The sequence below is a fragment of the Nocardioides sp. LHG3406-4 genome (assembly GCF_049897745.1).
GTDB lineage: Bacteria > Actinomycetota > Actinomycetes > Propionibacteriales > Nocardioidaceae > Nocardioides.
In genome coordinates this window covers 1-56,991 of the sequence record NZ_JAFCWV010000002.1, presented here as the reverse complement: position 1 = coordinate 56,991, position 56,991 = coordinate 1, and the positions used below count along the sequence as shown (strand labels likewise).

The window sequence follows — 56,991 nt, the reverse complement described above, 5'->3', positions numbered from 1 at the left end:
CGCGTCGCCGTACGACGAGCTGGTGTCGGCGCCGCTGTGCGCCGACACGATGACGACGTCGCAGCCGCGCCGCTTCATCTCCGGGACGTACTTCGCGGCCTGCTCGACCAGCCCGGGGAACTCCATGCGCCCCTCGACGTTGGCCTTGTCCCAGATGGCGATGCCGGGGTTGGTGAGGCCGAGGATGCCGACCGTGATGCGCGGGCCGTGCCGCGGCTTGAAGGTCCGCACGACGTACGGCGGGAAGACCGGCCGCTTGGTCACGGCGTCGACGGCGTTGGCGCCGAGCAGCGGGAAGTTGAGCTGCTCCTCGTAGGCCCGCAGGGTGTCGATGCCGTAGTTGAACTCGTGGTTGCCCAGCGCCGCGGCGTCGTAGTCCATCAGGTTCATGGCCAGCGCCATCGGGTGCTTCGAGCCCTCGGTGATCGGATCGACCCGGGCGTAGTAGTAGGCCAGCGGGGTGCCTTGGATCGTGTCGCCGGCGTCGAGAAGCAGGGTCGGCTCGCCGCGGCGCTCCTGACGCATCGCCGCGACGAGGGTGGCGACCTTGGCGACGCCGATGTCGTCGTGCGTCGAGTTGTCGAACTCGGCGTTCTTGAAGTAGTCCCAGTTGAAGACGTTGCCGTGTAGGTCGGTCGTGCCGAGCACCGTCAGTCGAGTACGTCGGTCGTGTCCGTGCGCTCCGCCCCGGTGCGCCTCGGCGGGCGCGGCGTAGCCGGCAGCAGCCAGGGCGGCCGCCCCTGCGAGGAGGGTGCGGCGGCTGGAGGGCGGCAGGGACACGGGCAGGGGCAGGGCGGGGCGCTGGGGCATGGGTTGTCTCCCGAGAGTGGACAGCGAGTGGACCGCGGTCGATCACACTCCCCGGACGGTCGGGAGTCAAGACCCCTCGGGCAGACTGTCGGCCGTGCCAGCGCCCTCAACCGTCCAGATCGAGCCACGGTCCCCCGCTGACCTGCCGGCACTCGTGGAGGCGCTCGCGGCTCAGCAGCCGTCTTCGCGCTACCCGTTCCAGTGGCCGCTGCCCTTCCCCGTGGAGGAGTTCCTGGTGCGCTCCCACGAGGAGGCCGCCTGGGTGGCCCGGGTCGACGGCCGCGCAGTCGGCCACGTGAGCGTCGGCCGGGTGGAAGGCGATGTGGCCGAGCCGTTCGCGTTGGCGACCGGGCGTCCCGCCGGGGAGCTGGCGATCGTCCGTGTGCTGTTCGTGGCCCTTGACCTGTTGGGGTCGGGCATCGGCGGACGGCTGCTCGACACGGCCGTCGACTGGGCACGGGAGCGTGGCCGCCTGCCCGTGCTCGACGTGGTACCCGGCCACGGTCCCGCGCTCGCGGTCTATCGGCACCGCGGTTGGGACGTGGTCGGTCGGCTGCACCCCACCTGGCTGCCGGCCGACGAGGAGGCCATGGTCCTGATGATGCTCACCGCCGAAGCGGAGCCCATGGGCCTGCGAACGTAGGCTCTCGGGGTGACATCTCCGACCGACGCCCGCCCACGGCGTACCTTCGCGGTGATCAGCCACCCCGACGCCGGCAAGTCGACGCTGACCGAGGCCCTGGCCCTGCACGCCCGGACGATCTCCGAGGCCGGCGCCGTGCACGGCAAGGCCGGACGTCGTGGCACCGTCTCCGACTGGATGGAGATGGAGCGCGCCCGCGGCATCTCGATCACGTCGGCCGCCCTGCAGTTCGAGTACGACGGACACGTGGTCAACCTGGTCGACACCCCGGGTCACGCGGACTTCTCGGAGGACACCTACCGGGTGCTGTCCGCCGTCGACTCCGCGGTGATGCTCGTCGACGCCGCCAAGGGGCTGGAGCCGCAGACTCTCAAGCTCTTCCGCGTGTGCGCCCAGCGGGGCATCCCGGTGATCACCGTGATCAACAAGTGGGACCGGCCCGGCCTCGACCCGCTCCAGCTCATGGACGAGATCCAGAAGGAGATCGGGCTCCGGCCCACCCCGCTGACCTGGCCAGTGGGGTCGGCCGGCGAGTTCCGCGGCGTGCTGGACCGCCGGACGGGCGACCTCATCCAGTACACCCGCACGGCGGGCGGGGCCACGCGCGCCCCCGAGCAGCGCGTCGCCTCCTCTCGGGCGCCGGAGCTCGGCGGCGAGGCCTGGGCCACCGCGGTCGAGGAGCACGAGCTGCTCTCGATGGACGGCGCGGACCACGACCAGGGCACGTTCCTGGCCGGCTCGACCACGCCGGTGCTCTTCGCCTCCGCCCTGCTCAACTTCGGGGTCGCCCAGCTGCTCCACGTGCTGGTCGAGCTCGCGCCCTCGCCCGGCCCGACGCCCACGGTCGACGGTGGGTTGCGGGCGGTCGCCGACGACTTCAGTGCCTTCGTGTTCAAGGTCCAGTCCGGCATGGACGCAGCCCATCGCGACCGCCTGGCCTACGCCCGGGTCTGCTCCGGCGTCTTCGAGCGAGGGATGGTGGTCCAGCACGGCGAGACGGGGAAGCCGTTCGCCACGAAGTACGCCCAGGCCGTCTTCGGTCGCGACCGTTCCTCGGTCGAGCAGGCCTTCCCCGGCGACATCGTCGGCCTCGTCAACGCCAACGCCCTGCGCGTCGGCGACACCATCTACGCCGGCGCCGCCGTGCGCTTCCCGCCGATCGCCAGCTTCGCGCCCGAGCACTTCGTCTCGGCGCGGGCCGCCGACACCGGCCGCTACAAGCAGTTCCGCCGCGGCATCGAGCAGATGGACCAGGAGGGCGTCGTCCAGGTGCTGCGCTCGGACCTGCGCGGCGACCAGAGCCCGGTGCTCGCCGCCGTCGGGCCGATGCAGTTCGAGGTGGTCACCGCCCGGATGGAGAGCGAGTTCGGGGCAGCGATCCGGCTCGAGCACCTGGACTACTCGGTGGCCCGCCGCACCGACGAGGCGGGCGTCGAGGCGCTCAAGGGCGTGCGGGGGGTCGAGGTGCTCAGCCGGGCCGACGGCACCCACCTGGCGCTGTTCCCCGACACGTGGCGCGCTCACACGGTCACGCGTGACCATCCGACGGTGCTGCTCGAGCCGCTGCCCGCCAGTGGCGGCTGAGGTCAGGCTGCTCCCCACTTGGCGGCGAGCGCGCGGATCACGGTCACGTTGCGGGCCGTGCCCTCGCCCAGCGCCTTGAACTCCCGCGTGTTGAGCGAGCGCGCCTCGTGGAAGCTGCGATGCAGGACGACATGGGCCGCGCGGCCGATGACCCGCACCTCCTCCTTCTCGATCTCCAGCGCATGCGCAGCCTCGGTGGCATCGGCAGGTGGAGGCTTCTTGTAGAGCGTGATGTAGTGCGCCTCCGGCTCGCCCAGTTCGCTCCACAGCTCGTCGGCCTCCGCGGCGATGGCGACGACCTCGGCCGGCGTGAACACGATCGTCGGCACCGCGAAGCCCCGGTCGGCCGCGAAGGCCTTCTCCAACGCCGCCTCGATCCTCCCCTGGGAGCGCATGGACGTGGTCAGCAGCACGTTGCCGGTGTTGATGTGCGTGGCGACCTCGGTGGCGCCGATCGACTCGACGCACCGCTTGATGTCGCCCTTGGGGAACTTGCGGGTGGCGCCCAGGTTGATGGCTCGCAGGAAGGCGACGTAGGTCGGCATGCCCCGCATTGTGTCGCACCTCTCCGTCAGCCTCGTAGATTTACATAGGCTTCCTATGTAACGTCGCAGCCGTGAGCGACGACCTGCAGGATCTCAGCAGCGAGCTCGTGGTCCTCTCCGCCCGCCTGGTGCGCGCCGTACGCCGTGCCGTCGAGCAGCCGGCCGGCTTCCGGGTGCTCTCGCTGCTCGACGAGCTCGGCCCCAGCGGTGTGTCGTCCCTCGCCGTCGCCGACCGGTGCTCCCAGCCGACGATGTCGGGCACCGTCGCCGGCCTCGTCGAGCGCGGCTGGGTGACCCGGACCCCGCATCCGAGCGACGCCCGCAGCAGCCTGATCGACCTCACCGTCGCCGGGCGTCACGAGCTCGCCCGCGTACGCCGGATCTACGGCGCCGCCGTCGCCGAGCGGCTGCGCGACCAGACGACCCACACCCGCGAGGACGTGGAGACGGCCGTGGCCGTGCTCCGCGACGTCCTGGCGAGCCAACCCACGAAGGGACAACTGTGAGCACCACGCCCACCTCTGACACCTCACCCTCCATGCTGCGGCAGCCACGCGCCGTGTGGGCGGTGGCCTTCGCGTGCGTCATCGCGTTCATGGGCATCGGGCTCGTCGACCCGATCTTGAAGAACATCGCCACCCAGCTCGACGCGACGCCGAGCCAGGTCTCGCTGATGTTCACCAGCTACATGGCGATCATGGGTGTCGCGATGCTCGTCACCGGTGTCGTCTCGAGCCGGATCGGCCCCAAGCGCACGCTTCTCGCGGGCCTGGCGCTCATCATCGTCTTCGCCGCGCTGGCCGGCTCGTCCGACACCGTCAGCCAGATCGTGGGTTTCCGAGCCGGCTGGGGCCTGGGCAACGCGCTGTTCGTGGCGACCGCCCTGGCCACCATCGTCTCCGCGTCGGCCGGCTCGACCGCCCAGGCCATCATCCTGTTCGAGGCGGCGCTCGGCATCGGCATCGCCACCGGCCCGCTCGTCGGCGGTCTGCTCGGCGAGCAGTCCTGGCGCGCGCCGTTCTTCGGGGTGTCGGTGCTCATGCTCATCGCGCTCGTCGCCACCGCGGTCTTCCTGCCGGCCACCCCACCGGCCGGACGCCGCACCTCGCTGGCCGACCCGTTCCGCGCGCTGCGCCACCCGGCGCTGCTGCTCATCGGCATCACCGCGATCTTCTACAACATCGGCTTCTTCACGATCCTCGCCGCCGGGCCGTTCGCCCTCCCGGACGCGGGCATCCTGCAGATCGGCTGGATCTTCTTCGGGTGGGGGCTGCTGCTGGCCTTCACCTCGGTCGTCGTCGCCCCCCTGGTGCAGCGTGCGATCGGCACCGTGCCGGCCGTGATCGCGATGCTCGCCCTCTTCGCGCTCGACCAGGTGATGATGGCCGTCTTCACCGACCACGCCACCGTCGTGATCGTCGGCATCGTGCTGTCCGGCGCCTTCATCGGCATCAACAACACCCTGGTCACCGAGGCCGTGATGGGCGCGGCTCCCGTCGAGCGGCCGGTCGCGTCCGCGGCGTACTCCTTCCTCCGCTTCTGCGGCGGAGCCGTCGGACCGTTCGTCGCCCTCAAGCTCGGCGAGCACGTCAGCAGCCACGCGCCGTTCTGGTTCGGCGCGGCCGCGCTCACCGTGGGGGTCCTGGTCCTCACCGCCCGCCGTCGCCTCGTCGAGGGACGTACGACGCACCCGGCGGCGGGCACGCGGGCCGCGGCCGAGGCAGTCCTGGTCGGCGACCTGGACTGACCGGCCACACGGCCGGGTGCCCCGCGACTACAGGTTGCCGCGAACGTCCTGCTCGCGCTCGATCGCCTCGAAGAGCGCCTTGAAGTTGCCCTTGCCGAAGCCGAGCGAGCCGTGCCGCTCGATGAGCTCGAAGAAGACGGTGGGCCGATCGCCCAGCGGCTTGGTGAAGATCTGCAGCAGGTAGCCGTCCTCGTCGCGGTCGACCAGGATCTTGCGCCTCTGCAGCTCCTCGATCGGCACCCTGACCTCGCCGATGCGCTCACGCAGGGCGGGGTCCTCGTAGTAGGAGTCGGGGGTGTCGAGGAACTCGACGCCGTTGGCGCGCAGCGCGTCCACGGTGGCCAGGATGTCGCCGGTGGCCAGGGCGAGGTGCTGGGCGCCGGGGCCGTCGTAGAACTCGAGATACTCGTCGATCTGCGACTTCCTCTTGGCGATAGCCGGCTCGTTGAGGGGGAACTTCACCCGGTGGTTGCCGTTGGCGACCACCTTGCTCATCAATGCGGAGTAGTCGGTGGCGATGTCGTCGCCGATGAACTCCGCCATGTTCACGAAGCCCATCACCTTGTTGTAGAAGGTCACCCACTCCTCCATCTTGCCCAGCTCGACGTTGCCGACGATGTGGTCGAGGGCCTGGAAGAGGCGCTTGGGCTCGCCCTCGCGCTTGGTCCAGCGCGGGGCCGTGGCGACGTACCCGGGGAGGTACGGGCCGGCATACGTCGCGCCGTCGCCGGCGGCGTTGTGGCGCTGCACCAGCGTGTGCCGGGTCTCGCCGTACGTCGCGATGGCGGCGATGCGCACCGAGCCGTGCGCGTCGGAGATCGTCTCCGGCTCGCGCACGACGGTGGCGCCGGCCGAGCGGGCCTGGGCGATGCACTGGTCGACGTCGGGCACCTCGAGGGCGATGTCGACGACGCCGTCGCCGTGGCGGGCGTGGTGGGCGACGAGCGGGCTGTCGGGGCTGACCGCGCCGTTGAGCACGAACTTGATCGAGCCCGACTTCATCACGAAGGACTTGTGGTCGCGGTTGCCGTTCTCGGGGCCGGAGTAGGCGACCAGCTCCATCCCCCAGGCGCTGGCGTAGTAGTGGGCCGCCTGGGTGGCGTTGCCGACCACGAAGCAGATGGCGTCCCACCCGGTGACGGGGAAGGCGTCCTGCTGGGCGTCGTAGTCCACGAGGCCGACGAGCTGGCGGAGCTGCTCCAGCGTCAGGTCGGCCTTCATCTCGTCCATGGTCAGGGCTCCGCCGGTCGAGGCGATCTCGGTGGTCATGACTCGAACGATGACCCTGGAGCGCACAATGTGCAACAGTGCGTCGAAACACTGCGCACTTTGCCTACTACCGGAGGCCTCCGTGGACGATCTCGATGCCAGGTTGATCGATCTCTTCGCCGTCGAGCCGCGGATCGGCGTCCTCGAGGCCTCCCGCCGGCTCGGCGTGGCGCGCGGCACGGTACAGGCCCGCCTCGACAAGCTCGAGTCCACGGGCGTCATCACCGGGTGGGGTCCCGACCTCTCGCCGGACGCGCTGGGCTTCCCCGTGATGGCGTTCCTGACCCTGCAGATCCGGCAGGCGGTCGCCGATCCGGGCGCCTGGCGCGGGGGGCATCACGCGGTGGCGGCCCACCTCGCCGAGATCCCCGAGGTCCTGGAGGCCTTCACGATCACCGGCGACGGCGACATGTGGGTGCGCGTGGTCGCCCGCTCGAACGCCGATCTCCAGCGGGTGATCGACCTGGTGCTGACCGACCCCGCGATCGACCGGTCCACGACCGTCATCGCGCTGGCGAGCCAGATCCCGCACCGCGTGCTGCCGCTGGCCCGGTCGGCGAGCGGCTGAGGCGTCTCAGCGCAGCCGCTCGGCGATCTCGTGGGCGGCGCTGAGCACCCTAGGCGCCACGACGGTGTCGTCGATGGCGCCGCCGAGCGTCACGATCCCCACCGAGGCCTCGAGCCCCTCGACCCCGCGCACCGGCGCGGCCAGGCCGTGCGCTCCCGACTGCAGCTCGCCGGTGGTCACGACGTACGCCGCACCGTTCCCCTCACGACCCAGCAGGATCGCCTTCCCGGCCGCGCCCTGGGTGATCGAGTGCCGGGCGCCGACCCGGTAGGAGACGTGGAAGTCGGTCCACGACGGCTCGACGACGGCCAGCGCCAGCGCCTCGTCGCCGTCGGCGACCGTCAGGTGCGCGGTGCAGCCGAGCGTCTCGGCCAGCTGTCGCAGCACCGGGGCCGCCTGGTCGCGCAGCACCGGCTGCACCGCCGAGGCCAGGTGAAGGACGCCGAGGCCGACGTGGAGCCGGGCTCGCGAGTCGCGGCGTACGAGACCGTGCTGCTCCAAGGTCGCGACGAGCCGGTAGACCACCGTGCGGTTGACGGCCAGCGCGGCGGCGAGCTCGGTGACGGTCAGCCCATCGTGCGCCTCCGCCAGCACCTTGAGCACCCTCAGCCCCCGATGCAGCGTCTGGGAGGTCTCGGCAGCCATAGAGAAGGGTAGCCCCGGCACGGGCTCCGTGACCCCGCGGCGAGGCAAGCCCGTGGGGCCGGCCCCGTCAGGAGGTCTTGCGGATCGCCCAGTCACGCAGTGCTCCGATGCGCGCGTGCAGCTGGTCTGCCGTCGCCACCGCGGCGGCCGGGCCGCCGCACTGCTTGCGCAGGGCGGCGTGCGTGACCCCGTGCGGCTGCCCGGTGCGATGGAACCACGCGGCGACCAGCCCGTTCAGCTCCCGCCGGAGCACGGCGAGCTGCTCGTAGGTCGACACCTCCGCGACCGTGTCCGGCTGCGGGGCGGCCCGCTGTCGCGCGGCGCGCTCGCTCTGCCGGGAGTGCAGCAGCTCGCGCACCTGGTCGGGCTCGAGGAGGCCGGGGATGCCGAGGAAGTCCATCTCCTCCTCCGACCCGACGTGCACCTCGCCGGCGTGGCCGAACTCGCCGCCGTCGTAGAGCACCCGGTCGAACGACGCGGTCGAGCCCAGCGCCTCGAAGGGGAGGCCGTCGAGCTCGTCGGAGGCGCCCTCCCCCGCCTCGGCCTGCGCCAGCAGGTCACGCTCGGCGGCGAAGATGTCGTCCTCGTCGGTGATCCGGCGGCCCAGCACGTGGTCGCGCTCGACCTCCATCTCCGAGGCGTAGGCGAGCAGGTGGGGCACCGACGGCAGGAAGACCGACGCGGTCTCGCCCCGACCCCGGGCGCGCACGAAGCGGCCCACGGCCTGGGCGAAGAAGAGCGGGGTGCCGGTGGTCGTGGCCCAGACCCCGACCGCCAGCCGTGGGACGTCGACGCCCTCGGAGACCATGCGTACGGCGACCATCCAGCGCGCCGTCGACTCGGTGAACGCGCCGATCTTCTTCGACGCCGCCTTCTCGTCGGAGAGCACGACCGTCGGCGCCTCGCCCGCGATCTTCTTCAGCAGCGCGGCATACGCGCGGGCCGAGTCCTGGTCGGTGGCGATGACGAGGCCACCGGCATCGGGCACGTGCCGGCGCACCTCCGACAGCCTGCGGTCGGCGGCGGCGAGCACCGCCGGCATCCACGAGCCGCCCGGGTCGAGGGCGGTGCGCAGCGCGTGCGCCGTCATGTCCTTGGTGAGGGGCTCCCCCAGCCTGGCCGCGACCTCGTCGCCCGCGCGGGTGCGCCAGCTCATCTCCCCGGAGTAGGCCATGAAGAGCACCGGTCGCACCACCTTGTCGGCCAGCGCGTGCGCGTAGCCGTAGGTGAAGTCGGCGGCCGAGCGCGGGATCCCGTCGGGTCCGGGCGCGTAGGTGACGAAGGGGATGGGGTTCACGTCGGAGCGGAACGGGGTGCCGGTCAGCGCGAGGCGACGGGTGGCCGGCTGGAAGGCCTCGCGCACGCCCTCACCCCACGAGAGCGCGTCGCCGGCGTGGTGCACCTCGTCGAGGATCACCAAGGTCTTGAAGTTCTCGGTGCGGATGCGCATCGCGAGCGGGTTGACGGCGACGCCGGCGTAGGTCACCGCGATGCCGACGTAGTCGCCCGACGTCTTGCCCTTGCCCGCGGCGTACGTCGGGTCGATCGGGATGCCGGCACGAGCACCCGCCTCCGCCCACTGCACCTTGAGGTGCTCGGTCGGGGCGACGACCGTGATCCGGTCGACGATGCGCCGGCCGAGGAGCTCGGCCGCGACGGTGAGCGCGAAGGTCGTCTTCCCGGCGCCCGGCGTCGCGACGGCCAGGAAGTCGCGCGAGGACTGCTCGACGTACTGCGTCATCGCGGCGTTCTGCCACGCCCGGAGCGAAGGGGCCGTCCCCCAGGCAGCCCGATCCGGCCAGGCCGGGGACAGCGGTAGGACAGAAGGCTGGGCCGCTGGACCTTCGGGCGGGACGGCGTCGTGCCGTCCCGTCACGCGTCGGAGCCCTTGTCTCCCTTGCCGCCCTTGCCGCCGGGCTTCATCGACTCCCAGATCTCCTTGCACTCCGGGCACACGGGGAACTTCTCCGGAGCCCGGCTCGGCACCCACACCTTGCCGCACAGCGCGATCACCGGCGTGCCCATCACCATCGCCTCGGTGAGCTTGTCCTTGGGCACGTAGTGGGAGAACCGCTCGTGGTCGCCGTCGTCGGTGGGGACGGTCCGCGTGTCCTCGATCGTCTCGGTGCCGGGAGAGAAGCCAGTGGTCGTCATGATGGACGCAAGTCTAGGTCAGTTGAGCTCAGGATCGAGAGGGCGCGTCGAGTGCCACGCGAGCTCACCCGGCTGTCGGCGCAGCACATCGCGCCACAGGTCCGTCGAGTCCAGGCGGAAGATGTCGGCGACCTCGGCGGGCACGACGTACCAGTCCCCCTGGTCGACCTCGCGCTGCACCTGGCCGGTGCCCCACCCGGCGTACCCCGCGAAGATCCGCAGGCCCGCCAGCGATCCTTCGAGCAGCTCGAGCGGGGTGTCCAGGTCCACCACGCCCATATCGGCGAAGACCCTGCGGAATCCCACCGGGACGTCGGTCACGTCGGCGAGCCGGCCCACCGCCAGCGCGCCGTCGGGGTTGACCGGCCCGCCGCGGAAGAGCACCTCGGGCTCGGCGACGGCGTCGCGCCACTCGGCCAGGACCTCGGCCACCAGCACCGGGGACGGGCGGTTGAGCACGACGCCCAGTGCGCCGTCCGCGCCGACGTCGAGCAGCAGCACGACGGTGTCGACGAAGTTCGGGTCGACGAGCGCAGGGGTGGCCACCAGCAGGGAGCCGGCCGCGACGTCGGTCATGTCGCCATCATGCCCGAGGACGAGCACCAGGCGCAGTGGGGCCGCCGAGACGGGGGATCGACGGGCAGGCGCCCCCGAGCCGCCGAGGGCTACTTGCCGTACGTGACCCGGCCGCCGTCGGCGGGCACCAGCTCGAGCCAGGTGCGTCCGGCCGGCACGGCGAGGTCGCCGCCCTTCTTCGTGTCCAGGCGCAGCGAGCCGCGGACCCCGTCCTTCTTCCACGTGCCCTTGACGACGCGGCCGCCGTGGAAGAGCAGCGCGTCGCCGGAGCCCTCGAACTTCGTCTCCGGCACGAAGTTGCCCGCCGGGTCGCGGTATCCGGCGTCGCCCACCTGCACGCGCAGCACGAGGACGGTGTCGGCGGGGAACTCGTCCCCCTGGGCGGCGTAGGAGTTCTGGTTGACGTAGCCACCGTTGGCGTAGGCCCAGTTGGTGGTGTGCATGCCGCCGAAGAACGCCGAGAGCCGGCTCGCCTTCTGACCCTTGGGCAGGTCCGCGGCGTCGCCGAACCTCAGGTAGTCGTCGGGGCGGGCGGGCTTCTGCTTGATCACCGAGACGACCTCCCGGGGCCGCGCCATCAGGTTGTACGGCGCGTAGCGGCTGCCCTCGCGGAAGAATCCCTTGGCGCCCTCCTGGAAGAACCGGATGCCCGCCTGCTGGATGCGACCGATCGTGACCCCGGCCGCGCCGGAGGTGATGATGTCGGCGTCCACCGGCGAGACGATGCCGATGTCACTGGCCCGCATTGAGCGCACGGGACCGACGACCTCGGGCAGCTGGGAGTAGTAGAACGCCGCGAGCCGGGTGGCTCCCCCCTCGACGAGCTCCTCGACCACGAGGTCGGCCTTGCTCAACCCGAGCTGGGGGGCGCTGCCGGCGGTGTTGTCCATCTTCGTGACCATGACCGGGTGCTTGAGGTCGGCGGTGCCGTCCCCGGCGACCGGGGTGCCGGTGAGCGGCCAGGTCTCCGGCGGGGGCGGCTCCTCGGCGTTGCTGCCGGCGGGTGCGCCCGAGCTGCTCGTGTCCCCCGGGTCGGCGGTGCCCCCCTTGTCGCCACACCCGGCGAGGAGCATGGACATGGCGAAGAGCGTGGCGACCACGACGCCGAGGCGGGACGCGGTCTTGGTGCGCAGGGGGCGATGCACGGGGACTCCTAGCTGTGGTGCCGACTACCGACAAGTGTGCGGGCGCGCCCGCCCTGTGTGCGGGAAGGCGCGCCCGGTGTCAGGGCGTCAACCCGCTCAGGCGCGCCGCATCGTGCCTGCGAACCAGCTGCTCGTCCACGGTACGTCGATCTGCACCGGGCGGCCCGGCGTCGAGGAGTGCAGCATCTGCACGGCGCCGCTCTTGAGGCGGCCCACGAAGATGCCCACGTGGTAGACGCCGCCACCGCCGGTGAAGAACATCAGGTCGCCGCGGTGGAGCTGCGACTTGGGGATGCGACGGACGTGACCGGCCTGCGCCGACGACGTACGCGGCATCGCGGAGAAGCCGGCCTTACGGAAGGAGTAGTAGATCAGGCCGGAGCAGTCGAAAGCCCCCGGGCCGGCCGAGCCGTAGCTGTACGCGTCGCCGCGCTGGGCGAGCGCGATGTGCTCAGCGCGGTGGACCCGCACCTTCGTGGCCCGCTTGAGCTTGACCTTCTGGGAGAGCTTCTCCGTGGACCCGCCATGTCCGGACTGGGCACTGACAGCGGTCGGGGTACCGAGCACGAGGCCCAGGCACAGCATCATGAGCGCGCCGAAGCGCAGCATGCGAGAGGTCGCAGGCATGGTTGTTTCCTTTCCCACGCCTGTGAGGTGAGCTGTCGGGTTGGAGCTGGAAAGTGCTCCGTCACGCTGCGTGCCGCCTGGTGACTTCACCCCGAGCCGTCCGCGATCGCGCTGCGAACCGGCGTGGAACCTGTGGGTCCCCCACTCCTGCCCCGTCATGGTCTCGGGGGTCGTCGCGCGGAGGGGCAGGACTCGGCGTTCCCGCGGACGATGGTGCAGCCGTGCACGCTAGGCACGTCGAAGGGTCAAAGTCCAAGCGAGGAGCGCGTTTCGGGCGTGATCGTGACGAGGATCTCGTCGGGGGCGCGAGGCCCGAGAGTGGTCGGCCAGCCCTCGATCAGTCTTCGATCAACGCAGGGCCAGGCAGCCGGAGGTTGCCGCGGCGAACGGCAGCTCGGCGTCCTCGGCGATCCGCTTGTCGAGGTTGGCAGCCACGTCTTCGGGCCACGGCGCGGTGCGCCGGGTGCTCATGTCGATGTGCAGGAAGATCTCCTCCATCACGTAGCTGAGCCGGTGGTGGGTCTCGTCGAGGAGGTAGACCAACGCGTGGGCGGCACGCTCGGAACGCCCGAGCAGCCGGACCCGGGCCGACATCAAGTCGCCCGTGCGCAGCTCGGTCAGGTAGGTGCAGTGGTGCTCCGCCGAGAAGCACGCGTGCCCTGCGCTGATCGGCCAGTTCTGCGGGATGCCGAGCGGGACCAGCGACTCGTCGAGACCCTCGCTCGCGATGCCGATGTAGTGCCGGACGTTCAGGTGGCCGTTCATGTCCTCGAACGGCATCGGCACGGGCTGCTCGACGTAGGCAGGCAGGTCGAAGAGCTGGTCATAGGTGGGATAGGTCGTCACGGGCACGACCCTACGAGTCGCTCGACGACCCGACCGCATCGGACCGCGCCGTCGTCAGCTGACGAGCTTGGCCCCGCCGTCGACGTACAGCGTCTGACCGGTGATGTACGACGCCTCGTCGCTGCACAGGAACGCAGCCGTGGCCGCGATGTCCTCGGGGAAGCCCACCCGGCGGACCGGGTTGCGCTCGGCGTTCCGGGCGCGGAACTCGTCGACCGGGACACCCAGCCGGGCGGCCGTCGCGTCGGTCATCTCGGTGGCGATGAAGCCGGGGGCGATCGCGTTGGCGTTGATGCCGTAGGGGCCGAGCTCGATGCCGAGGGTGCGGGTGAAGCCCTGCACGCCCATCTTGGCGGCGGCGTAGTTGGCCTGGCCGCGGTTGCCCAGCGCGGAGACGCTGGAGAGGTTGACGATCTTGCCGTACTTCTGGGCGACGAAGTGCTTCTGGGCCGCCTTGGTCATGAGGAAGGCGCCCTTGAGGTGCACGCCCATGACCAGGTCCCAGTCCTCCTCGGTCATCTTGAAGAGGAGGTTGTCGCGGGTGATGCCGGCGTTGTTGACGAGGATGTGGATGCCGCCGAGGTCGCCGAGGACCCGCTCGATCGCGGCGTCGACGCTCACGGCGACACTGACGTCGCAGCCGATGCCGAGATGTCCCTCCCCCAGCCGCGCTGCCGCGGCGGCCGCTGCGGACTCGTCGAGGTCGATGACCGCGACCTTGGCGCCCTCGTCGGCGAACCGCTGCGCACAGCCGAACCCGATGCCTCGTGCGCCCCCGGTGACGACTGCGACGCGCCCGTCGAAGCGACCCATGCTGACTCCTTCGCGATCGTGCGACAGCGGCGCAACGACGCGCCAGTAGAACCGTGTCTCACCCTAGACGGGTGACCCCGTAGGGTGTTCCGGTGGGTCGTCCGGATTTTCGCCTTGCAGGGGTGCTGGCTGCAGCCATGGTGCTGGCCATGGTGTTCGTCTCGCGTGTGTGGGACCTCCCCATCCGCGACCCCGACGGCGTGGTGGTGCCGACGTACGTCCGGCTGCCGTTGATCGTGCTCGCGGCGCTCGCACTCGACGTCGTGCCGCGCGCTCTGGCGCGCCGTCGGCCGATCATGGAGGTGGCGCGCGAGCGGTGGAGCCGTGACCAGCTGGTGTTCGCCCTGGCTGGGGTGATCACGTGGTACGCCTGCTACGCCGCCTTCCGCAATCTCAAGAGCTACGTGCCGTTCGTCAACGACCGGCTGTGGGACAACGAGCTCGCGTCGCTCGACCGCACGCTCTGGCTGGGGCACGACCCGGCCGACGTGCTGCACGACGTGCTCGGCACCGGCTGGGCCGCGCACGCTCTGTCCTTCGTGTACGTCGCGTGGATCCCGCTGGTGCCGGTGACGCTGGCCGTGGCACTCCTCTGGACCCGTCACCGGGCGGCCGGCTCGTGGTTCGTCACGGCGGTAGCGGTCGACTGGGCGCTCGGCGTGGCGACGTACTTCGCGATGCCGACCCTCGGCCCCATCTACTCCGCACCTGGGGACTTCACGGACCTCCCGCACACCCACGTCACGGCGCTGCAGGAGTGGATGGGGTCAGACCGCGCCGACGTGCTCGCCGACCCGTTCTCGACCGACGCCGTACAGACCATCGCCGCCTTCGCCTCGCTGCACGTCGCCATCATGGTCACGATGTGCCTGATGGCGCACCTGATCGGGCTGCCGCGCTGGGTCCGCGTCTCGAGCTACGTCTACTTGGCCCTGACGGTGGTGTCCACCGTCTACCTCGGCTGGCACTTCTTCGTCGACGCGATCGCCGGGGCCGCACTGGGCGCGGCCGCGGTGTGGATCGCGGCTCTCGGCACCGGCAACGCCTCGGGCGGGCGCCCTCGCCTGCGTCCGGAGGCCGAGGATCAGAGCACCGACCGCAGCCTCTCGGCGTAGGTCGCGGCCTCCCCCTCGGCGTACTTCGTGCGCGGCCAGAAGAAGCCCCGCAGGCCGTCGCCCTTGGTGCGCGGAACGACGTGCAGGTGCAGGTGCGGCACCGACTGGGAGACGGTGTTGTTGATCGCCACGAACGAGCCCTGTGCCCCGAGCCCGTCCACCATCGCGGTGCACAGCCGCTGCCCCCACGCCAGGAACGGATCACGCAGCTTCGCCGGCAGGTCGGGCAGGGTCACGACGTGCTCGCGCGGCACCAGCAGCACGTGGCCGCGGAAGACCGGGCGCGCGTCGAGGAACGCCACGAAGTCGTCGTCCTCGACGACCCGCTCGGCCTGCGTCTCGCCGGCCACGATGGCGCAGAAGACGCAGTCCATCAGCGGATCCCGTGGCCGATGACTCCGCTGGGTGCGTCGAGGAGGGCGCTCATCAAGGGCAGGATCACAGCGCGAGCGTACGACGCCCGGCTGCCGCTAGCGTGCGGGACATGACCGGTGCCAGCGCCCACCGCCCGATGAGGTTCGTCCTCGACGTCACCGTCGACGCCGCCGACCCGGAGGCGGCCGCGGCCGAGCTCGGCCGGGTGCTGCGCTACTGGGGCGGCGCGATGAGGCAGATCGACGTGACGGCGCCCGCAGAGCAGGAGGTGTACGACAGCGGCTACACCCCGATCGGCTCCTGGCGACTGAGCGCTGTGTCATCGTGAGGCCATGATCGACCTGACCCCGACGACCGACCGCACCCGCGCCGTCGCAGCCGCCGTCACCGACCAGCAGCTCGAAGCCGTCACCCCCACGGGCAGCACGGTGGCTCAGCTGCTGCACCACGTGCTGGGCCTCTCCGTCGCCTTCCGTGACGCAGCCGCGAAGCTGGACGGACCGACCACGTCGACCCCGCCCGGCCCGGTGTCCGAGCCTCTCCCCGACGACTGGCGCGACCGGGCCGACCGGTTGCTCGCGGAGCTCGCCGCCGCGTGGCGCGACGCCGGGGCGTGGGAGGGGATGACGAGGGCGGGCGGCGTCGAGCTGCCTGGCGAGATCGGCGGGCTCGTCGCCCTCGACGAGGTGCTCCTGCACGGGTGGGACCTGGCCCGGGCTACCGGGCAGCCCTACGAGCCCTCCGACGCGGAGTGTGAGGCGGTGCTCCCGATCGTCGAGCCCGAGGCGGACGACCCCGACGGCTCCGGTCGTGAAGGGATGTTCGGACGCGTGGTCGAGGTGCCCGAGGATGCGCCGCTGTGGCACCGCGTGCTCGGCCTGTCGGGCCGCGACCCGGGCTGGACCGCCTGACTAGTGACAGACACCGACGCACCGCTGGTCGTGCACGATGCGCCCGCTCGGCCCGCGGGCGTCGAAGTGCTGTGAGTCTCCGGTGCCGTAGGTCCAACTGAAGCCGTGGCGGCGCATCAGCCGCACCATCGGGTGGCTGCCCGAGCGCCAGGCCACCCGAGGGTCGCTGCGCGACTGCCACCAGTCGTTCGGCACCAGGCCGGTGGCCGATCGGAAGGGGTTCTCCCAGGTGTTGATGTCGAAGGACCGTCCGTAGGAGTGCGGCGAGCGCACGCCCGGCCGGTTCACGACGTAGCGGCAGTTGAAGGCCGAGCTGTTCCCGGCAGCCATCGAGGCATAGTCGTCGCCGCCACGAAGGCGCGGCGACCACCCGAACCGGTCGACGCGGTACATCGAGCGGATCGGGAGCCGCCGGTCGTAGATCTCCGTGAGCGCGCCGACGAACTGCTCACTCGCCGCGGCATGGATGACCAGCTCGCCGCGGTGCCGGTAGCCGTCGTACCCCCAGTAGTTGACACGGATCAGCCGCAGCCTGGCGCGGCCGACGGGGCACCCAGCGTGCCACGTCACACCGCTCATCTCTCTCCAGATGTTGTTGGGGATCCGCGTGACCACGGCGTCGGCACCGGAGCCCACGGCACGCGGCTGCGGCGGCAGGACGATCCGTGGGTGAGGGGCCTTCCGCGGCAGCGAGACGGGCTGGGCCGGCGGCCGGTTGTCGATCCGTCGCGAGCTCGAGATCGAGGCCACGACCCAGTCCAGGGTCGGTGCGACTGCACGAAGGGTGACGTCGTCGCGGGGGGCGTAGGTCACCGTCGCCTGGCCGGCCGCATCCGTCGTCGGGGTCGCGACGTCCAGCCACCTGCCCCCCTGCAGCAGCTGGACCTGCACCGGCCCGGCGACACCCTCGCCCGAGTCCGTCCGCCACCCGACGACCAGCTGGACGCTCTGCTCGTCCACCACCACGGGCGGTGCGGTGAGGGTGAGGATGCTGGCCCGCCGCACGAGTGCGATCGGCACGGCGCCCGAGCTCGACGGCGTGTACGTCGCGTCCCCGGCGTACGCCGCCCGGAAGACGTTGTCGCCGGCCGAGCGTGCCAGCGCGGCATCGATGGCGGCGTGCCCCTGCGCGTCGGTGACCACCTCACCGACCGGTGCCCAGGCACCGCCGGCCAGACGTTCCACCGTGACGAGGACGCCTGGCAGCGGTGTCCCCGCCGCGTCCGTGACAGCGATGCCGAGTGAGGTCGTCTCGCCCGCGCGGGCCGAGGTGCCCGTCATGGAGGTGACCGTGCCGGTCGCGGCCTGGGTCGGCGCGGCGACCTGGAGCAGCACTGCACACATCGCGACGACCAGCAGCCCACGCAGCATGGGCGTCATGCTCACACACCGGTGGCGGGCACCGGTGTAGAAACGGACCGTGCCCGACATCCGCCGTACGCTCGAGACGCTCCGCGAGGAGACCCGGCATCGACTGGCCGCCCTCACCGCGCAGTTCGACGAGGTGGTCGCGGCCTCGAGAGACACCAACGCCGACGACGAGCACGACCCCGAGGGAGCCACGATCGCGTTCGAGCGGTCACAGGTCGGCGCGCTGGCGCGGCAGACCCGGGACCGCCTGGCCGAGATCGAGGCCGCCCTGGAGCGCCTCGACTCCGGCACCTACGGGGACTGCGAGGTGTGCGGACTGCCCATCGAGGCGGAGCGGCTCGAAGCCCGCCCCACGGCGCGCACCCACGTGTCGCACTCCGGGCACTGAGAAGCACTGCCTAGACCGGCGGCCGTCACTCGAAGCCCTACAGGTCGAGCACCAGACGATCTGTCAGCGACCGCGAGCAGCAGATCATCATGACCTCCCCCCGCTCCCGCTCGAGGTCGTTCAGGACCGAGTCTCGGTGATCGGGAGTGCCCGAGACGACCCGCGTCTCGCAGGTGCCGCAGATGCCTTCCTCACACGATGAGTGGACCAGCACACCGGCCTCGTCGAGGACGTGCAGGATGCTCTGCCCCGGCTCGACGATGACGGTGACGTTGGACTCGTCGGCGACCACCTCGAACGCCACGTCACTCGCCGCGTCGAAGCTCGAGGCGCGTGAGGCGAACCGCTCCATGCGCAGGCTTCCGACGGGCCATTGCCGTCCGGCCTCCTCGATCGCCTGGAGAAGCCCCTCCGGGCCGCAGGCGTAGACGAGCGCCCCCGGGCGGGGGCTCTGGAGGATCGCCCCGAGGTCGAGGCGACCCTGCTCGTCCTCCGGCACGAGGGTCACCTGTTCGGGATACCGGCTTGCCAGCGACGAGGCGAAAGCCATGGAGCTGAGCGATCGGCCACCGTAGTAGAGGTGCCACGGGACGCCGTTCTCGGCAGCCTCGGCCAGCATCGGGGTGATCGGAGTGATCCCGATCCCCCCGGCGATGAAGATGTACTCCTCCGCCGGCTCCAGGATGAAGTGGTTGCGCGGGCCACGGATCTCGACCATCGATCCGACCTGGAGGTTCTCGTGGATGGCGGCCGAGCCTCCTCGTCCGTGCTGCTCACGCAGCACCGCGATGCGCCAGGACTCCCGGTCCGCGACCTCCCCGCACAGGGAGTACTGGCGTACGACGTCATCGAGGACGACCTCGATGTGCGCACCAGGGGTCCAGCGCGGAACCTTGTTGCCCTCGGGGTCGGCGAGGACGAGGCTGACCACGTCCGTGGCGACGTCGGTCCGCTCGACCACTGTCATCTTCGCGACTCGATCGGAGAAGGTCGTGCCCAGGACCTTGGCTGACAGTTTCAACGGCTCAGTCATCGGACGCACTACTTCCAGACCGCGAACGCCGTGCCGATTCCGGTTCCCGCCTCCGAACGATAGGCGGGGATGTAGTCGATCTCTTCCATGTCGAGGTGCTCGAGCGCGCCGCCTGCCGTGATCCACAGGAGACTCTCCGACGTCCCTGAGCGCATGTGCCGGCGCGGAATCGTCGTGAGGGACTCAGCGTCCTTGTTCTTGAGGCCATCGAGGATCCGGCGATCGAGCGACTCGTCCACGACGAAGTGGCTCAGGCCGCCGGAGGCGACGACCGCGACGCGAAGGTCCTCGGGGTAGGACTCGATGGCGCGTCTCAGCGCCCTGCCGAAGTAGTAGCAGCGCCGTGGCGACGGGACGTTCGGCGGGATGTAGGAGTTGATGGCCACCGGGAGCAGCGGGATCATCTCCTCCCCCATGAGCCGCCGCCGTACGAACGTGAAGGCATGGCCGATGCTTCGATCCTGGGGCTGACGCGAGTACGAGACGACGTCGAACTCATCCTGCACGAGCTCGGTGATGAGGTGCCTGCCGACGTCGCCCGGAGTCACGTACTTGTCCGGGGTCTCGGAATGGCGTGCCCACATGGCAGCCTGCACGCCCTTCGCCAGCGCGGCCAGCTTGTCCGGCTCAGGTGGCAGGTCGTAGATCGCCTCGCCATGGAAGATCGCGAAGGTGGGGAGACCGTCGTCCTTGAACAGCTCGTCCTGGTCGTCGCCGATCACCACCACGACGTCAGGGGCGACGTCCGTGAGAGTCTGCTTGAGCTGCGCGAGGGCGCGCTGGCCCCGCTCGTGATGGGACTGCCAGACAGCCGGTGTCAGCCTCTCCCGAGGGACGTTCCACTCCGGCACGGCGGCGAGCTCGTCGTAGTCGTGGATCTCGCCGTCCCGACCGAGCAGGAAGGGGTTGCGCCGATCACGGTTCGCGTGATCCTCCCACCACTCGGTCTCGGTGCTCAGCTGCGGCGTGTGGGACGTCGCCATTCCGAGAACTATCTCAGCCATCTAAGAAGCCTTTCGTTCGATCGGTGCTCGGCCGGACGTCATCACGAGCGCCTCGTCTGCAAGTCGTGATACCCGAGCTGCACGCGCGCCTGGTCCAGACGCATCCCACCGGCCACCTGCTCGCGGATCCGCTCCTCGGTGCTCTCGATCGACTTCACGACCTCGAGCACCTCCAGCTCACGCTCCCGAGGGACGACGACGACACCATCGCCGTCGCCGATCACGATGTCACCAGGTCGCACCCGGACCTGGCCGACGGTCACGGGGACCTCGATGCCCACCATCTGCACGCGATCCTTGCCGGTGCGCATGTACCGCCCGCGGGAGAAGACCGGGTAGTTCAGCTCCCTCGATCGTCGGCTGTCACGACAGACGCCGTCGATCACGGTGCCCGCGATGGCGTTCTGCGAGGCCATCAGCGTGAGGAGGTCTCCCCACACGGTCACATCCGTGCGGCCGGCGTTGTCCAGCACGACCACAGACCCCGGCGGGACGTCGTCGATGTAGTCCCCCACCGTGCCGCCGGCGACGTCGACGGGCTGGTAGAGCCCGGTGAACGCCCGGCCGGCCAGGGCGAAGGACGACTCGAGTGGCTGGATCCCGTGTGCCTGGCCGGCGATGCCCAGGCGGTCCAGCGCATCCGAGATGCCCGACGTGGCGGCCTCTGCCAACTGCTTGACGACCTCGTCCATCACTTCTTCTCCTCAACGTAGGCCTCGACGCGAAGCTGGATCTTCAGGCCGCCGGGAAGCTCACGGACCGTGGTGTGGCGAGCCGGCCGGTCGTGCTCGTCGGGGTACCACTCCAGCCAGTGCCGGTTGACCTCGTCCCGGAGCGACCCGTCGGCCAGCAGCACCTCCAAGAAGACCACTTGGTCGAGGCTCACGCGCGCGACCTCGAAGAGCGCCCGGGTGTTCGCGAAGACAAGGTCCACCTGCGCCACTCCGTCAGCCGGAAGCGAGTTGTCCTTCGGATCACGCCCGGAGATGCCACTCGACTTGAACAGCGGGCCGACACTCGCCGCCATGGGGATCGGCGCTCCGTGACTCAATCCTGGAAGCGCGTAGGTCTGTCGACGTGTCACTGAAAGTCCTTCCCGCGATCTAGAGATCGCGTGTGCTTGGTGCGAAGAGGGTGATGGGGTCGACGAGCTGACTCGTCAAGCCCTGTTCGAAGAGTGCTCGAGCGAGCCGCTCCAGTACGTGCTGCTGCGAGGTGAGGCCATAGGGGATCGGATCGACGGTCGTCACTGCCGACGCGGCGGCGTCGTCCACAGCGCCGATCCGGCGCCACGTCTCCAAGAGCTCAGCGGCCCCGCCCAGTGCTCGGCGCTTGGCCTCGGTGAACGCTGAGAAGAGATTCAGCGCAAGCCAAGGATGTTGGTCGACCAGGCTCGTTCGGAGCACCAGGACATGGTTGATGGGCAGAACTTCCGTCACCCGGAAGTACCGGATCCCCTCGGCGACGCGGTCGGAGAACAACGGTCTGAGGTTCGGGATGCTGTCAGCGGTGCGGCCACTCCGGTCGACCAGGTTCGTCGTGCCGAGGTAGCGAATGGCGGCATCGAGCTCACCGCTGGCGAGCATGGAGCCCATCGTCTTGTCCTGTGGGATGAAGCTCAGATCGACTCCCGGAGGCGGGGCGAAGGACGTGGCACCGCCATGGCTCTTCTCGAGAGGGCGCTCCATGAACCACTTCATGTCGCTGGCCCGGACGCCGTACTCGTCGGCCAGGGCGACGCGGGCCCAGACCGCAGCCGTCTGCTGGTACTCCGGCACCCCGACGCGCTTGCCGACCAGATCCTGTGGCACGTCGATGCCCGCGTCGTCGCGCACCAGGATGTCGGTGTGGAAGAAGCGACGCGTCGTGAAGACCGGGATCGCGACCCAGTCGCGGACGCCCTTGTCCAGACTGATCATCAGCGACGACAGCGACATCTCGGAGATGTCGAACTCCTTGAACTTCAGCTGACGCCAGAAGATCTCGGAGGGATGCAGACCCGTCGAAGCGAGGCTGACGCCCGCGACCGGCACCGTGTTGTCGAGGAGTGGACGCGTCATCGGATTCTCGGTGAGGGCCATGCTCAGCTGGAGGTCAGCCACGCCGACGTCCTCCGTGCGACCGCGTCACGGAGCGACCTGCGCCTTGAGCATGTCCTGGTACTGAGGGCCCATCACCTCGGAGGGCGACAGACCTCCGCGGAGGCCGGCCTGCATGCCTTCCTCGCGCTTGGCCAGGCCCTCGGCGATGTCGAGCACCCGGGCAGCCAGCTCGACGGGGATCACCACCACGCCGCTGCCGTCGGCGATCACGAGGTCGCCGTTGCGAACGGGGACACCGTCGATGGTGATGTCCACCCCCTGCGCGACCTCGGTGGCCCGACTGCGTGCGGTCCGGGTGATCGGCGCTCGTGCGAACACCGGGAACCGGTGGCCACGCGCCTCATCCACGTCGCGCAGCGCGCCGTCGGACACCACGCCCGCAACGCCGCGCTCCATGGCGGCGACGGTGAGCAGGCCACCCCAGCTGCCCATCCCGACGCGTCCCGCGTTGTCGATGACGATGACGTCGCCCGGTTCACTGGCCTCGATCGCAGCGACCCCCAGGTGCACGGGCTTCTCCGAGGCACCCGCCTCAGCGAGGCCCAGCTTCATGGTCACAGCACGGCCGGCGACCTTCGCGCCCTCCCACATCGCGTGGATCCCGAGCGGGCTCGTCACGAACCCGAGGGAGTCGAGAGCGTCAGACACCACACAGCTGTCGAGCTGGCGTAGTCGCTGGACCAGCGCACCCACCTCCTGCTCCGCAGGCGCACTCACGGCGTCTCCCGTTCGAAGAAGAGGAGCAGATACCCCGTGGTCGAGGAGTTGTAGATGATGGGCTGGATCTGGAGCACGCGCCAACCGGCGCCGCCGCGCTCCTTCACGATCACGTTCAGCTCGTCCGTGACCGCCTCAGGCGTGCGGCCGGTCGCGCGCACCTCCTGGACCTCGTACTCAGGCATATCTCTCCGTTCGCCGCTCAGCGGCAGCCTCGATCGTCAGTGCCATTGGGCCTTGGTCGCTTCCTTCGAAGCGTCACGCCAGTCGGTGCCCCGCACCACGAGCATGTCTGTGCCGCGGGTGTCGCGATGGTCCTCGGGGTCTGAGCCCCTGGGCATGCCGCCGGACTCGACCTCGTCGGCGGCCTCCAGGAGCAGCCGACGCGCGGTCTGGATCGCTCGGTCGGTGCTGCCGAGAGCCTCGAGGCTGCGGTCGACGATGGGGCCCATGCCGACCTGCAGTGCGAAGTCCTGGGTGTTGATACCGCGGATGCCGGTGAAGGTCTTCGTCCGCTGAAGCTCACGGTCGATCTCGTAGTCGTTCTCCGGGCCCACCCGTAGCCAGTATGTGCCCGGGATGAAGTCATCCTTGCCCCGGCCGAACCTGGCCTCGTGGGAGTCCCAGTAGTCGTCGCTGATCGGGTACGACTCGTCGGTCGAGTACATAAAGTTGTAGACGAAGGTGTTCTCGTCGTCGATCGGCACCCAGAGGTGGCCGTGCACCGACGGGAGACCGGCCTTCTTCCCCTCCCAGTCGATGAACCGCCCCCGAGACTGCTGGAACGGCATCAAGAACTGATAGATGCGCAGGTAGGTCTCGTCGTCACTGATGTTCCGGACACTGGCGTAGGTGAAGCCGTGCTCCTTGACGTCGACCTCGAGCTTCGGGTGGGTGTCCCGCGCCCGGAGCAGCCGGTTGTTCCCGAGGTCCTCGTTGTGGGCGAAGGACGAGTGCACGGTGTCGATCCCGCCCTCGACCGCCTGCAGGAAGTTGCACTGCTCGCCCGTCTTCGACACCCGCAGGTGTGTGCTGGGCGTCCTGAGCCACTCGTAGTCAGGGACCTCCGGTGTCAGCTTCTGCGGACCCATGTAGGTCCACACGATCCCGCCGGCTTCGTAGGTCGGGTAGGCCTTGATCGAGACCCGTGTCTTGAACTTGCTCGACGGCGGCTCCGAGGGCATGTCCACGCAGGCGCCGGTGGCGTCGAACTTCCAGCCGTGGAAGACGCACCGGAGTCCGCACTCCTCGTTCCGCCCGTAGAACAGCGGAGCCCGCCGATGCGCACAGAAGGCGTCGACCAGGCCGACGTCGCCGTTGCTGTCACGGAAGGCCACCAGATCCTCGCCCAGGAGTCGTACCCGGATGGGCGCACCGTCGGAAGCCGGCAGCTCCTCGCTGAGGCATGCCGGGATCCAGTAGCGACGGAAGACCTCGCCCATGGCGGTCCCCTGCCCGACACGCGTGAGTCGCTCGTTCAGTTCCTTGGTGATTCGCATCTAGCCTCCTCGATCCCGGATGGTCCGCCCAGCGTCGTGTCCTGGACCCACCCGAAGGGGCCCAGGACACGACGATCAGAGAGCGTCAGTCTTCCTCGATGACCTCGCCGCCGGCCTTCTCCAGCACGCCGTCGTAGATCTTGCTCCACTTGGCGAACTCGTCCTCGTCACCGCTGAGGGCGTAGGGAACGTTCGTGTACTCGTCGAGCTTGAAGGTGCCCTGGTAGTCGACGTTGCTGGGGTTGCGATCCTGGCCGACGAAGATCTCCTGTCCATCGGTCAGGAGGAAGTCGAGCATCAGCAGCGCCGTCGCAGGGTGCTGGACCGTCACCGGGATGCCTGCGGAGATGAAGGTGTACGGCACGGGCTCCACGATCGGCATGGCGTCGACAGGAGCGCCGTCGGCCTTGGCCGAGGAGACCGCGTGGTAGTAGCAGGCGATGCAGACCTCAGCCTGGCCCGAGGCCAGAAGAGTGGTCATCAGTGTGTGACCCTTCACGACGAAGGCGCCCTGGATGTTGTCCTCCCAGTAGGCGATGGCCTCGTCCTCGGTCATCCCCTTCTCCTTGACGAAGTACTCCTTCACCAGGGCTTCGAACCAGGGCGCGTCCTCTGTCTCGATCATGAACTTGCCGCGGAAGCGCTCGAAGACGTCCTCGAGGCTCGTCGGCGGGTCCTTGACCAGGTTCGTGTTCCAGGAGATGACCGGCGCGATCACGTAGATGGCCGCTGAGTAGTCCGTCGCCGATCCGGAGACGAGGTGCTCCGTGAGCGGCGTCTTGAGCGGCGCCAGCGCATCCAGGTTGGCGAGGACCGTTGCCTGCGATGCGTCGGCGACGTACAGGTCAGCGCCGTCGTGCTTCGCCTGGACCTCCTGGAGCACCTTCTGGGCGATCACCTCACCGGCAGCGCGGTAGTTCTCGACCTTGATGTCGTACTTCTCCTGGAAGGCGTCGATGATGGGGTCGGTGTCCTCAGGCTTCGTGCCGGCGTAGAAGCTGATCTCACCGCCTTCCTTCTTGGCCAGCGCGAGCAACTTGGCTTCCCGATCCTCGAACGAGAGGCCCTCGATCTGCTCGTACACGTCGTCGAGGCTGGCACTGCCAGCCTCGCCCGCGTCGGCTCCCGAGGACCCACACGCTGAGATGACCACCAGACTTGCGATGGTCGCACCCACCATGGCGAGCCGGCGGGTAGGTCGGTTCCTGACCATTGTTGCTCCGATCGAATGAAGTGGATCTGCTGAGTGTTACTTGACTGCCATCGGCACGACTGCACAGCCGTGCTTGGCAAACTCGAGGCGTACGACGGTGCCGACGGGGAGCGGTTTCTCGCTCGAGCTGACGACGGTCCACTCGATGTCGCCGACCCGGACGCGGTATTCCACGGTCATGCCGAGGTACGCCGTCCCCTCGACCATGCCTTCCCACTCGCCCAGCTCCGGTGAAGGGTTGTCGACCTCGACCAGGCTGATCGACTCGGGCCGGATCGAGATGTAGACCTCCGAGCCGGGCGACAGGTCGACCTGCGACGTCGCGGTGACCACGCCGGCCGGGGTCTTGACGACCAGGTCGTCGCCCGACGCGCTTGACACCGTGCCGACGACGAGGTTCGAGCTCCCGACGAAGCGGGCGACGAACTCCGATGCCGGAGCGGTGTAGATCTCGCTCGGCGCGCCGACCTGCTCAACCTTGCCGTTGGACATCACCGCGATGTTCGTCGACATCGCGAGCGCCTCCGACTGGTCGTGCGTGACGTAGACGGTGGTGACTCCGATCTCGTGCTGGAGGCGCTTGAGCTCGAACCGCATGTCCGTGCGGAGCCTGGCGTCCAGGTTGGAGAGCGGCTCGTCGAGAAGAAGCAACGGAGGCTCCATGACCAGCGCGCGGGCAAGGGCGAGGCGCTGCTGCTGTCCGCCCGAGAGCGCGGTCGCCGACCGCCCTGCGAAGGCGCTCAGCTGCACGACCTCGAGCGCTCGCTCCACCCGCTCGCGCACCTGCTTGGCCGGTGGGCGGCTGCTCCTGCTGCCGACAAGAAGCGGGAACGCGGCATTCTTGTAGACGTCCATGTGCGGCCAGATGCCATAGGACTGGAACACCATTCCGAGCCCACGCTGGTTGGCGCGCATCGAGACACCCGTCTCGGAGCTGAACAGCACGCGGTCCGCGACCGAGATCTTCCCCAGGTTCGGCGCCTCCAAGCCCGCGATGCACCGGAGCGTGGTGCTCTTGCCGCAACCGGACGGGCCCAGCAGCGTGAGGAACTCGCCTGGGACTGCTGAGAGGTTGATGTCAGCGATCGCGTACTGACGCTTCGAGTGTTCCTTCTTCCGGTCGCCGTAGCTCTTGTAGAGCCCGTCGACCTGGAGGAGGTTCGGGTTTCCCATCAGTGCTTCACCTCGCGTAAATCGCCTTCCTTGACACCGAACTTGTTGGCAATCACGCGGGTGAGAGCCACCAGCGTGCAGAGAATGAGGATCATGATGACCCCGAGCGCGGAGAGGAGCGTGAGCTGCCCGTTCTCCCACTGCTGCCAGATCACGACGGACAGCACCTCGTTCCCGGGCGTGTAGAGCAGCAGCGAGCTGGCGACTTCACGGAACGACACGACGAGGACGTAGATCCAGCCGCTGAGCAGGCCCGGGAGGATGGTCGGCACGAGGATGAGGCGGAAGGTCTGCAGCCAGGTGGCGCCGCTGGTCTGGGCGCTCTCCTCGAGCTCCGAAGACACCTGGATCATCGCCGAACCGGCGTACCTCATGCCGTAGGGCATGTACTTCGTGAAGTACGAGATGATGAGGATCAGGAGGGTGCCGTAGATCGGGATCGGCACCCGAAGGTAGACGAACAACAGCGCCACACCCAGCACGAGGCCCGGCACGCCGATCGGTAGGAACGTCAGGCCCTCGAGGATGCCCGACCCGGCCGGCCGCGCTCGGATCGTGATCCAGGCGATGATCGCCATCACGAGCATGACCAGGGTCGCCGTCGTGAGGCCGACCACGATGGAGTTCCTCAGTGCGGTCATGATCGCGTCGTTGGTGAAGATGTCCTTGTAGTTCGCCAACGTGAAGTGCTCGAGGCTCTCCACGGACGGTCCTGCGTAGAACTTCTGGAACGAGACGTAGAGCAGCATCGCGACCGGGACCACGACGGCGATCAGGAAGTAGATCACCAGCAGCGGAGCCATGAAGTACTTGACCCGGCCGAGCGGAAGGGGACGGGGACGGAAGCCCTTCCCGGTCACTGTCTGGAACGACTTGACGCTCTTGCTCAGGCGCCGCTGGAAGTACATCGCCACCCCGGCGATGATCAACACGGGCATCGCCAACGCACCCGCACTCGTGTAGTCCGGCGGGAACACGTGCAGCGAGTCGTAGATGCGCGAGGTGAAGACGTGGATGCCCCCGGGCGTGCCGAGGATGGCCGGCACCTCGAACGCCTCGATGGCCCGCACGAAGGTCAGCGTGACGACGCCGAGGAGCGCGGGGCGCACGAGAGGTAGCGCGATGCGCCGGACGACGGTCGGGAGACCCGCGCCGCTCATCAGGGCCGACTCCTCGAAGGCGGGGTCGGTGTTGCGGAACGCGGCGTACATCAACAAGAAGACCAGCGGCGTCTGGTGCAGGCCGTCGACGAAGATCATCCCCCACATCGAGAAGATGTTGAACGGCTCGACGCCGAAGAGGTCTCCCGTGATGGAGTTGAGCAACCCGTTGCGGGAGCTGCCGAGGAGCGTCCACGCGATGGTGTGGAGCACACCGGGAATGATCAGTGGGACCGTGGCTGCGACGAAGATGAGGTTGCGCCCGGGGATGTCGGTCCGCACCGTCAGATAGGCCAGTGCGGTGCCGGCTGAGACAGCGAAGATCGTGGTGGCGACCGAGAAGATCAGGGTGTTCTTGATCAGCTCCCACAGCTGGTCGCCCGCGTAGGCGTTGGAGAAGCCCGCCAGAGTGAAAGCGCCGTCAGCATCGGTGAACGTCCCGTAGACCAGGAAGATCAGCGGGACGATCGCCAGGTAGACCACGAGCGCCGTCGCCACCAGCATGATGGCGAGCTCCGCCACCGATCGCCCACTGAGGAACTGGAGGCGCGACCGCGCCTCGACGGGCGGGGTGGACACTGGCGGCGGCGGAATCTCGGTCAGCTGGGCCATCAACGCCGCCCACCCATAGGGGCGAGGTGTGCCGCGCGCACCATGCCGGCGGCTGGGTGTGACGTGGGCAACTTCGAATGCATTGCTGCAGAATATAGACTGCAGGCCATCAAGTCCACACTCTCTGTCAAGGAAATTGGCCGCGCGGGTCACCGCGCAGCACCCGGAGGCTCATCGCAAGGGGCGCGACGATGTGACGGGGTGGGGGTACGTCGTTCCGGGCGGCGCACCGCTTCCTGTGGCCCCGAGAAGCCCGGTCCCTGAGCGGGTCTTCGAGACCGCTCCCCGTCCTTCCACCGGTCGCGTGGCCGCGCTTGGCCGGAGAGTCCCTACTGCCGCCCGCGGCCGGGGGACGGCTGACCGGACCTAGATCGCCGGGCCGACGGACTTCGGCGTCTTGATGACGCCGGTCAGCTCCTCGTCCGGCAGCGCGAGGATCGCGGGCTCGTCGAAGACGTCCCCCATGTCGGAGGCGACGCCGTTGGCTTCGAGCGCCTCCAGGAACTTGCGGTGGATCCGCGGGTCCTGTTCGTCGTACTCGACCTGTCGCCCGCCCTTGGACACCGAGACGTGGCCCTGCCCCTCGGCGCTCTTCCGGCGCATCGCGATGAAGGGGTAGCGCCGGCTGCCGAGGCTGCACGCCAGGTAGCGGGCGGGCGCGGGCGCGGTGTTGAAGTGCTGGTGGTACATCCAGAAGGGCGGCGTGTACATGTAGCCGTGCTTCCAGGGGATCTCGCGGAACTCCGAGTCGCCTTCGTACCAGAGGAGGGTGTAGCCCTCGCCGTCGACCGCATGGACGTGAGTCCCGGCGGCGTGACGGTGCCCCTTCTTGTAAGAGCCCGACGGGATCTGCGAGATGTGGGCGTGCATGGTGCCTTCAGCGAGCACGAGGCTCACGTTCCGAGAGCCCTTGCCCCTGCTCGCGAGGTCGTACAACGTGAAGCTGGTCAGGTCGTGGATGAAGTTGGTCTCCCACACGTTCATCTTCTTGACCGAGTCCTTGTTGTAGACGAAGTGCTCTCCCCCGCCCGAGAAGTAGTCAGGGTTCCCGACACGGTCGGGGAAGTCGGCGTCACAGCCGAAGACGAAGTCGGCGTTGTGGAACAGGTTGATCAGGAGCGGTGCGTTGTTCGTCACCGACAGCCGCGCCGAGACCGAGCCGGATCCGTTGGTGAGCTGGTACGTCGCGTTGAGGGGGACGGCGAACAGAGCGCGCGGTCCCCACTCGAACACCTTCTCAGTGCCGTCCGGCAGCCAGATCGTCATCGTGCCGTAGCCCTCGAGGACGTAGAAGAAGGCTTCGTAGAGATGCCTCACCTGGTTCGTCGACCTGGCCGGCTCCACCTCGAGGATGTAGTTGGCCATGAAGTCGCCCATCCCATGGGTGTGGGCGAAGCACCCCCGGGCGCCGTAGCGGTCCCAGGGCGCAGTCTCCAGGGCAAGCAGGTTGTGCCCGAAGTCGAGGTGGACGGGAATGCCTTCGGCCTTGGCCCAGTCGGCATAGGGATCGACGAGGTACTTGTCGTCCCCTTGCGGGCTGTCGCCCGCGCCGGTAGCCGCTGAAACAGTCATGTCTTCCTCTTCTCCTAGCTCGGCCTACGCGTCGGGGCGCTTGTACAGCTCGGGCGGCATCCGGGTCGTCAGACCGGCCTTGGCCAGCTGCGCCTCGAACTCCTGCCGGATGTGCGGGTCCTCGGCCCAGAACTCCACGCTTCGCCCACCTTCGGTCATGCCCAGGTTCGAGCTCTTGAGCGTGGCCCCGGGAGGGGCGAACAGACCGGCGATCCGGGCGCTGGGCGGTCCGTTCATCGCCAGCACGCGCAGCGGCTCCGCGCTGGTGGCGAAGTGCTGATGGACCCAGTCGCCGCCTCCGGGCGCCGCCGCCACCATTCCACCGGGCCGGTAGTCCACGCGCTGGACCGCGTCGCCCGTACCGTTCGCCCAGGGCGTGAAGCTCGCTTCGCGTGGCCAGGTGTAGGTGAACCCACCGCCCTTGATGCAGATCAGGACCGCGCTCGGCGGGTGGTGGTGCGCGGGCGCATAGCGGCCGACCTGGAACTCCAGGACCTTCATGTAGAAGCGGGCGTTGGCCATCCAGGGTTGGATGCGGCGCGTGCCGGGCCCGCGCTGGTTGTCCAGCGGCATCTCGAGGTTCACGAGGTCGGGGATCAGGTTCGTGACCTGCATCGCGCGGCCGCGCACCGGGTCGGCGACGAGCTCGTCGCGGTAGTCGAAGTAGTCGCTCTTGCCCGAGTAGCGCTCTTCGAACGGGTACGGGTTGGCGAAGATGAACTCCCGGTTGTCGTACATGTTGAAGACCGGCGGCGCGGTCGTGCCGGCGATGATCAGCGCACGCTTGTTTGTGCCGTTGATCAGCCGGTGCGGGGCATTGAGCGGGATGCCGAAGAGCGAGCCGCTGCCCCACTCGAAGCTCTGGGGAGAGGTTCCGGCGGGGGCACCGTTGCGCCACACCTCGGTGGTCCCGGCGCCCTCGACGACGTACATGATCTTCTCGTAGATGTGCTGGTCGACCTCGAGCGAGGCCCCCGGGGGGATCTCCACGACCTGCATGCCCCAGAGCTCCTCGGTGCCGAGCAGCTGGATGTAGGCGCCGCGGCCGCCGATCCGGGACCAGTCCCCGAGGTCCAGGTCTCGTACGTCGTTGAACCCGATCTCCCGATAGACGGGCACGCCCTCCTCATCCATGAAGTGGTCGTACGGCTGCTTGGGGCTCTTGAACTCCTTCTTCCCGCCGAAGTCGTCCTCACCGCTGGGCGGGACGAACGTGGGGGACTTGGCCGTCCCGTAGTTGGTGGTCGCCTCGTCGTAGTCAGCCATCGCCGCACACTCTCCACTGGTTTCCATGCTGCGTTGCACGGTCGGAATCCGTCGTTCTGCAGCCTATAGCATGCACGGAGTCATGGGCAGGCCTCAAGCACCTGCGCGGCGCGGAACTCGCGGCGCCAGGCGATCTCCACCCGGCCGACCGCGGCCGCGCGTCGAACGGCCGGGTGCATGTCGTCAGCCCCGACCAGCCGAGTCAGTGAGTCGTCCGCTGCCTGGTCGTCGACCGACCGCGGCAGTGCCAGTCGCGCGAGCGCGGCGACGACATGGTCCGCGCGCCCCGACAGGCGATCCGAGATCTCGTCGCCGTACCTGCCGGTCAGGCCACCGATGATCGCGGTGTGCAGCGGGTGCCACAGTCCACGTGCGGTGGCCGCCGCGAGGTCGGGATCGAACTCCGTGTTCGCCAGCAGCCCCTCCCAGGCGTCGGACTTCGTCCTCGCGTCGGGGACGAGGGCCAGGCAGGTTCTGTACGCCGCGCGGCGATCCGGGGGTACCTGCCTCGCGGTCAGGTCGCGGAGCTCCAGGCCCCCGAGGGCGCAGAGTCGAGCAGTGATCATCCAGGCCAGTGCCGAGTCGGGATCCCGGCCAGACAGGGCCTCCCCCAGGACCCGCAGCGACCGCTCGTCGGCATGGCCGATCCAGCAGAACAGCGCCGCGCGACCAACCGCGGACTCGAGGGTGGCGCTCCGCATCGACCGCCGGAGCGCCTCGGCCATGGTCTTCTCCGCCTGGCGGACCCCCTCCTCGTCAGGCCAGCCCGCAGGCAGGAGAACGTCGGAGAACCAGTCATCGGCAACCGACAGGGCGACCGGATCCTCCTCGGCCACGATCAGCTCCGTCGCGGTGTCCAGCGCCAGCTGCGGACCGATCGTGCTCTCGCTCACCGCGCGCCGGAGCTCTCGCCAGGCCGGCAGACTGCTCGGCGCGCCGCTTCGGCCCACTGGCGATGCCCCGGTCCACGTGTCTGCTCCCCGAGAGGTCCGCGGGCTCGAGAGGTAGGAGAAGGCGTCCGCGGCGGCAACGGCCTCGCTGACGTCTGCAGGCTTGCTTCCGCGCAGCTCGGGGGCGGGAAGCGAGGCGACTCCGTAGTCCCGCCGGTCGGCCTCGGCCGCGAAACGACCTGACGGGTCGGCTCGTTCCAGGAGGGTCCGTCCCAGTTGCTCGGCGCTGGCTTCGTGCTCGGGGAAGCTGCTCCACCAGCCGAACGGCCTGACGCTGCCGAACCAGGCATGCGACAGCTCGTGCGCCATCACCCGGACGAGGTGGGCATACCCGGCCGTTCCCTCGGGAGCGAGCAACGACTGCCGGATCAGGGTGCACCCCGCCACCTCGACCGCCGGCCACGCCAGGCCCGGCACGAACGCCTGGTGGTAGACCCCAGTCGTCCACGGAGTCGAGTGACCCAGATGATCGTGGAGCGCGTCGATCATGCGCCCGGCGACGTCACCAAGGTCTGCGGCCACCGGCGCGAGCGTGGCGGCTCCCGAGGCTGGTGCATGGAGCGCGACGCGTGCGCTCCCGCGCTCGTGCACGAAGGACTGGTAGGGGCCAGCGATGAATCCGGTCGCGTACGTCGCCACTTCCGCCGGCGTCACCTCAGGATGCATCCCGCACTGCGACCGACCTGTGCCGAAGATGCGCCAGTCCTTCGGGGCATCGACGGTCAGCCTGACCACGGCACGGAGATCCGGCTGGTCGAAGCATCCGAACCAACGAGGTGCAGCCGCCAGAGCGGAGTGTCCGAACACGTTCGTCCGCCCGTCGACCGGATCGACGAACCTCTGGACTCCCGCACCGTCTCGCGAGTACGGCAGCTTGGCGGAGACCACCAGCACGTGATGGCCCGCATCGAGGCGAGCCGAGATCCGTGCGTCGTGGTGTGCAACGGGCTCTCGCTGCCCGTCGCGTGAGAGCTCCACCTCCGTCGCCGTCGAGACCAGGTCGACGAACGTCTCACCGGCGCCGTACGCCTCGAGGTGGATGCTCGAGACCGACCTGAAGGTGTCCTTCCCCGGATCGAGCTCGAGCCGCACGTCGTAGGAGAGGACCCGGAGCAGATCTCGGCGCCCGGCGGCCTCCGCTCGCTGGAGGGGACGATGCCTCACCCAGCCACTCAGCCGAAGATGAGCGACTTGATGACGACGGGAACCACCCCGGGCGGGTCCAGGAAGGCACCCAGGTCGACGTAGTCGAGCTCGCTGAGCTCGATCCCGTCGACGACCACGAGGCTCCTGTCGAGGCCGAGGTCATCTCGTAGCACGCGGCCGAGAAGCTGAGCGATGTCGGCGTCGACGACCACTACCAACAGGTGCGCGGGGTCGTGGGTGCCCGCCGCCAGCTTGATGCCCGACGCGAGGTCGGCCAGGCGCTGGTAGGACGCGCTGCCGCTCCATCGGACCGACAGGCACACGGGCTCGTCCAGGCCCGCGTCCCGCTGTACGGCGGCGGCGCGGAACAACGCCGCGACGCGCTCCGGATCGATGCGCTCGGGAAGGGCCTCGCCGAGGTCCACCACCGGCAGGTTCGCCACGGGGAGCGCGCCCTCACCGGAGAGATGCAGGGTCTTGCCGCTCACCTGGACGGTGAACTGCGAGGCGCCGATCACGGTCGCACGAATGCACTGACCCGGATCGACGGCAGGAAGGGACGAACGCGCTCCGAGCTGCGCGATGACGGCTGCGGCAAGCTCGGAGGCGATGTCGCCGAACTTCTCGGTGGTGTGCCCGAAGAGGTACTCGCCCACCCCGCCCGAGAACGTGATGTAGGAGGGCTCCCGGTCTCGCTGTAGGGGTTCGGTCAGCTCGAGCGCGCGACCGAGAGCGTCCAGCGGCTCTCCGGTGATCTGGTCCACGAGGAGCTCGGCAAGACGAGCGGCGATCCTCGCCCGGACGCCGTCGTCCGCCAGCGACTCGGGATCGGTGGTAACTCCGAGATCCCGTGCCACCAGCACGGCTGAGTCGTCGACCCGGGTCCAGCTCCCCGAACGATCCGTCGCTATGAGTCGGCCACCCACCGCGAAGGCGGCGATGTCGACGATCTCACCGTCGTCGACGAGCGCAAGCTTCGTGGTGCCGCCCCCGATGTCGACATGAAGACCACACTCGTGGCGGATGCGAGAGATCCTGGTGGCGCCTGAGCCGTGGGCGGCCAGCATGCTCTCCAGACGGTGTCCAGCGGTGGCGCAGACGAACTTGCCTGACTCGGCGGCGAAGATCTCGTCGATCGCTCGCGCATTGCTGCGCTTGATCGCCTCCCCCGTCAGGATGACGGCACCACTGTCGACGTCCTCCCGCGAGAGCCCGGCGGCGGCGTACGACTCCTCCACGAAGCGCGTCAGCTCCCCGGCGTCGATGGAGCCGTCGGGAAGGAACGGTGTGAGCAGGATCGGCGAGCGCCAGAGCACCTCTCGCTCGATCACGACGAAGCGATCGGACGATCGGTGCCCTTCCCGCTGGAAGTGAACCTTCGCGAAGAGCAGGTGCGAGGTCGAGCTTCCGATGTCGATGCCCACTGTCAGCAGATCGAGGGTCTCCTGGTCCAGGATGACCTGGGCGATCGCTGCCCTTACCTCCTCTTCGAGGACGTCGTCGTGGGTATGGAAGAAGTCCTCGTCATGCACAGGCGGCTACCTCTGCCACCCACAGGCTGGTGCGGGAGGTCTCAGAGCTGGGCGGCATCGGGGGTGCTCACCAGGCCCTGAACGTATTGCACGCCGAGGCGTTGCAACGACTCACGGAGATTCAACACGTCGAGACTGGGAGTGCCGCTCTTGAGCATCTCGCGCTTCTCCGCCTCCATCACGGAACGCTCCCGAGCAAGCTCGGCCGTCTCCTTCGCGCACTCGAGGGGAACGATGACGACGCCGTCATCGTCAGCGACCACGACGTCACCGGGGCGGACGACGGCGCCTGCGATGACCACGGGGACGTTGACCGACCCGGCCGTCGCCTTGACCGTGCCCATGGCGGAGACCTCACGAGCCCAGACTGGGAAGTCCATCTCCTTGAGCTCGGCGATGTCCCGGACCCCTGCATCGATGACCAGGCCCTTGACGCCCCGCGCCTGGACCGCCGCAGCAAGGAGGTCGCCGAACATCCCGTCCGTCGACGGCGACATCGTGGCGACGACGAGCACGTCTCCCGGTCGGCACTGTTCCACCGCTGCGTGAATCATCAGGTTGTCACCGGCCTGACACAGGACGGTGACGGCGCGGCCCGCGATGCGGGCCCCGGCGTAGACCGGCCGGATGACCCTGTCGAGCAGGCCGGTACGGTCCATGGCCTCTGAGGCAGTCGCCACCCCGAGCTCCTCGAGAGCCGCGACAGCACCGTCATCAGGCTCCGCGTCACTTATGACCACAACATGGCGCATCTGCACTCTCCTTCCACCTGACCCGTCAGGCCGGGATGCGCGACGTGAGACGGCTGAACAGAGACAAGGCGTTGTCCTGGTAGATCGCGGAGCGATCCGCATCACTCAGGAAGTCCATCGCGTCGATCGTCGTCTTGAAGTCGTCGAAGACGCGGCCGGTCCTGGGGTCCACGGCGGAGCCGCTTCCCGGCTTCTCCGTCCCGAAGAGGCAGCGGTCGGGTCCGACGGTCTTGAAGAGCAGCTCCAAGGACAGTGGGTTGTGCAGCACGGTGTCGAACCACAGCCTCCGAAGCCCGACCTCGAACGGCTCTGCGTCGGCCGAGCCACCGAACTTCGGCATCAACCGCTCTGCCTGCCAGCGTCCGATCTGGTACGGGACCGATCCGCCGCCGTGCGAGATCATCAGCTTCAAGGTGGGGAAGCGCTCGAAGACGTCGGAGTTGAGCAGGCTGAGGATCGCGATGGACTCCTCCGTCACGAAGTGCTCGCTGTACGTCTCACGTCCGTTGTTGCAACCGGCCGAGTGCACGAGCGCGGGCACGTCGTAGTGCACGAGTCGCTCGAACAGCGGGAACCAGTACTCCTCGCTCAGGCGCGGCGACTGGCCCGTGCCCTCCCAGGGATCGGGGTTGAGCAGCACACCGACGAAGCCGAGCTCCTCGATCGCACGATCGAGCTCGGGAAGCGCAGCGTCGATGGGAGCCCCGGCACAGGTCGGGAGACCTGCCACGCCTGCGAAGCGATCGGGATGCAGGTCGACGGTCTGCGCGATCAGGTCGTTGTTCGCCTGGATCCACCAGTGGACGACCTGGTCGGGCTTGGTGGAATGCATCTGGTGGAACGGGCGCGGAGAGATGAGCTGCATGCTCGTGCCGACGCTGTCCATGATCTCGACGTTCCCGGCGGCCGCCTTCGCGATGTCCGCGTCAGAGACGCCCACTGACGGCCGGTAACGCCCGCCTGCCGCCAGGAGGTTGGCTCGATAAGCGTAGAAAACCGGCGGGGCAACCACGTGCGCGTGACTGTCGATGATCACGGACTCTCCTCTGGTGACGTCCAAGCAGACATATGCAGCCTATAGGCTGTGGAGGAGTTGGCGCAACAGAAACAGCCTCGACTCGCCCACCGCATCGTCTGTCGAACGTGCCTCGTGGCGCCGGGCCGCTGCCAGGCAGGAGTCGCGACGGGCCGGCGGCATTGCGCGGACCGGCTGGGTCCGGATCCGCGCTGAGGGCGCTGCCCTTCGGCACACCCCTCGGGGGTCAGCCTCTCGGGCTCGGGAACGCGGCAGGATCGATCCGATCGAGCGAGGCCGTGATGTGCTCACGCATCAGCTGCGCCGCCTCGTCAGCCTTGCCCTCGTTGAAGACCGTGACGATGCGGCGATGGTCGTCGTTGGCCACCCGCACCTGACTCTCGTCGTTCAAGGTGGCGACGCGGTACCGGTCGCAGCGATCCCACAGGTTGTCGAGAAGCTGGATGAGCACGGCATTTCGGCAGGCGTTGTACATCGCACGGTGGAGCGCTCGGTTGGTGTGCAGCGCGTCGATGGGCGACTGCTCCTTCTCCGCCTGCAGAAGGAGCTCCCAGATCGCGTCGCGCTCCGGCTGGGTCGCGGCCTTCGCGCCCAGCGCCACCGCATACGGATCCAGCTGGGTGCGGACCGCGTACGTCTCCTTGAGCTGGTCCAAGTCGAGGGGCGCGACGACGGTGTTTCGATGGCGTCGACTGATGACGAGGTTCTCCGACTCGAGCAGGCGCAGCGCCTCCCGCACCGGCGTCGTGGAGAGACCGAGACGGGTGGCCAGAGCCTCCTGGTCGAGGATCGTGTCGGGCTCGAGCACACCTTCGACGATGTCCCGGCGAAGCTGCTTGTAGGCAACCTCCGTCTTCGTCAATGCGAGGTACGGAACCGACGACATCGCCATGTCACTCATCGCATCACCCTGCGCTCGAAGGTCACAACCAATCCAGACGACAGAGTACAGGCCACAGCCCTCATGCTCCTGGCTTGCGCGGATCTCGAACGCTACTTCCTGATCGAGAGCGACGATTCCATAGCCTATAATCTTCTCATTCAGGACCCGAAGGAGGCGGCATGCCCAGGTATGCACACGCGAACGTGATGACCGGCGCACGACGGATGGAGGTTCGCGAGCTTCCGCTCCCTGAGCTCAGCGCCGACGACGGCCTCCTCAAGGTCGAGGCGGCCGGCGTGTGCGGCTCGGACGTGAAGTCGTTCTTCAGCGACCTCTCCCCCCGCGTGCTCGGCCATGAGAACGTCGGCAGGATCGAGGCGATCGGGGCGAGCGCGGCACGACGCTGGGGCCTAGCCGAGGGCGACCGCGTCGTTCTGGAGGAGTACCTGCCCTGCGGCCACTGCAACTACTGCCGGTCCTCGGAGTTCAGGTTGTGCCTGGACTCCGATCCGTCGACCAACCCTGCCGCGATCCGCTACGGCCGCACCCCGGTCACGACGGCACCCGCCTTGTGGGGAGGCTTCAGCGACTTCCTGTACCTCCACCCCCGCACCGTCGCACACAAGCTGCCCGAGCATGTCTCGGCAGTCGAGGGGACCCTCGCCCTGCCCATCTCGAACGGCTACGAGTGGACCTACCGCGAAGGACGGGTCGGGCCAGGTGACACCGTTCTGGTCATCGGTCCAGGACAGCAGGGTCTGGGATGCGTCATCGCCGCGAAGGCGGCCGGCGCGGCGAAGATCATCGTCACCGGGTTGCCGAGCGACAAGGAGAGGCTCGATGTCGCGCGTCAGCTCGGCGCAGACCACACGCTCTTCGCCGACGACCCCGACCTCCGTGAGCAGATCTCGGCGCTGACGGGAGGCGATCTCGTCGATGTCGTGATCGACACCGCGGCCGGCAATCTCGCGACGGTGTCCTTGGCACTCGACGTTGCGGCCAAGCGCGGTCGCGTGATCGCGGCCGCCGCCACCATGAAGCCGCTCGGGGAGCTCGACTTCTACAAGGTCAACCGCAAGTACCTGTCTCTGCACGGCGTCCGCGGTCACAGCTATGCCGCGGTCGAGTGGGCGATCGACCTGATCGCTCAAGGGCGCCACCCGCTGCACCTGATGTGCTCGATGGAGGTGTCCGTCGACCACGCCGAGCAGGCGATCCTCGGCACCGCGGGCGAGCTGGACATCCCCGTGATCCATGCCTCGGTCGTGCCGGCCTGACCACCCCGTGCCGACGACGACAGCCAAGCAGGCGATTCGCAGGATCGGACCCTCCGCACTACTCCCCACACTCGTCTTCGCCATCGGCACCGGCGCCGTCGCGCCCGTCATCCCCCTGACCGCCCTGGCAGCCGGATCGAGCACCACGGTCGCCGCGCTGATGGCGGCGATGCTTGGCATCGGCAGAATCGTCGGCGACGTTCCGGCCGCCAAGCTCGCCGACCGGCTCGGAGACCGGCGCGCCATGGCCGTGGCGGCGGCCGCCACCACCGCCTCCTGGACCGGTTGCCTGGTCACCGACTCGGTCGTCGCACTGGCCGTCGCACTGCTCGTCGTCGGCATGTGCACCTCGACGTTCAACCTCGCCCGGCAGAACTACGTCGCCGAGGTGGTTCCGATCCACCTGCGGGCGCGAGCCCTGTCGACGCTGGCGGGCTCGCAACGGATCGGCATGTTCATCGGCCCGTTCCTCGGGGCCGCCTGCATCGCAGCGACCGGGCTCAGGGCGGCGTACGCCGTCGGCGTGACCTCGGCGGTGGCCACCGGCTTCCTGCTGCTGTTCGTCCACGACGCGGAGAAGGCTCGGGACCGGCCCCCGCAGCTGCGGGGAACCACGAACACGCGAGACCTCTTCAAGTCACACCGCCGGCTCTTCTTCACCCTCGGACTCATGGTCGCGACGGTCGGCGCGGTCCGGGCCACGAGGCAGAGCGTGCTCCCGCTGTGGGCGGACCACATCGGGATGAGCGCGACAGCCGCGAGTCTGGTCTTCGGCATCGCGAACTTCGTGGACATGTCGTTGTTCTACCCCTCCGGCCACGTCATGGACCGGTGGGGCCGGCTCGCCATCGCCGTCCCGTCGATGGTGATCCTGGGCGCGGGCCTGATCGTGCTGCCGTTCACCCACGGCGTGGTCGCGTTCACCCTGGTGGCGGCCGCGATGAGCTTCGGCAACGGCATCGGCTCGGGGGTGATGATGACCGTCGGCGCCGACTCCGCGCCGACCGACAACCGGACGACGTTCCTCTCGATCTGGCGCCTGATGAGCGACCTCGGCCAGGCCAGCGGCCCACTGATCCCCGCAGCCTGCGCCGTCTTCGCGACCCTCGCCGTCGGCATCGCGATCACCGGCGGCTTGGGGATCGTCGCCGCGGCAGGGCTCGCTTACTGGATCCCGCGCTACTCCACCTACGCAACGCCTCGCATGGCGCGCGCACACCGCGAGGCCGCCACAGGGGTTCCGCCCGCGGACTAACGTCTGCACGCCCCACCTCGAGTAGGCGGTCGAGAAGGGCGGCGAAGACCGCAACGCCTGACCCCTCGCTGCCCTCCTCGATGAGGAGCAACAGCGCCGGGCCCGGCGCTACGAAAGCTCACGCAACTTCGTGCGAACCCCGAACCGCCAGGTGGCGGCCGAGGTCCGGCTAGAAGCGTCGGTCGGTGGAGCTGTCGGGAATCGAACCCGCGTCCTCGAGCGTCGAACCAGGTCTTCTCCGGGTGCAGTCCGTGTGCGCATTTCTCGGCCCCGGCGCTCGCACAGACACGTCGCCAACAGGCCCAGCCAGGATCAAGTCCCGGTCACTCCTCCTGGCAGGAAGTGACCAGCAAGTTCGTCGACCCCCAGATGGTGGCCATCGTGAGTGGCTCCGACCGCGAGTGCCAGACCGACGCGGGCAACAAGGGGTAGCTGGCTCAGGCCCGTCCGTTGCTTGGATTCCGAGGCTCGTCGCAGGTGAGTGAACACGACGAGCCCGTACCGCTGTAGCGAGAAGCAACCCAGCGGGCGATCTATCCGAGGATCAGGGCGATGAGTTCTGTCACTGGAACGGATCGGGAGCCACGACAGACCCCTACGAGAGTTGCGCCCGGGATGCTATTGGAGGATCACACTCTGGCGTGCCGAGTCGGTGCGTCTACGAAGGGTCGGAAAATGGACGCACGTCCTCGGTGGACAACACCCTGGCGGCGACAGCTCTCAGATCGGACCGGCGACGGCACCCAACGATCAGCCCGGCGAACGACGACGGTCGACTCCCTAGCGGGGAGTCGACCGTCGTCGGTCGAAACTACCTACGTGGGACACTCACTGCGGGACCGGTGTCGGTCCTCTGCAGGTAGTACGCGTTGCCGCCGTAGGACACCGACATCCTCCACTTGCCCCTCGCCAGCTTCGGCAGCCTGACGGTCGCTCGCCCGCGGACGAGGGTGGCGGTGGCGCGCTTGCTCACCCGACCCTGCCTCAGGGTGACGGTGACCCTGCCCGTCGCGCTTGTGAGCCCGTCGAGCGTGGCAACCCTGACCGTCGCCTTTCCGCGCTTCCCCGGCGTCGGCCTCTTGATGACCTTCGCCTCCACCGCCGAGCCCGCGACAGCGCGCTTGCCGACCAGGACCTCCACGACCTCGGTCACCGGGTCCACCTTGTCCGACCCGGAGTAGTCGACCGTGGCCGTGTACCTGCCCGGCCTCAGCGTTGCCGGCAGCCCGAACACCAGCGCACCAGCGCCGGCGGCCCGGGTCTGGGCCGGACCGACCCCGCGGACCGTCACCGTGCCCGGCACGGAGCCCAGAGCAGTCGGCACGGTGATCGCCACGCCGATCTGGCCCGCGGAGCCGTACGTCGTCGGCCGCACTGTGATCGAAGGCCTCACGCTCAGCCTCGCGACCGGGGCCAGTGACGCGGAGGTCGCCGTCACGCTGTCGACGCCCGTCTTCGCGGCGACCGAGCGGTAGCTGATCCGCTTACCGATCAGGTCGACCGTCACCACCACCTTGGTCGCCGTTTGTCCCTCGATCGGCACGCCGTCAGCCAGCCATTGCCCGGTGACATCGGTCGGACCCCCGGTGAAGACCGCCGGCATGGCGGTCAGCGTCGAACCCACTTCCGCAGCGCCGGTGATCTTCGGGTCCACGGAGATCCCCAGGGGGGTCTGCGGCGCAGACCCTTCGGCGGTCGTGAAGGTGAAGACGTCGGAGACCGACGAGTGACCGCCGGCATCCTTCGCCTCGGCGTACCACTGGTGCGTCGTGGCCGATTCGAGGTTGCGAACCGTCACCGCTGCCCTGGAACCGGACTCGACGTGGACAGGCTGTCCGAGCCGATCCTCACCAAACGTCGTGGCCACCAAGGCATCGGTCGAGATCTCGCGCGAGGCCAGCTCGATGTCCATCGGCACCGTGAAGTTCTCGGCGTTGGTGGTGCCGCTCCAATTCTCCGGGGCAACGAAGGTCTCCCCGTTGCCGGCGAAGTTGTTGCCCTCATTGCTGACCGAGAACGTCCGGTGGGTGGTCGTCTGGTTCGTGGCGTCCATGTCGAACGTGCGCATCCAGCCGTCACCGGCGAATCCGACGGCCTGCGAGTCCTGCATGACCTCGACGATGACGCGGTCCTGGCTGGGCCGCTTGATGTTCATCGCCACGCCCGGCGTGTGACCCGACAGGATCATCTTGACGCTGGGGTTGGGCAGCACGATCTTGTCAAAGATCTCCTGGCCCGGCGTCACATAGGCACCCCCGTTGAGCAGGTACTGGTGTGTGGCCAGGACGACGTTGTACGTCGGATGCGAGTCGATGACCTCGTTCGCCCAGTCGATCTCGTCCTGCGACAGCGACCAGTCGACGTACAGGAAGAGGTAGTCGGCGTCAGGAGTCGAGAACAGGTCGTAGTGCTGGACGTTGTCCTGGTTCGTCCCGCCGTACCAGGGGTTGTCCTTGAACCGGGCCTCACCGAAGAACTCTCGGTAGGTCTCGTACTGCCCACCGGCGATGTCGTGGTTGCCCGGCACAACGCCGTACGGGAAGTCAGCCTCGTCCCACAGCTTGTGCGACTTGCTGGCGTTCTGCCACTGGACGCGCTGGCTGGCGACGTTGACGATGTCACCGGTGTGGACGCCATAGGCGATGTCGTCGGTCTTCCAGTTGTCCAACGTCCACTGGAGCTGCTTGTCGTAGGTGGTGGCTTCCCGTTCGCTGTAGTTCTGCGTGTCGGTGACCCACGAGATCGTCGCGACATCATCGTCGTCGAGCACCACCTTCGGCTCGTCCTGGACCAGGACCTGCGCCACACCACCGCGGACAGTGTCGGCCCGTACAGCTGTCGCCGTCAGCGCCAGCGGCTCGCCGCCGGCCCCTTCTGCGAGCGGCTTCCAGGCGTTCGTGCTGTGATCCCACACCGACAACGCGGCGCGGTGACCGGTTGGGACGGAGCCGTTCCAGGCGATCGTGAACTCGTCGGCAGTGATCCCGGACGGCACCGCGACCTCGAACTGCTGGAACGGGTATGCCCGGTCCGCCGAGGTCGTCACGCTGTCACCGTCCACTGCGGAGAGCTTGTCCCCAGCGTCTACCGAGGCGCCCGCGTCGGCACCCGGCACTGCGACCTTGGTGGTGCCTTCCTTGACTGAGGTCGCAGCACCCTCGAAGGCCCGCTTGAAGGTGACGTCGAGCGCGTCGCCGGCCTGATCGCTGGCGGTCACTGAGAACTCGACCTGCGCGGGGTCGACGTTCGTCGCCCCGTCCGCCGGCCTCGGGTCACCGGCCTCATCCGGCGCGTTGCCGATGGTCGCGAAGGTAGCCGACACGTCGTTGGCGTTGCCCATGCTGTCGATGACGTGCGCGGTCAGCGTGTGCTCGCCCGCGCCGATCGAATCGATTTCGATCACATCGCCCTGGCTCACCTCGGTGCCGTCCAGGGTGAGCGTGAGCGTGTCCACCTCGTGCGGGTCGGCCGCGGCCACGTCGATGTCGAACGATCCCGTGTACCTACCGCCGTCGGACGGCTCGTTGAACGTCACCGTCGGTGCCGTGTTGTCCGAGACGACCGTCGCGGACACGCTGCCACCAGGGGTGGTCGAGGTGACCGTATGCTCCCCGTCGGCGGCGAGCGCGGTGTCCCAGCTGGCGACCAGAGCCGTCAGCTGACCGGGCGCGACCTCGATGGTGAAATCCCGGTAGTAGACCGGCGGGTTGGCCGTGCCCGCGGGGAAACCGTCGCCGATGAGGAGCTTGGCGCCGGGGTCAACGCTCGGGTCGCGCAGCGTCAGGCCGGTGCCGAGGAACTCGATGCGCGGGTCCCTGATGTCGAAGTCGTCGTTGTTCCTTGCTGTGTCGGCGGTCTCGACACCGCTACCCGTGGCAACGCGCAGCGTGTTCGCACCCTCGTGCAGCCCGTCGACCGGGATGTCGAGACGCATCGTGCCTGAGAAGTCGGCGCGCGGCGGGTTGAGCGACTGGCCGTTGAGCGTGATGTCCTGCTTGAAGCCGGTCTGCCAGCCGCCGACCTCGAAGACCGCGCTCGCCTGGTCATTGCGCACGGTCACCGGCAGCGAGGTGCCATCGACCGTGATGGAGACCCCGTCGGCCGACGGCGGGCCATCCGGCCGGATGACCCCGAGGTCGACCAGACCGGAGACGACATCGTCGTCGCTGACCGACAGCCGAGGCTCCCCTTCTGCACCCGGCTCCACCACAGTGAAGGACCGGGTGATCGTCTTCTGGCTGTCACCGTCGATCGCGACGATCTCGATGTTGTGCGCACCGAGCGCCAGACCCTCGATCGTGGCTGAGTAGTCACCGTTCACGGTGCCGAGAGAGACGGGGGCCGCGTCGTCGACGCGATAGGTCACCTCGGCACCCGAGGTGGTGCCCGCCAACTCGAGGGTCGAGCCCTCCACTCGCGCGCCGTTCTCCGGCTTCGTCACCGACAGCTGCAGCTGCGTGGGCGCCTCGATCGCGCCCACCTTGACGAGGGCGCCGGTCTGAGCGAGATGCTCGGCCTTCATCCAGTCGGCGCTGCGCGCGACGGTCGAGATTCGCATCTCGTCGATGGCCATCTTCACGCCGCCGGTCGCATTGTCGTAGCCGTCGACGATGAAGCGCGGCGGGGTGAGGCCGTCTCCGATGGTGCCGCTCACGGCGTAGGTGGCCATCTCCTCGCCGTCGAGGTAGGTGCGGATCATGCTGCCGTCGAACGTGGTCGCAAGCTCGTGCCAGGCACCCGCCGGCCATTCGGTGGACGCAAGCGCGTTGCCGTTGCTGGCGTTGACGCCGACGCTCGTGGTGCCGTCACCGACGACGAAACGTGGGAAGACCTTGCCCTGGTAGCAGACCAGCGAGTAAGTCTCACCGGGCTTCTTGCCTCCGCCGATGTCGCGGCCGGCGAGGACGCGGTAGCCCGTGTCCTCGGCGGTGCACTGACTCGGGTCGAGCCAGACCGACGTCGAGAAGGTGACGGCCGCGGTCGACGCGTGAGCCATCTCGGTGCCGAAGTCGATCGAGGTGTTGGCACCGGTGATCTGATAGGCCGGCGTACCGCTGCCGCTCTCGGCGCCGTATGACGCATTGGCGCCGATCGCGGTGCCGGTCCAGCCGTTTGCAGTCGCGTCGGCGAAGTCACCGCTCGCCGCGTTGAAGTGGTTGACCGTGATGTAGTCGGTGTCCCAGACGTCCGTCGCCGTGGTCGTGTTCTGCGGCGCACCGTCGAAGTAGAGCTCGATCTCCGAGGCCGTCGCGCCGACATTCGGCAGCTTGACCCACACCGAGGACCCGGTGGGCTCCCACTTCTCAACCTGATAGGACAGCGGCGTCGGGTCGCTGCCAGCAGTGAAGACCAGGTGGTCCGGGTCTGCGGCCGCGAAGTCGAGGTCGTCGTTGTCGAGCTTCACCAGGGCCGGGAAGCCCTCAAGTGAACCGGATAGCCCGGCTCCCTCGACCGTGAATGGCAGCCGCTGCTTGGCGTCTGGCACCAGCCAGTCCGCAGGCAGCTCCGGCTCACCCCCTTGAAAGGTCACCTCGTCGATGACCGCCATGGTGTCCGTGTCGCTGACAGCGGCCGCGACGGGAGGCACGTCGGCTCCAAGCTGGAGGCTGGTGAAGTCGAGGTAGATGTCGGAGCTGGACGTGCGCCCCTGGTGCAGCTCGACGGCGACCGTGTTGCTGCCACTCACAAACAGCGAGGCCGGCACCGTGAAGGTCGCGGGCTTCGGGACATCGGAGTTCGAGCCACCGTAGGACAGGTTGGCCGTGATTGTCTCGTCGTCGAAACCGGAGACGCGAACGCCGTTGACGTAGACGGTCGCGGCATCGTCGTACACGAGCGACGCCGACAGGCTGCTGACGTCGTCGAGCGCGCCCGCAGGGACGTCGACCTCGGTGCGGAAGAAGTAGGCCGGGATGTCAGTCGTTCCGGTGCTGTACTGGTTCAGCAGGGTGTTCGGCATGAAGCCGGAGACGGTGGCGAGAGCGCCCTCCCTGGCACCGAAGGAGCCCTCTGCCGTCTTCCAGCCTGAGTCGTCGAACCCGGGGTCCGTCCAGTCGGTGCGATGCGGCAGCTCGGCCGCCGGGTCGGACCCGTCGTCGAGATAGCTCCAGGTCGTTGCGTCGGTGCTGATCAGCAGTGCGGGCGCGGCGTCCGCCGGCGACGCAACAACCGCGAGGCCGCCTGTCGCCGCGATTCCTGCAACTGCACCAGCCAGCCTCCTGAGGAGGGCAGATGTCATCTCAGTTTTTCCTTTGGGTCGCATGTCCGAGTTCATGCGGAAGTCAAAACGTCTACTGGTACGAGGAAGGCGGCATCACATCAACAGGGCGAGGCTCGACAGTGAACAGTCGCGCTAGCGGCGTCGGATCGCCGGCGAAGGGAGACCTCGGTCACGATTCGCCCGCCGCCGGACAAGGAGCCACCACGTGCAGCCGGCGGCGGCGAGCGCCGCGCCGATTCCGCCGAGCTGGAGGACGGCGCTCCCCGCCCGCCCCCCACCAGTCGCCACAACGGTCCCCGGCTGCGTGGCCTTCGAGAACTGCCAGGTGAAGACCGGTGAGTCCTGCGAGTAGGCGTTGATGACGTCCCCCGGTCCGTACCCCATCGTCCGGTAGGCCGCGTTGATGTCCGTCAGGGTGTCGATGCGGACGTCGGCGCTGGTGACCGCGCTGCCGCAGTCGAAGTCGACCGTCGCTCCCTGCGCGATCACGTCGTCGACGTCCAGCAGCTTGCCCGTGCAGGCGGTGCCGTCGACCGTGACCGCTACGTGCTTGAGCAGGTACGTACCGAGCTCGGGGGCCTTCGCCAGCTTCACGCCGTCGGTCTCGTCCGACTCCTCGGGAACCATGACGCCGTCGTCGAAGACGAAGGTGCGCATCTGATCGAGCGCACCGAGGCTGATCGCGAGAGCCGTGACGTCGTCAGGGGATGCCTTCCAGTGGATTCGCACGCCGGTGTCCGTCGTCGTGATCTCGGCGGTCTGCGGAGCACCGAACGGATGAGCGAAGGCGGTCGTCGCAGGCCACCACAACAGACCTGCGGCCGCGGCACACGCCAGGAGTCGTCGTACAGCCCTCATGCCGGCGCAACCCGGGTGGCGAGCCTAGGGGCCCGTCGCGACTCGGCCATCCACACCACGACGGACTTGCCTCCGATCGCAAGAAGCCCGACCCGCCGATCACCGAGCGCTGCCGCACCGAACACGTCCATAGGATCCTTCCTCGTCTGCGCCGGCGGCACCTAACCCCATCGGAGCGTCAGCGAGGCATCGAACAGATGAACGCCAGGCGTGGTCGGTTGCCTCGCCCGATCCCGTCGGTGAGAAGGCCTCCGGCGGTCCTGCCCAGAGCTCAGGCACCTCGTCGGGGCTGAGACACGACATCGGAACCCTTACAGGGTGTCCCTATTGCGTTGACGAGTTGCGCGGTCACCGTGCGGCGCATGCCGTACCCAAGCGATCTGACCGATGAGCAGTGGAACCTGCTGGAGCCCGTGTTCAACGCGCCGGGAAAGCGAGGCCGCAGACATGCCGATGACCTGCGGACCGTCGTGGACGCGATGCAGTATGTCGCCCAGACCGGCTGCCAGTGGCGCTACCTCCCGGAGTCATTCGGACCATGGACCCGAGTCTGGTCGCAGTTCCGCCGCTGGTCACGCAACGGCACCTGGGCGCAGGCCCTGACGGTGCTCCACGCAGCCGCGCGCCGACGGGACGGAAGGACGGAGGAGACGCCCTCGCGTGGTCGTCATCGACACCCACCTGGCCCGCGGCGCCTCGAACGGTGGGTTCACGTTCCACGACCGAGGCGGCCCCTATGGGCGGACCAAGGGCGCGAAGCGTGTAGTCGCAGTCGACGTGACGGGCCTTCCCGTGGCTGCACTGGTCGTTCCTGCTTCCACGCACGAGCCACCGAGCCACCGAGCACATGACCCGGCAGGGGGGTCTGCTGCACGGATAGGTGACATCTTGACCTGCCCCACGGTTTGGGTTCCAGTCTCGGTGACTAACTGGCTGCGGTGATGGTGTCGGTCTCAGAGAGTAGTTCGTACTCGATCGGGGTGCGGTAGCCGAGCGCGGAGTGGCGTCGACGGCGGTTGTGGAAGATTTCGATGTACTCGAAGATCGCGTTCGCGAGCTCGACCCGGGTCTTCCATCGTCGGCGGTTGAGGAGCTCGATCTGCATGGAGGACCAGAAGCTCTCCATCATGGCGTTGTCCAGGCCGTCGCCAACGGTGCCGAAAGATGGCAGTAGTCCGGCGGAGCGGATCTTCTCGCCGAAGACCCAGGAGGTGAACTGGGTCCCGTGATCCGCGTGGACGATCCCGCCGGGCTCGGGTCGGCGATTGCGTATCGCCATGTCGAGGGCGTTGACCACGAGGGTGGCGTCCTGCTTGGAGTCGATGGACCAGCCCACGATGCGGCGGCTGTAGGCGTCGAGGACCGCGGCGCAGTAGATCCACCCTTCCCTCGTCCGGTGTTGGGTGATGTCGGTGACCCACAGCTCGTTGGGCCGGAGCCTGTGAAACTTCCGGTTCACCAGATCGTCGGCGGTGACCACGCCGCGCAGCCGCTTGACCCTGGTCGGTCCCCGGTAGGCCGTAGATGCCGGCCTGGTTCATGAGCAACCAGACGGTGCGTTCGCAGACGGTGATGCCCATCCCCATGGTGAGTTCGGCGTGCACCCGCCGGTACCCGTAGGTCCCGCGAGAGGCGACGTGAACCTCCCGGATCAGCCCGGTGAGCCATTGGCGGCGCAGCTGTGTCGGGGTGCTCGGGATCCGCTTCTGCTTGTAGTAGTTCTGCCGTGCCACTCCCAGGACCCGGCAGCAGCGATCGGCCGGAATCCCGGCGTCGACGAGCCGATCGATCACCGGGTAGAGCCTTTTGGGCGGGGCTTGTCCTCACCCAGGAACTTCGCCGCCTGACGGATGATCACCAGGTCGGTCTCGAGCTCGCGGATGCGTCGGCGAGCCGCCCGGAGCTCGGCTGACTCGGTGGTGGTGGTCCCGGGGACCTCGCCACGATCGATGCGGTCCTGTTTGACCCACTTGGAGAGCGTGACGGGGTGAATATCGAGCTCGTGAGCGGTCTGCTTCTGCGGTTTGCCTGCACGGACGAGCGCGATAGCTCGGGCGCGGAACTCAGGCGGGTAGGCACGGGGCACGGTGTTCAGCCTTCCGGTGAAGGCAGTCACTTAGCCACAGGAACTGGAACCTTTCTGGTGGGGCAGATCAAACTGTCACCCGTTCGTGCAGCAGACCCGGGCGTCACCGGGAGGCTCGAACTGGTCCTAGTGGACAGGGGGTGTTACCGCGGCTGCTGCCCAAGCAGTTGGCCGAGACCACGACGTCGAGGTCCGCCGGGTCGGGGGGCCGACAAGCAGCCAGTCTTCCGCCCCATCCGACACGCCTGGCGCGTCGAGGTCGCCCACGGCCGCCTTGGACGCTCCTGTCGGCTGGCGAAGTCGTTCGAGAACACCCTCGCGTCGGCAACAGGCTGGCTTCAGGTCGCCTGCATCGCCACGACACTGCGCCACCTGTCCCGTGAACGAGCGCACCGGCGTCCCATCGAGATCGCAGCCTGACCACCCGCTGTGGCGGTCGCGGGGTGGGACAGATGTCGACCTTCCTCCGCGTTCGAGCCCCGGTCGACCACCCGCACGCTGATCGCGAACGATGCGCGGCTCCTGAGCGAGATCGCCGTCAGGCGCCCCACGCAATGCACACCAACACGAAACTGGCGACTCACTGCGACACACTTGTGCTGACTCGGACAGGAACAGGTATGGACTCCACCACTTCGTCGCCGCGGGAGCGCGAACAGCGCTTCCGGGAGATCTTCGACCACCGAGGGTCGGCCTGACCAGGCTGGAAGAGCGAGCTCTCGATCGGTTGGCCGGTCCGGTTGGCCTTCTTCTCGGCCAGCGTCTGAAGGTCGTCGAGGCGACGGATGAAGAGTAGGTAGGTGATCTGCTCGATCACCTCGAGGGGTTCGCGATGCCACCTGACCAGAACGCGTTCCAGATGTTGTCGATCTTGCTCTTGAGCTCCCCGGTGATCACACCCCAACTCTAGGCGGCGCCTCCGACGACCGCGGACAGAGCACGAAAGCCGCCCCGACGGGTGTCGGAGCGGCTCTCGTTCAAGAGGGCTGGCTCCCAGCGGTGTGAGCCGCCGGGACCGGCGATTCTGCGAAGATCTCCGCGTTATTCTGCGAAGACCCCTCGGTGGAGCTGGCGGGAATCGAACCCGCGTCCTCGAGCGTCGAACCAGGTCTTCTCCGGGTGCAGTCCGTGTTGTCGCTTTTCTCGGCCCCGGCGCTCGCACAGACACGTCGCCGACAGGCCCAGCCAGGATTAAGTCCCGGTCACTCCTCCTGGCAGGAAGTGACCAGCAAGTCCTCTAGATGAGGCCTGGGTCCGGGACGAGGACGGATGCCCGGTCAGACCCTTCGATCACTGCTCAGGCAGCGAGAGCGAAGTCGTTGCGATTAGAGTTGGCAACTGTGTTTTCCAGCGATCGTTTACGAGATGACGCTGGCTTCTCGACCCGCTTCTCCTGGAACTAACGTCCCAAGTCGAAACCGATCAGCCCCTCTTGAGTTGTGTCGGTCAGTCTACGTGCTCAACGCCGCAGACCGTGCACGCATTCCTCGGTCAGCACGTTCCAGGGTCTCCAGCAGTCGCGTCTGCGGTGCTCCGGCGAGGGCTGGTGAGCTCTCGGGCACCGCCCACACGCGCTGTTTGAGGATGCCGAGAAAGCGTTCCGCCTGTGCGGCACTGTCGAAGTCCAGGTCGATGATCACGTAGTGCTCGTCGTCTACGGGTCGATGGATCCGATGGGCCAGTACGCCGGCGTCGTGGCGAATGTCGCCGAACCGGTCGAAGGCACCCTTCCAGGTGTCGTAGTCGGTGATCGGGTGCTCGATGCGGAGGGTCGTCATGCATCGACGCTAGGACCGGGTCAGCGACGCTGCCATCCCAGAGATCTGGGGACTACCGTCGCGGCATGGGCCGGTCGGATCCAGCGCACGCGGAGGAACGGGTCCGTCGGCTGTGCGCTTCGGTGGATGATGCCACCGCGCTGAGGGTCGGCGTCGTTGACGCGTTGCGTACGGCACTCCCCTTCCGGTGGTTCGTGTGGGTGCTCACCGATCCGGTCACCTCCGTCGGCTCCGCGCCGTACGCCGACGTGCCCGCCCTCGAGTCGCTGCCGGCCCTGGTGCGGGCGAAGTACCTGACGCGTGAGCACCGCTGGACCGACCTTCCGACCGCCGCGCGCCTCAGCGACCTGCCGCTGGGCGCTGCACCCGACTGGCGTGCAGGGGTCGGTCCCTACGCCTCCGACGTCGCGTCGGTCGCGCACGTCGACCGGCACGGGACCTGGGCGTTCCTCGACCTCTGGCGAGAGGACGGGACGTTCACCGACGAGCACCTCGGCTTGCTTCAACGGACTCGGGGTGCGATGACAACGGCCATCCGGAGGTGCCCCCGCCCATCAGGCGGCGCGACGGCCCGGGGGTGCTGCTCGTCGACGACGACCTGCGCGTCACGGGAGACACCGCGACGGCGGAGCGGTGGCTCGCCACCCTGCTGCCGCCATCGCCGGACCGCACGGCCGTCCCGGCGGTGGTCTTCAACGTCGCCGCCCAGCTGCTCGCCGTCGAGCGCGGCGTGGACGAGCATCCAGCTGCGGCGCGGGTGCACCTCGCGCACGGGCGCTGGATCACCGCTCGCGCTGCGCGTCTGCACGCCGCTGACGGGTCGGCACCCATCGCTGTGACGATGGACGAGACGACTCCCTTGGAACGCCTCGAGGTGTTCACACGTGCCTTTGGGCTCAGCCCCCGTGAGACCACGCTGGTCGGGCTGCTCGCCGGCGGCCTCGACACCAATGCGGTCGCTGACCGGCTGGGAGTCTCCCCCTTGACCGTGCAGGACCACCTGAAGTCGGTGTTCGACCGCACCGGCAGCCGCAACCGACGCTCTCTGCTGTCACGGGCTCTGGGCGTGGGGTCTTCCTAGAGCAACAGCCTGACCGCGTTGTCCCACAGCACCCCGCGCAGCCACTCGTCGCCGAGGTCGAGGCGCTCCAACGCGTCGAGCTGGGTGCCGTAGGGGTAGGGGATGTTCGGGAAGTCCGACCCGAGCAGCACCCTCTCCCCCAGGTCGCGCAGCCGCGGCAGCAGCTCGGTGGGGTACGGCGCTCCCAGACCGGCGAAGAAGTCGGTGAACGCCATCGTGGTGTCGAGGTGGACGCGCGGGTAGCGCTCGGCGAGCGTCATGAACTCGTCGTACTCCGGCGCCCCGGCGTGAGCCATGACCAGGCACAGGTCCGGGTGCCGCGCGAGCAGGGTCGCGACCCGGTCAGGGCCCGTGTACGCCGTGGCGACAGGCCCGCTGCCCGCGTGCAGGACCACCGGCGTACCGGCGTCTGCAACGTGGCCCCAGGCGCCGTCGAGCAGCGGATCGTTGACGTCGAAGCCGCCGACCTGCACGTGCACCTTCCACACCTCGACCCCGGTCTCGAGGCGCGCTGCGACGTAGTCAGCGACGCCTGGCTCAGGGAAGAAGGTGGCGCAGCGGAGGGCGCCGGTGGTGCGAGCGGCGAACGCGAAGGCCCAGTCGTTGAGGAACTCCGCCATCGCGGGCTTGTGTGCGTAGGGCAGGGCCGTGAAGTGCCGGACGCCGAACGAGCGCAGGGTCTCGACGAGCACCTCGTCGTCGTCCCGGTACTCCAGCGGCCACGGGCGACCGATGAGCGGGCCTGCGGCGTCGAACTGGGCACGCACCTTCGCCATCACGCGGGGCGGTAGGAAGTGCGTGTGGATGTCGAAGAGGCCGGGCAGACCCAGGCGCTCGACGATGGGCAGCGGCATCAGTCGGTGATGCCCTTGAGCCGACGCTGGACTGCCTGCTCCTTCTCACGGTTGGCCTGACGCTCGGCCAGCGAGTGCCGCTTGTCGTAGGACTTCTTGCCTCGCGCCAACGCGATCTCCACCTTGGCGCGGCCGTCCTTGAAGTACAGGCTCAACGGGACGATCGTGTAGCCCTTGTCGGTGATCTTGCGCTCGATCTTGGCGATCTCGGCACGGTTGAGCAGCAGCTTTCGCTTGCGCCGGGCGGAGTGGTTGGTCCAGGTGCCCTGGGAGTACTCCGGGATGTGCACCCCGTGCAGCCAGACCTCACCGTTGTCGACCTCACCGAAGCCGTCGACGAGGGACGCGCGGCCGGCCCGCAGCGACTTCACCTCGGTGCCGACCAGGACGAGCCCGGCCTCCCAGGTGTCCTCGATGTGGTAGTCGTGGCGCGCCTTCCTGTTTTGCGCGACCGACTTGGTCCCCTGCTCACGTGGCATGAGTCCAGTCTCTCAGGCGGTGCAATCGGGTTTGCGGCTGGTGAGGCGCGAGGACCGCCGCTGGTTGAGGTGCGAGCAGCGCCAGCGACGAAGCCTCGAGACAAGGCCCGTGTCAGAGCCAGTTGGCCGGGTCCACGGCCTTGCCGTTGGCCATCACCGTGAAGTGCAGGTGGCAGCCGGTCGACCAGCCGGTCGAGCCGACGTACCCGATGACCTCCCCGCGGTGCACCTGCTGGCCCTCGCCCACGGTGTATCGAACGGCGTGGTTGTAGATCGTGGCCAGGCCCACGCCCGCGACGGCCCCGTTGTCGATGATCATCCGGTTGCCGTAGACGGTGCTCCAGTACGACGAGATCACCTTGCCGTCGGCCGCGGCATAGAGGGGCGAGCCGCAGGCGGCGCCGAAGTCGGTGCCGTCATGCAGGCCGTAGTAGTGGTAGATCGGGTGGATGCGGTAGCCGAAGGGCGACGTGATGTGACCGTTGGCGGGCGGGCTGAGGTAGCCGCCGCTGCGCGCCGGCGGGCCCGACTGGGCATGGGCGCGGGCCGCGGCGGCGCGGGCTCGGCGCAGGGCGGCAGCCGCCCGCTTGCGCAGCAGCTCCTCGATCCTGCTGTCTTCCTTCTTGAGCTTCTTCAGCGCGCGCGCGTCGGCGGCGCGAGCGGCAGCGGCCTCCACCTCGGCCGTACGACGCTCGCCGACCAGGCCGACCACCGACTGCTCGGCTGCAGTCGCGTCGGCCTCGAGCTGCTGCATCGCGGTGAGGTGCTCGGCGGCCTCTTCGCGCTTGGCCGCCACCGCCTCCTTGGCGGCCTCGACCTGGTTCTCGCGCACGCCGAGGAGGACCTTGGCGGCCTGCAGCTCCTGGTAGGCACGGGTGTCGCGACCGACGATCGCGTTGCGGGCCTCGTTGGACCGCGTGAGGTCGGCTGCAGTCTGTGAGTCGAGCAGCGCGGCGAACGCGAGGAGGTCGGGGTCGCCCTGCTCGTAGATCGAGGAGATGGTGGACGCGACGTGGTCCTGCTGGGTGCGCATGTCGGTGCGCCCGGTCTCGAGATCGGCGCGCGCCTGGGTCAGGGCTGCCTCGGCGTCGGTCAGCTCGATCTGCATCTCGGCGTCGCGCTGCTGCGCGACCGCCACCTTGCCCTGGGCCGTGGCGAGTTCGACCCGAGCCGCGTCGAGCTGGACGCGGGCGTCCTTCAGCTTCTCCCGCGCCTTGGCCATCCGGTTGCTGGACTCGTCGAGGTCCCGCTGGGCGTGCTTGATGTCGCGCTCGACAGTCTTCTGGCGGTCCTTGAGGTCGTCTGCGTTCGCGAGGGGGGCACTCAGCACGCCGACGGCCAGCAACGCCGCGACGAGCGCGACGGACAGGCGACGACGAGCGGTACGGGGGAAGAGACGCACCGGTCTGCCTTCGTGTTCGGGGAAGTGAACGAGACCGACGGTAACGGAGTGCGGTCAGACTTTGAGGTATTTGCGCGTCAGCACGAGTGTCGGAAGCAAGGTGAGCACCGGACCGAGGATCGCGATCGTCGCCAGCGCCACGACGTACTGGTCCGCGCCGATCCAGGGGATGAACTTGAGCTGGTCGGTCGCGCGCTCGTGGATGCCGAAGTACATGAAGGCACCCAGGGCGCCCGCCGCCAGCGAGACGCCGATGAGTGCGGTGACCAGGGCTTCGAGCAGGAACGGCAGGGTGATGTACAGCGTTGAGGCACCCACCAGCCGCATGATGCCGATCTCCTTGCGGCGCGCGAAGGCCGCCAGCCGGATGGTGTTGGCGACCAGCAGCAGGGCAGCGATCACCAGCACGATCGAGGTGACGAACGCGCTCACCTGCAGGAGGTTGATGGCACCGTAGATCGGCTTCAGCGTCTCGCGCATGTCACGGATGCCGGAGACCCCGTCGAGGCCGCGGACCGCGCTCGTGATGCCGTCGTACTTCTCCGGGTCCTTCAGCTCGATCCACACCGACTCGGGCATGTCCTCCGCGGTCGCCGCAGGGTTGTTGCCCTCGAACTTCTCGGGCCCGAGGAGCTCCTTGACCTTCTCGAAGGCCTCTTCCTTCGTCTCCGTGTGGAAGCCCGCGACCTCGGGGTTCTCCTCCACGACCGAGGTGATGGCGGCGCGCTGGGCCTCGGTGACCTCCCCGGTGCAGGCGGGGTTGTCGTCCTGCGCCTTGCACAGCCAGACCGTGATCTGGAGCTGGCTGCCCCAGTGCTCGGCGGCCTTGGCGGCCTGCTGGTTGAGTAGCACGCCGAGGCCGACGAGGGTGAGCGACACGAAGAGGGTCAGGACCACCGCGATGTGCATGGACAGGTTGCGGCGCAGGCCCTGGCCGAGCTCGGAGAAGACGTAGCGAAGCTGCATGGGAAGGAGACTCTCGATTCAGTTCTGGAAGCCGTAGACGCCCTGGGCCTGGTCGCGGATGACCCGGCCGTCCTCGAGCTCGATGACCCGCTTGCGCATCTGGTCGACGATGCCGGCGTCGTGGGTGGCCATGAGCACGGTCGTGCCGGTGCGGTTGATGCGGTCGAGGAGCTTCATGATCCCGACCGACGTGGTCGGGTCGAGGTTGCCGGTGGGCTCGTCGGCGATGAGGATCTTGGGCCGGTTGACGAACGCGCGCGCGATCGCGACGCGCTGCTGCTCGCCACCCGACAGCTCGTCGGGCATCCGGTCGCCCTTGCCGTCGAGACCGACCATCTCGAGCGTCTCCGGCACCAGGTCGGCGATGTCGCCGCGCGAGCGGCCGATCACCTGCAGCGCGAAGGCGACGTTCTCGGTGACCGTCTTGTTGCCGAGCAGGCGAAAGTCCTGGAAGACCGTGCCGATGTCGCGTCGCAGGCGGGGCACCTTCCAGCTCGCCAGCCGGTTGATCTCCTTGCCGGCGACGTAGACGCGCCCGCTGGTGGGGCGGTACTCACGCAGCACGAGGCGCAGGAACGTGGACTTGCCAGACCCCGAGGAGCCGACCAGAAAGACGAACTCGCCCTTCTCGATGTCGGCCGTCACCTGGTCGAGGGCCGAGTGGGCGTGGCCGGGGTAGGTCTTGGTGACCTTCTCGAAGCGAATCACGTGAGCCGAGGTTACGCGAGCATCCTGAGGATTCCGGGATCCCCGTGGGCGTGGGGTCGCGCACCTCCCGTCTGCTCCGGGGCGTCGCCTCGTACAGCGCCGGCGCCGTCAGGTGCCGGTGGGCGCGGGTACGGCGTACCAGATGGTGCGGTGGCTCCAGTTCCCCGGTCCGCGGCGGATCCCTGAGCAGACCAGGATGGCCAGCCGGGACCGGCCGGTGGTGGAGTAGTAGTCCGCGGTGGTGT

The 56,991-nt window shown here is 68.6% G+C and carries 53 protein-coding genes, 1 other RNA gene, 1 pseudogene and 1 riboswitch (1 of these 56 only partly in view); of the genes and pseudogenes, 13 read left to right on the top strand and 42 right to left on the bottom strand.

Annotated elements, in window-relative coordinates; all coding sequences use genetic code 11:
* Nucleotides 1–810, bottom strand: the start of a protein-coding gene (locus tag ACP7BP_RS06095; protein ID WP_426243503.1) for a bifunctional metallophosphatase/5'-nucleotidase. It extends 1,029 nt beyond the left edge of the window; the window shows 810 of its 1,839 coding nt (coding positions 1–810); it begins with the start codon at nt 808–810; its stop codon lies beyond the left edge, outside the window.
* 94 nt (nt 811–904) lie between these two features.
* On the opposite strand from ACP7BP_RS06095, the gene ACP7BP_RS06090 reads away from it, so the two are divergent.
* Together ACP7BP_RS06090 and ACP7BP_RS06085 are read left to right on the top strand one after the other, a co-directional pair.
* Complete coding sequence (locus tag ACP7BP_RS06090) at nt 905–1,453, top strand: GNAT family N-acetyltransferase (RefSeq protein ID WP_426243501.1); 549 nt, start codon at nt 905–907, stop codon at nt 1,451–1,453.
* A 9-nt stretch (nt 1,454–1,462) separates the two neighbouring features.
* Nucleotides 1,463–3,037: a peptide chain release factor 3 gene (locus tag ACP7BP_RS06085; RefSeq protein WP_426243499.1), complete on the top strand. Its 1,575-nt coding sequence runs from the start codon at nt 1,463–1,465 to the stop codon at nt 3,035–3,037.
* Nucleotides 3,038–3,039: 2 nt separating this feature from the next.
* Here the strand turns inward: ACP7BP_RS06085 and ACP7BP_RS06080 are convergent, their stop codons facing one another.
* Nucleotides 3,040–3,582, bottom strand: a complete 543-nt coding sequence (locus ACP7BP_RS06080) for a DUF1697 domain-containing protein (protein WP_426243497.1) — start codon at nt 3,580–3,582, stop codon at nt 3,040–3,042.
* A 71-nt stretch (nt 3,583–3,653) separates the two neighbouring features.
* Here ACP7BP_RS06080 and ACP7BP_RS06075 point away from each other — a divergent pair, with 71 nt between their 5' ends.
* A complete protein-coding gene (locus ACP7BP_RS06075; protein WP_426243495.1) occupies nt 3,654–4,088 on the top strand; it encodes a MarR family winged helix-turn-helix transcriptional regulator in 435 nt (144 codons plus the stop codon).
* Entirely contained in the window at nt 4,085–5,329 is a 1,245-nt protein-coding gene (locus ACP7BP_RS06070; protein WP_426243493.1) for an MFS transporter, read from the top strand. The genes ACP7BP_RS06075 and ACP7BP_RS06070 overlap by 4 nt, the downstream gene beginning before the upstream one ends.
* Before the next feature lie 27 nt (nt 5,330–5,356).
* Here the strand turns inward: ACP7BP_RS06070 and hppD are convergent, their stop codons facing one another.
* Nucleotides 5,357–6,598: a 4-hydroxyphenylpyruvate dioxygenase gene (hppD, locus tag ACP7BP_RS06065; protein WP_426243491.1), complete on the bottom strand. Its 1,242-nt coding sequence runs from the start codon at nt 6,596–6,598 to the stop codon at nt 5,357–5,359.
* Between the two features lie 82 nt (nt 6,599–6,680).
* On the opposite strand from hppD, the gene ACP7BP_RS06060 reads away from it, so the two are divergent.
* Entirely contained in the window at nt 6,681–7,166 is a 486-nt protein-coding gene (locus ACP7BP_RS06060; RefSeq protein ID WP_426243489.1) for an Lrp/AsnC family transcriptional regulator, read from the top strand.
* 6 nt (nt 7,167–7,172) lie between these two features.
* Here the strand turns inward: ACP7BP_RS06060 and ACP7BP_RS06055 are convergent, their stop codons facing one another.
* From ACP7BP_RS06055 to ACP7BP_RS06020, 8 genes are all read right to left on the bottom strand, one after another.
* A complete protein-coding gene (locus ACP7BP_RS06055) occupies nt 7,173–7,811 on the bottom strand; it encodes an IclR family transcriptional regulator (RefSeq protein WP_426243487.1) in 639 nt (212 codons plus the stop codon).
* A 67-nt stretch (nt 7,812–7,878) separates the two neighbouring features.
* Nucleotides 7,879–9,552: a DEAD/DEAH box helicase gene (locus ACP7BP_RS06050; protein WP_426243485.1), complete on the bottom strand. Its 1,674-nt coding sequence runs from the start codon at nt 9,550–9,552 to the stop codon at nt 7,879–7,881.
* A gap of 131 nt (nt 9,553–9,683) precedes the next feature.
* Nucleotides 9,684–9,965 carry a DUF3039 domain-containing protein gene (locus tag ACP7BP_RS06045; RefSeq protein WP_426243483.1) on the bottom strand — a complete coding sequence of 94 codons (282 nt, stop codon included), beginning with the start codon at nt 9,963–9,965 and terminating at the stop codon, nt 9,684–9,686.
* Between the two features lie 18 nt (nt 9,966–9,983).
* The gene (locus ACP7BP_RS06040; protein WP_426243481.1) at nt 9,984–10,541 is read right to left on the bottom strand and encodes a YqgE/AlgH family protein; all 558 of its coding nucleotides are present in this window, start codon (nt 10,539–10,541) and stop codon (nt 9,984–9,986) included.
* Between the two features lie 89 nt (nt 10,542–10,630).
* The gene (locus ACP7BP_RS06035; protein ID WP_426243479.1) at nt 10,631–11,686 is read right to left on the bottom strand and encodes a DUF3048 domain-containing protein; all 1,056 of its coding nucleotides are present in this window, start codon (nt 11,684–11,686) and stop codon (nt 10,631–10,633) included.
* Nucleotides 11,687–11,782: 96 nt separating this feature from the next.
* Nucleotides 11,783–12,313, bottom strand: coding sequence for a C40 family peptidase (locus tag ACP7BP_RS06030; protein ID WP_426243477.1), 531 nt, complete (start codon nt 12,311–12,313; stop codon nt 11,783–11,785).
* Nucleotides 12,314–12,315: 2 nt separating this feature from the next.
* A riboswitch (cyclic di-AMP (ydaO/yuaA leader) is annotated at nt 12,316–12,492 on the bottom strand.
* 169 nt (nt 12,493–12,661) lie between these two features.
* Entirely contained in the window at nt 12,662–13,159 is a 498-nt protein-coding gene (locus ACP7BP_RS06025; protein WP_426243475.1) for a thioesterase family protein, read from the bottom strand.
* A gap of 54 nt (nt 13,160–13,213) precedes the next feature.
* Nucleotides 13,214–13,972, bottom strand: a complete 759-nt coding sequence (locus tag ACP7BP_RS06020; RefSeq protein WP_426243473.1) for an SDR family NAD(P)-dependent oxidoreductase — start codon at nt 13,970–13,972, stop codon at nt 13,214–13,216.
* A 122-nt stretch (nt 13,973–14,094) separates the two neighbouring features.
* Between ACP7BP_RS06020 and ACP7BP_RS06015 the strand changes: the two genes are divergently transcribed.
* Nucleotides 14,095–15,087, top strand: a complete 993-nt coding sequence (locus ACP7BP_RS06015; RefSeq protein WP_426243470.1) for a phosphatase PAP2 family protein — start codon at nt 14,095–14,097, stop codon at nt 15,085–15,087.
* Here the strand turns inward: ACP7BP_RS06015 and ACP7BP_RS06010 are convergent.
* Complete coding sequence (locus tag ACP7BP_RS06010; protein WP_426244771.1) at nt 15,057–15,464, bottom strand: HIT family protein; 408 nt, start codon at nt 15,462–15,464, stop codon at nt 15,057–15,059. The two genes, ACP7BP_RS06015 and ACP7BP_RS06010, sit on opposite strands and share 31 nt — an antisense overlap.
* Nucleotides 15,465–15,571: 107 nt before the next feature.
* Between ACP7BP_RS06010 and ACP7BP_RS06005 the strand changes: the two genes are divergently transcribed.
* Nucleotides 15,572–15,790 carry a hypothetical protein gene (locus tag ACP7BP_RS06005; protein ID WP_426243468.1) on the top strand — a complete coding sequence of 73 codons (219 nt, stop codon included), beginning with the start codon at nt 15,572–15,574 and terminating at the stop codon, nt 15,788–15,790.
* A gap of 4 nt (nt 15,791–15,794) precedes the next feature.
* A complete protein-coding gene (locus ACP7BP_RS06000; protein WP_426243466.1) occupies nt 15,795–16,373 on the top strand; it encodes a TIGR03086 family metal-binding protein in 579 nt (192 codons plus the stop codon).
* Here ACP7BP_RS06000 and ACP7BP_RS05995 read toward each other — a convergent pair whose 3' ends face one another.
* The gene (locus tag ACP7BP_RS05995) at nt 16,374–17,744 is read right to left on the bottom strand and encodes a M15 family metallopeptidase (RefSeq protein WP_426243464.1); all 1,371 of its coding nucleotides are present in this window, start codon (nt 17,742–17,744) and stop codon (nt 16,374–16,376) included. It abuts the gene before it with no gap.
* 49 nt (nt 17,745–17,793) lie between these two features.
* Here ACP7BP_RS05995 and ACP7BP_RS05990 point away from each other — a divergent pair, with 49 nt between their 5' ends.
* The gene (locus ACP7BP_RS05990) at nt 17,794–18,132 is read left to right on the top strand and encodes a TraR/DksA family transcriptional regulator (RefSeq protein ID WP_426243462.1); all 339 of its coding nucleotides are present in this window, start codon (nt 17,794–17,796) and stop codon (nt 18,130–18,132) included.
* A 37-nt stretch (nt 18,133–18,169) separates the two neighbouring features.
* Here ACP7BP_RS05990 and ACP7BP_RS05985 read toward each other — a convergent pair whose 3' ends face one another.
* The 18 genes from ACP7BP_RS05985 to ACP7BP_RS05900 all read right to left on the bottom strand — a co-directional run bounded on the left by ACP7BP_RS05985 (nt 18,170) and on the right by ACP7BP_RS05900 (nt 37,977).
* Nucleotides 18,170–19,165 carry a PDR/VanB family oxidoreductase gene (locus ACP7BP_RS05985; RefSeq protein WP_426243460.1) on the bottom strand — a complete coding sequence of 332 codons (996 nt, stop codon included), beginning with the start codon at nt 19,163–19,165 and terminating at the stop codon, nt 18,170–18,172.
* 8 nt (nt 19,166–19,173) lie between these two features.
* A complete protein-coding gene (locus ACP7BP_RS05980) occupies nt 19,174–20,169 on the bottom strand; it encodes a hypothetical protein (RefSeq protein ID WP_426243458.1) in 996 nt (331 codons plus the stop codon).
* Between the two features lie 41 nt (nt 20,170–20,210).
* A complete protein-coding gene (locus ACP7BP_RS05975; protein WP_426243456.1) occupies nt 20,211–20,861 on the bottom strand; it encodes an RraA family protein in 651 nt (216 codons plus the stop codon).
* Nucleotides 20,861–21,196: a RidA family protein gene (locus ACP7BP_RS05970; RefSeq protein ID WP_426243454.1), complete on the bottom strand. Its 336-nt coding sequence runs from the start codon at nt 21,194–21,196 to the stop codon at nt 20,861–20,863. Before ACP7BP_RS05970 ends, ACP7BP_RS05975 begins: the two co-directional genes overlap by 1 nt.
* A gap of 76 nt (nt 21,197–21,272) precedes the next feature.
* Nucleotides 21,273–22,271, bottom strand: coding sequence for a hypothetical protein (locus tag ACP7BP_RS05965; protein ID WP_426243452.1), 999 nt, complete (start codon nt 22,269–22,271; stop codon nt 21,273–21,275).
* A gap of 24 nt (nt 22,272–22,295) precedes the next feature.
* Entirely contained in the window at nt 22,296–22,988 is a 693-nt protein-coding gene (locus ACP7BP_RS05960; RefSeq protein ID WP_426243450.1) for an RraA family protein, read from the bottom strand.
* Nucleotides 22,985–23,173 (bottom strand): hypothetical protein, encoded by a 189-nt coding sequence (locus ACP7BP_RS05955; protein WP_426243448.1) that lies wholly within the window; start codon nt 23,171–23,173, stop codon nt 22,985–22,987. The genes ACP7BP_RS05960 and ACP7BP_RS05955 overlap by 4 nt, the downstream gene beginning before the upstream one ends.
* Nucleotides 23,174–23,209: 36 nt before the next feature.
* Nucleotides 23,210–24,487 (bottom strand): Rieske 2Fe-2S domain-containing protein, encoded by a 1,278-nt coding sequence (locus ACP7BP_RS05950; protein WP_426243446.1) that lies wholly within the window; start codon nt 24,485–24,487, stop codon nt 23,210–23,212.
* An 85-nt stretch (nt 24,488–24,572) separates the two neighbouring features.
* On the bottom strand, nt 24,573–25,571 hold the full coding sequence (locus ACP7BP_RS05945) for an ABC transporter substrate-binding protein (protein ID WP_426243444.1): 999 nt from the start codon (nt 25,569–25,571) through the stop codon (nt 24,573–24,575).
* 165 nt (nt 25,572–25,736) lie between these two features.
* Entirely contained in the window at nt 25,737–26,873 is a 1,137-nt protein-coding gene (locus ACP7BP_RS05940) for an ABC transporter ATP-binding protein (protein WP_426243442.1), read from the bottom strand.
* On the bottom strand, nt 26,873–28,645 hold the full coding sequence (locus ACP7BP_RS05935; protein ID WP_426243440.1) for an ABC transporter permease: 1,773 nt from the start codon (nt 28,643–28,645) through the stop codon (nt 26,873–26,875). Before ACP7BP_RS05935 ends, ACP7BP_RS05940 begins: the two co-directional genes overlap by 1 nt.
* 366 nt (nt 28,646–29,011) lie before the next feature.
* Nucleotides 29,012–30,217, bottom strand: a complete 1,206-nt coding sequence (locus ACP7BP_RS05930) for a hypothetical protein (RefSeq protein ID WP_426243438.1) — start codon at nt 30,215–30,217, stop codon at nt 29,012–29,014.
* A 24-nt stretch (nt 30,218–30,241) separates the two neighbouring features.
* A complete protein-coding gene (locus tag ACP7BP_RS05925) occupies nt 30,242–31,483 on the bottom strand; it encodes a hypothetical protein (RefSeq protein WP_426243436.1) in 1,242 nt (413 codons plus the stop codon).
* 80 nt (nt 31,484–31,563) lie between these two features.
* Entirely contained in the window at nt 31,564–33,597 is a 2,034-nt protein-coding gene (locus tag ACP7BP_RS05920; protein WP_426243434.1) for a M1 family aminopeptidase, read from the bottom strand.
* Between the two features lie 8 nt (nt 33,598–33,605).
* On the bottom strand, nt 33,606–35,111 hold the full coding sequence (locus tag ACP7BP_RS05915; RefSeq protein ID WP_426243432.1) for an ethanolamine ammonia-lyase reactivating factor EutA: 1,506 nt from the start codon (nt 35,109–35,111) through the stop codon (nt 33,606–33,608).
* A 41-nt stretch (nt 35,112–35,152) separates the two neighbouring features.
* A complete protein-coding gene (locus ACP7BP_RS05910; protein WP_426243430.1) occupies nt 35,153–35,863 on the bottom strand; it encodes a 4-carboxy-4-hydroxy-2-oxoadipate aldolase/oxaloacetate decarboxylase in 711 nt (236 codons plus the stop codon).
* A 25-nt stretch (nt 35,864–35,888) separates the two neighbouring features.
* Complete coding sequence (locus ACP7BP_RS05905) at nt 35,889–36,899, bottom strand: amidohydrolase family protein (protein ID WP_426243429.1); 1,011 nt, start codon at nt 36,897–36,899, stop codon at nt 35,889–35,891.
* Nucleotides 36,900–37,125: 226 nt separating this feature from the next.
* The gene (locus ACP7BP_RS05900; RefSeq protein WP_426243427.1) at nt 37,126–37,977 is read right to left on the bottom strand and encodes a GntR family transcriptional regulator; all 852 of its coding nucleotides are present in this window, start codon (nt 37,975–37,977) and stop codon (nt 37,126–37,128) included.
* Between ACP7BP_RS05900 and ACP7BP_RS05895 the strand changes: the two genes are divergently transcribed.
* Together ACP7BP_RS05895 and ACP7BP_RS05890 are read left to right on the top strand one after the other, a co-directional pair.
* Nucleotides 37,962–39,059 (top strand): zinc-dependent alcohol dehydrogenase, encoded by a 1,098-nt coding sequence (locus ACP7BP_RS05895; RefSeq protein WP_426243425.1) that lies wholly within the window; start codon nt 37,962–37,964, stop codon nt 39,057–39,059. The two genes, ACP7BP_RS05900 and ACP7BP_RS05895, sit on opposite strands and share 16 nt — an antisense overlap.
* A 7-nt stretch (nt 39,060–39,066) precedes the next feature.
* Nucleotides 39,067–40,314, top strand: coding sequence for an MFS transporter (locus tag ACP7BP_RS05890; RefSeq protein ID WP_426243423.1), 1,248 nt, complete (start codon nt 39,067–39,069; stop codon nt 40,312–40,314).
* An 811-nt stretch (nt 40,315–41,125) separates the two neighbouring features.
* Here ACP7BP_RS05890 and ACP7BP_RS05885 read toward each other — a convergent pair.
* Both ACP7BP_RS05885 and ACP7BP_RS05880 read right to left on the bottom strand, forming a co-directional pair.
* A complete protein-coding gene (locus ACP7BP_RS05885) occupies nt 41,126–46,552 on the bottom strand; it encodes a LamG-like jellyroll fold domain-containing protein (protein ID WP_426243421.1) in 5,427 nt (1,808 codons plus the stop codon).
* A 114-nt stretch (nt 46,553–46,666) separates the two neighbouring features.
* Complete coding sequence (locus ACP7BP_RS05880) at nt 46,667–47,263, bottom strand: hypothetical protein (RefSeq protein ID WP_426243419.1); 597 nt, start codon at nt 47,261–47,263, stop codon at nt 46,667–46,669.
* 491 nt (nt 47,264–47,754) lie between these two features.
* Between ACP7BP_RS05880 and ACP7BP_RS05875 the strand changes: the two genes are divergently transcribed.
* A complete protein-coding gene (locus ACP7BP_RS05875) occupies nt 47,755–48,243 on the top strand; it encodes a transposase (protein ID WP_426243417.1) in 489 nt (162 codons plus the stop codon).
* A 74-nt stretch (nt 48,244–48,317) separates the two neighbouring features.
* Here ACP7BP_RS05875 and ACP7BP_RS05870 read toward each other — a convergent pair.
* The 4 genes and pseudogenes from ACP7BP_RS05870 to ACP7BP_RS05855 all read right to left on the bottom strand — a co-directional run bounded on the left by ACP7BP_RS05870 (nt 48,318) and on the right by ACP7BP_RS05855 (nt 51,256).
* A pseudogene (locus ACP7BP_RS05870) lies at nt 48,318–49,478 on the bottom strand (IS3 family transposase).
* A 580-nt stretch (nt 49,479–50,058) separates the two neighbouring features.
* The gene (locus ACP7BP_RS05865) at nt 50,059–50,295 is read right to left on the bottom strand and encodes a type I restriction-modification system subunit M N-terminal domain-containing protein (RefSeq protein WP_426243416.1); all 237 of its coding nucleotides are present in this window, start codon (nt 50,293–50,295) and stop codon (nt 50,059–50,061) included.
* A gap of 243 nt (nt 50,296–50,538) precedes the next feature.
* Nucleotides 50,539–50,908: a transfer-messenger RNA gene (ssrA, locus tag ACP7BP_RS05860) on the bottom strand.
* Nucleotides 50,909–50,929: 21 nt separating this feature from the next.
* Nucleotides 50,930–51,256, bottom strand: a complete 327-nt coding sequence (locus tag ACP7BP_RS05855) for a hypothetical protein (protein ID WP_426243415.1) — start codon at nt 51,254–51,256, stop codon at nt 50,930–50,932.
* Nucleotides 51,257–51,797: 541 nt separating this feature from the next.
* On the opposite strand from ACP7BP_RS05855, the gene ACP7BP_RS05850 reads away from it, so the two are divergent.
* On the top strand, nt 51,798–52,337 hold the full coding sequence (locus ACP7BP_RS05850; protein WP_426243413.1) for a helix-turn-helix transcriptional regulator: 540 nt from the start codon (nt 51,798–51,800) through the stop codon (nt 52,335–52,337).
* On the opposite strand, the gene ACP7BP_RS05845 is transcribed toward ACP7BP_RS05850, so the two are convergent.
* From ACP7BP_RS05845 to ftsE, 5 genes are all read right to left on the bottom strand, one after another.
* Nucleotides 52,334–53,191 (bottom strand): amidohydrolase family protein, encoded by an 858-nt coding sequence (locus tag ACP7BP_RS05845; RefSeq protein WP_426243411.1) that lies wholly within the window; start codon nt 53,189–53,191, stop codon nt 52,334–52,336. The two genes, ACP7BP_RS05850 and ACP7BP_RS05845, sit on opposite strands and share 4 nt — an antisense overlap.
* The gene (gene smpB, locus ACP7BP_RS05840) at nt 53,191–53,670 is read right to left on the bottom strand and encodes an SsrA-binding protein SmpB (protein ID WP_426243408.1); all 480 of its coding nucleotides are present in this window, start codon (nt 53,668–53,670) and stop codon (nt 53,191–53,193) included. The genes ACP7BP_RS05845 and smpB overlap by 1 nt, the downstream gene beginning before the upstream one ends.
* A gap of 112 nt (nt 53,671–53,782) precedes the next feature.
* Nucleotides 53,783–55,072: a peptidoglycan DD-metalloendopeptidase family protein gene (locus ACP7BP_RS05835; protein WP_426243406.1), complete on the bottom strand. Its 1,290-nt coding sequence runs from the start codon at nt 55,070–55,072 to the stop codon at nt 53,783–53,785.
* Nucleotides 55,073–55,126: 54 nt separating this feature from the next.
* Nucleotides 55,127–56,038: a permease-like cell division protein FtsX gene (gene ftsX, locus ACP7BP_RS05830; RefSeq protein WP_426243404.1), complete on the bottom strand. Its 912-nt coding sequence runs from the start codon at nt 56,036–56,038 to the stop codon at nt 55,127–55,129.
* Nucleotides 56,039–56,056: 18 nt separating this feature from the next.
* Nucleotides 56,057–56,746, bottom strand: coding sequence for a cell division ATP-binding protein FtsE (gene ftsE / locus ACP7BP_RS05825; RefSeq protein ID WP_426243402.1), 690 nt, complete (start codon nt 56,744–56,746; stop codon nt 56,057–56,059).
* Between the last annotated feature and the right edge of the window lie 245 nt (nt 56,747–56,991).

Bases quoted from the DNA above. Each gene is read 5' to 3' on its own strand.
- ACP7BP_RS05940 (WP_426243442.1), bottom strand. From the start codon at position 26,873: ATGGGAAACCCGAACCTCCTCCAGGTCGACGGGCTCTACAAGAGCTAC.
- ACP7BP_RS06030 (WP_426243477.1), bottom strand. From the start codon at position 12,313: ATGCCTGCGACCTCTCGCATGCTGCGCTTCGGCGCGCTCATGATGCTG.
- ACP7BP_RS05995 (WP_426243464.1), bottom strand. From the start codon at position 17,744: ATGCTGCGTGGGCTGCTGGTCGTCGCGATGTGTGCAGTGCTGCTCCAG.
- hppD (WP_426243491.1), bottom strand. From the start codon at position 6,598: ATGACCACCGAGATCGCCTCGACCGGCGGAGCCCTGACCATGGACGAG.
- smpB (WP_426243408.1), bottom strand. From the start codon at position 53,670: ATGCCACGTGAGCAGGGGACCAAGTCGGTCGCGCAAAACAGGAAGGCG.
- ACP7BP_RS05930 (WP_426243438.1), bottom strand. From the start codon at position 30,217: ATGACTGTTTCAGCGGCTACCGGCGCGGGCGACAGCCCGCAAGGGGAC.
- ACP7BP_RS06080 (WP_426243497.1), bottom strand. From the start codon at position 3,582: ATGCCGACCTACGTCGCCTTCCTGCGAGCCATCAACCTGGGCGCCACC.
- ACP7BP_RS05950 (WP_426243446.1), bottom strand. From the start codon at position 24,487: ATGCGAATCACCAAGGAACTGAACGAGCGACTCACGCGTGTCGGGCAG.
- ACP7BP_RS06040 (WP_426243481.1), bottom strand. From the start codon at position 10,541: ATGACCGACGTCGCGGCCGGCTCCCTGCTGGTGGCCACCCCTGCGCTC.
- ACP7BP_RS05910 (WP_426243430.1), bottom strand. From the start codon at position 35,863: ATGCGCCATGTTGTGGTCATAAGTGACGCGGAGCCTGATGACGGTGCT.
- ACP7BP_RS05935 (WP_426243440.1), bottom strand. From the start codon at position 28,645: ATGGCCCAGCTGACCGAGATTCCGCCGCCGCCAGTGTCCACCCCGCCC.
- ACP7BP_RS06045 (WP_426243483.1), bottom strand. From the start codon at position 9,965: ATGACGACCACTGGCTTCTCTCCCGGCACCGAGACGATCGAGGACACG.
- ACP7BP_RS05985 (WP_426243460.1), bottom strand. From the start codon at position 19,165: ATGACTGAGCCGTTGAAACTGTCAGCCAAGGTCCTGGGCACGACCTTC.
- ACP7BP_RS05895 (WP_426243425.1), top strand. From the start codon at position 37,962: ATGCCCAGGTATGCACACGCGAACGTGATGACCGGCGCACGACGGATG.
- ACP7BP_RS06005 (WP_426243468.1), top strand. From the start codon at position 15,572: ATGACCGGTGCCAGCGCCCACCGCCCGATGAGGTTCGTCCTCGACGTC.
- ACP7BP_RS05845 (WP_426243411.1), bottom strand. From the start codon at position 53,191: ATGCCGCTGCCCATCGTCGAGCGCCTGGGTCTGCCCGGCCTCTTCGAC.
- ACP7BP_RS06020 (WP_426243473.1), bottom strand. From the start codon at position 13,972: ATGGGTCGCTTCGACGGGCGCGTCGCAGTCGTCACCGGGGGCGCACGA.
- ACP7BP_RS05970 (WP_426243454.1), bottom strand. From the start codon at position 21,196: ATGGCGGCGAGTGTCGGCCCGCTGTTCAAGTCGAGTGGCATCTCCGGG.
- ACP7BP_RS06000 (WP_426243466.1), top strand. From the start codon at position 15,795: ATGATCGACCTGACCCCGACGACCGACCGCACCCGCGCCGTCGCAGCC.
- ftsX (WP_426243404.1), bottom strand. From the start codon at position 56,038: ATGCAGCTTCGCTACGTCTTCTCCGAGCTCGGCCAGGGCCTGCGCCGC.
- ACP7BP_RS05875 (WP_426243417.1), top strand. From the start codon at position 47,755: ATGCCGTACCCAAGCGATCTGACCGATGAGCAGTGGAACCTGCTGGAG.
- ACP7BP_RS05980 (WP_426243458.1), bottom strand. From the start codon at position 20,169: ATGGCTGAGATAGTTCTCGGAATGGCGACGTCCCACACGCCGCAGCTG.
- ACP7BP_RS06050 (WP_426243485.1), bottom strand. From the start codon at position 9,552: ATGACGCAGTACGTCGAGCAGTCCTCGCGCGACTTCCTGGCCGTCGCG.
- ACP7BP_RS05955 (WP_426243448.1), bottom strand. From the start codon at position 23,173: ATGCCTGAGTACGAGGTCCAGGAGGTGCGCGCGACCGGCCGCACGCCT.
- ACP7BP_RS05925 (WP_426243436.1), bottom strand. From the start codon at position 31,483: ATGGCTGACTACGACGAGGCGACCACCAACTACGGGACGGCCAAGTCC.
- ACP7BP_RS06055 (WP_426243487.1), bottom strand. From the start codon at position 7,811: ATGGCTGCCGAGACCTCCCAGACGCTGCATCGGGGGCTGAGGGTGCTC.
- ACP7BP_RS05885 (WP_426243421.1), bottom strand. From the start codon at position 46,552: ATGACATCTGCCCTCCTCAGGAGGCTGGCTGGTGCAGTTGCAGGAATC.
- ACP7BP_RS05975 (WP_426243456.1), bottom strand. From the start codon at position 20,861: ATGGACGAGGTCGTCAAGCAGTTGGCAGAGGCCGCCACGTCGGGCATC.
- ACP7BP_RS05855 (WP_426243415.1), bottom strand. From the start codon at position 51,256: ATGACGACCCTCCGCATCGAGCACCCGATCACCGACTACGACACCTGG.